This window comes from Pseudomonas sp. NPDC096950 (genome assembly GCF_044762525.1).
GTDB lineage: Bacteria > Pseudomonadota > Gammaproteobacteria > Pseudomonadales > Pseudomonadaceae > Aquipseudomonas.
This window is the reverse complement of sequence record NZ_JBIWEL010000020.1, coordinates 54,870-111,971: the sequence shown is the minus strand read 5'-3', so window position 1 is coordinate 111,971 and position 57,102 is coordinate 54,870. Positions and strand designations below refer to the sequence as shown.

Below are 57,102 nucleotides of genomic sequence, written 5' to 3'. Positions count from 1 at the left end.
CGCTTGGAAGAGAGTTGCAGCAGCTTACGAGTGAGCGTTTTTTCAGTCCCCACGGAGAAAAACGAAAGGCTGAGATCGTTCGCCTGATTTCGCCAGAGGATGCGAAGAAGATGATTGGTTTGGCAAAGAAAGGCGCGGTTGCCTGTCGCCCGATCATTCTTGGCGTTTGTTCGAGTCGCAAGCCTTGTCCGTACGGCGGAATTGACAACATTGCCCATTGCGGGGGCGGTGATTCAGTGGATGCAAAACCTTGCCCTGATGTGCTGTATGACTCAGAACGATTGGGCGCGGTAGACGATCTTGAGCACGTACTCAAAGAGCGGCTTGTTACTGCTCAGGATGGAAGTCCGCTAATGAAATCTTTGATGGCTCAACAGCGAAGCGTAGCAAAGCTTTCGTCGTGTCGTAGGGAGCGCAAATGGACGTTGAACTCCCTGCTCGCCGCAGAGCGGCTGATCAATATCGTGATGCTTTTGAGCGCCTGAAACTCAATAGGCCACAGCTTCTACCGAAGGGGACACCGGTCACTCAAAACAACGTGGCCAAAGAGGCCGGGAGCGATCCGTCGGCGCTTAAGAAATCTCGTTTCCCGAGTCTCATCGCTGAGATAAAAACCTACGTGGAACAACATGCGGAGGAGCGACCTCCTTCGTTGAACCAGGTAAATCTTCTCGCCCGCCAGAAAAGCCGCGCCCTGCGTGATCGGATTGAGGAAGTAGCCCGGCAGCGCGACCAACTCGCAAGTTTATTGAGCGAAGCGGATACGAAAATCATTGAGCTGTATGACCGTATCGCTGAGCTTGAGCGGCAGTTGCCTGCGTCAAATATAATTTCGTTGGATCCTCGCGGGCCGAGAAAGCTTTGAGATAACAGCGCATGCATCTAGGTTTCGCCAATAATTCGATGTGGAATGCTTCCTGGCCAGTACGCTCTGGCCGGGGGGAGTAAAAACGTGCGCACGAGGGATGACTGCCACTTGCCCACGCATATGCATTCGACCTGACCAGTCATTTGCATCGTACTGACCACCGACTGCACCGGATTTGACAGGCATACTTTGAAACCATGGTCGGCAGAGAACGGCCAAAAGCGGACTGTTAAGCGGACTGTTAAGCGGGCAACAATATAATCGGGAATGCTGGCATTGCATGCAGATCATAGCCGCAGCCGTAAGGTTTCAAATAGCGCACGGTCTTCTTTTTTGGCCGAGCGCGCATGGTGTCGAATGACCTGCAACAGGCATTCGGTGAAGCAGACCGCCGAACTGCTAAGTGCGCCATTGCGGCGCGTTACGATGCTCAGCTGTCGGGGCTCGAACTGCTCGGTCAGCCCCAAGGACACTAGTCGCCCCAGGAATGGCGGGGCTATGCTGACGATAGACGGTCCCCAAGTGCACATGTCGGAACGCTCGACCATCATTTGCAAAATGGCCAGTGAATGAGCACGCACGATTCGACTCTCATCGATCTTCGCTCCGTGCTTCCAGAAGAGCTCCTGCATCAGCCCGTCGTGCCCGTCCGGCGCATAGTTCAGGGTCCAGTCCTCTTCCAGTAACTCGTGGATCGATCGCGCATGCTGTCGCGGGTGACCCTCGCGGACCAGCACAGAGGTCTGGTAATCGAGCAAGGTTTCGCTAGCGAACTCCTGGGTCGATTCTGTGGGATGGAGTTGGCCGATCGCGAAGTCCATGCTGCCGTCGCGCAGCAGGGGCTGGGCAACGGCCATCAGGCTTTCGAACAGTTCCAACTTGATTTGTGGCATACGTTCGCGAAACGCCAGCACGACTTCGGGCAGGAACGTCAGGGCGACCCATGGGGTGATCCCGACGCAGAGCCGTCCTTGGGCCTTCCCGCGCATGTGATCAAGCTCGGTCTGTGCGTGCTCCAGTTGCTTGATCACCAAGCGGGCATGAGTCAGAAGCACTTTGCCGTATTCGGTGAAATTCAGACCGCTGACGGTTCTGGTAAACAGCGGTAACTGCTGGCTGGTTTCCAACTCGCGCAGCGCTTTGGTCACAGCAGCCTGGGAAATCTCCAGCGAACGAGCGGCCGCGCGGATGCTGCCGGTTTCGGCGCTGGCAATCAGCGCATGTAATTGATGCAGTTTCATCTGCCCACCCTAATGACAGCTCATGGTTGTCATCATAACCAAACTGGGCCTCCCCAGCCCAGCGTCCGCTCCATAAGATCGACCCGACAGCGCTTTCGCTGCCGCATAACCCTGCCGAAGGAGAACACCCATGAATGCCGGCCTGGTCCTGCCTGGTATTGCCGCGATGCAAGATGAAATGATCGCGATACGTCAGAGCATTCACGCGCACCCTGAACTGGGTTTTGAAGAATTCGCCACTAGCAAACTGGTTGCAGCGTGTTTGACTCAGTGGGGCTTTGAGGTCAGCATCGGAGTGGGCAAGACCGGGGTCGTTGCGACCCTGAAAAATGGCGAGGGGCGGTCCATTGGCTTGCGCGCTGACATGGATGCGTTGCCGATACAGGAAACCACGGGTCTGTCCTATGCCAGCCGGTTCGACGGTGTGATGCATGCTTGCGGTCACGACGGTCATACGGCAGTCTTGCTTGCAGCCGGTCAGTATCTGGCCCGGACACGGGCGTTCAATGGCACAGTGCACCTGATTTTCCAACCGGCGGAAGAAGGACTGGGCGGTGCCCGGAAAATGCTGGAGGACGGGCTGCTCGAACGGTTTCAGTGCGATGCGATCTTTGCCATGCATAACGTGCCGGGTTATCCAGTCGGGCATTTGGGGTTTTACAGTGGACCGTTCATGGCGTCCGCCGACACGGTGAACATCAAAATCATCGGCAACGGGGGCCATGGCGCGGTACCGCACAAAGCCGTCGACCCGGTGGTGGTCGGTGCCTCGATCGTGATGGCTCTACAGAGTATTGTCTCGCGCAACGTTAAACCGCAGGAGATGGCAATTATCACGGTCGGCTCTCTGCATGCCGGGAGCGCCTCAAATGTCATCCCGTCCAGCGCCGATCTGAGCCTGAGCGTACGCGCCCTGACCCCCGAGATTCGCCAATTGCTGGAGCTCAGAATCACTGAATTGGTCAAGGGCCAGGCCGAGAGTTTTGGCGCACGGGTCCAGATCGATTACCAGCATTGCCATCCGGTGTTGATCAATGATCCCGAACAGACAGCATTTGCTTATGAGGTCGCCCGCGACTGGCTAGGAGAGGAGCACCTGATTGATGACTTGCGGCCCTTCACGGCCAGCGAGGACTTTGCTTTTGTCTTGGAAAAATGCCCCGGTAGCTATCTGGTGATCGGCAACGGCGAGGGAGACGGCGGCTGCCTGCTGCATAACCCCGGCTACGACTTTAATGACGACTGCCTGCCGGTGGGCGCGAGCTATTGGGTCAAGCTGGTCGAACGTTTTCTATGTTGAAACAGAGCATTTTCGCCTGTTGCGCTTGTAAAAAACCTGCCGCCTGAAGAGGAATAAAAATGAACAAGATAATTGCAGTCGCTTCCCTGGTATTCCTGACGTCCTCGGGCCTGGCGGGGGCGGCCGACTGGTCCGGCAAAGTGTTGAAGTTGGGGGTGGATCCGACGTATCCACCCCTGGAATACAAGAACCAGGATGGCTCGCTGACCGGCTTCGGGGTCGATATCGCCGAGGCGTTGTGCGCCGAACTGAAAGCCCGATGCGTCTGGGTGGAAAGTAGTTGGGACGGGATGATCCCGGCACTACTGGCGCGCAAGTTCGATGCGGTGGCCTCCTCGATGACTGTCACTCCCAAACGCCAAGAACAGATATCGTTTACCGACAAGGTGTCCAACGCGCCGGCACGGTTAGTTGTAAAACGCGGATCGGGATTAGAGCCGACCCTCGAATCGCTCAAGGGCAAGCGCATTGGTGTGGAGCAGGGTTCAACCCAGGAGTCCTTTGCCAAAGCGGTTTGGGGTTCCAAAGGCGTGGACGTTGTTTCCTATCAAAATCAGGATCAGGTGTACGCCGACCTGGTAGTCGGGCGACTTGATGCCTCGTTGCAGGGTTCTATTCAAGCCAGTTATGGCTTCTTGAAGACAGCGGCGGGTAAGGATTATGAATTTGCCGGTGCCACTCTGGATGCCCCAGGCTACTTCGGCGTCGGTGATGGCCTTGGTCTGCGCAAGGAGGATGTCGCGTTGCGCGAAGACTTGAACAAAGCCCTGGCAACCATTCTAGCCAACGGTACTTACGCGCGGATCAACAACAAGTACTTCGATTTTGACGTCTACGGCGCCAACTGACGCGTCGTCGCTGACCTTGAACAGAGCGCTCGTTCGAGCGCTCTGCTGCCCCCTTCACCTCACCCTAACAATAACAAGGAGAGTGAGATGTTTCTGGAAGGTTTTGGCCCGCAGATTCTGCTGGGAACCCTGGCTACCCTCAAACTGGCACTTTGTTCATTGCTGATCGCCGTCCTGGCCGGACTGATGGGCGCCAGTTCCAAGTTATCCTCCAATCGTTTGTTGCGCACGCTGGCCACGGTTTATACGACCGTGATCCGCAGCTTGCCGGACCTGGTGATCATGTTGCTGCTCTTCTTCGGTCTGCAAATGGTGCTCAACCGGATGACCGATTGGCTGGGCATTGCCCAAATTGATATCGACCCGTTTCTGGCCGGTGTCGTGACACTGGCATTCATTTACGGGGCCTACTTTACCGAGACTTTTCGCGGCGCCTTCCAGGCAGTTCCGGTGGGGCAAATCGAAGCGGCGAGAGCTTACGGCATGACCCACGGGCAGACCTTTCGCAAAATCCTGTTCCCGCAAATGTTGCGTCATGCGCTCCCCGGCATCTCCAACAACGTGCAAGTGTTGATCAAGTCGACTGCGTTGGTATCGATCATCGGGCTGACAGATGTGGTCAAGGCTACACAGGATGCAGGCAAGGGCTCGATGCAGTTCTTTTACTTCACGCTGGTCGGCGGCCTGATTTACCTCGCCATTACCACGGTTTCCAATGGTGTGTTGCTGTGGCTGGAGCGCCGCTATTCGGTTGGCGTCAGGAAGGCTGCGTTATGAACGATATTCTCCAGGAGTACTGGCAGGCTTACCTGTGGAGTGATGGGCCGTATTTTTCCGGGTTGGCGGTGACGTTGTGGCTGCTCATACTTTCGGTGGTGATGGGTTTTGTGCTCGCAGTGCCGTTGTCAATTCTCCGAGTCAGCCGCAACCCGCTGCTGCGCCTTCCGGTTTGGTGTTACACCTACGTATTTCGTGGTACCCCGTTGTACATCCAGCTGTTGTTCTTTTATACCGGGGTGTACAGCTTGCATGTGGTGCGGTCCCAGGACTTACTCAACGCGTTTTTCCGTGACGGTTTCAACTGCACTGTACTGGCCTTCGGGCTCAATACCTGTGCCTACATGACCGAGATTTTCGCCGGTGCCATCAGAGGAACAGGTCATGGCGAAATCGAAGCCGCCAGCGCTTTCGGGATGAGCCGATTCTCACTCTATCGCCGGATCATTCTGCCGTCGGCGTTGCGCCGCGCGCTGCCGTTTTTCAGCAATGAAGTGATTCTGATGCTGCATTCCACTTCTGTAGCTTTTACCGCCACGGTGCCCGACTTGCTAAAGATCGCCCGGGACGTCAACTCGGCGACCTATGCATCCTTTACTGCCTTTGGCATTGCCGGAGTGTTGTACGCCGCCAGTGCTTTTTTCCTGATCTGGCTATTTCGACGCGGCGAACTGCATTGGCTGACCTACCTCAAACCTCGGACGCACTGACCCCTTTCGGATTTGCTCAAATGTATAAATTGATCGTTGAAGATGTTCATAAAAACTACGGCAATCATGAAGTATTGAAAGGGGTTTCTCTCAAGGCCAGGGCGGGTGATGTTATTAGCATCATCGGCTCCTCCGGGTCCGGGAAAAGTACCTTCTTGCGTTGTATCAACCATCTTGAACAACCTTCAGCCGGGCGAATTGTCGTCAATGACGAAGAGTTGCTCACCCGCAGAAACTCAATCGGCGAGTTGTGTGTGGTTAACCCCCGGCAGTTACGGAGCCTGCGCAGCCGGTTATCGATGGTGTTTCAGCACTTCAATTTGTGGAGCCACATGACCGTGGTGGAAAATATCATCGAGTGCCCGATGAGCGTGCTCGGTATCAGTCGGGCGCAGGCACTGGAGCGGGCGCGTCATTACCTTGCCAAGGTGGGGCTGCCACAAAAAGTCGAGGCCCAGTACCCGGTGCATTTATCCGGCGGCCAGCAACAGCGGGTCGCCATTGCACGTGCGCTGGCCATGGAACCCGAGGTGATACTGTTCGACGAACCGACCTCAGCCCTTGACCCTGAACTGGTGGGCGAAGTGCTCAAGGTCATGCAGCAACTGGCCGAAGAAGGCAGGACAATGGTGGTCGTCACCCACGAAATGGCGTTTGCCAGGCAGGTGTCGAACCACGTTATGTTTCTGCACCAGGGGCGGGTGGAAGAGTCGGGAGCGCCAGGCTCAGTGCTGGAACAGCCTCAAAGCGAGCGGTTACAGCAGTTCCTGACCGGGAGTCTTAAGTAGTTATATTTCGATATTTCAGACGTGGAGGCTAAAGTTGAAGACTAACGCCAGCAGAGCAATGAACCGACCGCTTCTGGCCGAATGCGGGCGGCCAGGAGCGACAACTATCGGCCAAAAGCTGCCATTGGACGTGTTGAAAATATCCGGTGAACGAAAACCTCTTCAGCCACTCTAATGAGCGCAGGGAGCGCAAGCCTCACCACCGCGCTTGACTGCCCTGGTACGTTGCTAACATTCATGCCAATAAACGTTTGCGGAAGTGGTGTAGCGCTTCAAAGTACTGGTATAGGGGTTCCTTCGGGGAGCCATGATTGCAACGACTCTAGGGTCTTTGAGTGATGATTAACAATGAATACTCCTGCTGAACTGGTTTCAGACGAATCTGTTCGGATGAGCATCGTTCGTAGATATGCCATTCTTGATACCCCTCCGGATGGCGCATTCGATCGTGTGACCGCCATAGCAGCGCGCCTCCTTGGAACTCCGATAGCAATCGTGAGTATCGTCGATACCGATCGGATCTGGTTCAAGTCCCATCATGGGCTGGAAGCACAACAAATTCCCCGCAATTCAGGGCTCTGTGCCTCAGCGATCTTACAAAGCGAGCCTTGGTTAGTAACGGACGCCAAGCATGATCCTCGAACGCTTGCTAATCCCCTCGTCGCAGGCGAATTTGGGCTTCAATTTTACCTTGGTGTGCCGCTGCACACGCACGATGGCTTCAATTTGGGTACCTTATGCGTATTGGACACGCAGCCACGCACTGTTACCCAAGAACAGATAGACACATTGACGGATCTTGCAAGCGTCGTGATGGATCAGCTTGAGCTGCGCCTTTCCGCCATGCGATCCATAGCAGAGAAGCAAGCTGCGCTGAATCATTCCCACCTGATGGCCGAGGAAATTGACCATCGAGTTATGAACAGCCTACATTTGATTGTGTCGATGCTGAGCATTCAAAGTGCTCAGTTGGGCAGTTCTGAAGCCGCAAAGGAAATTTCTAGAGCGGCAACTAAAATATTTGCCGTAGCAAATGTGCATCAACATATTAACGTCGGCAAGGCTGCCACCACCCTCGATAGTGCCGACTATCTGGTTCAACTGTGTGCAGGCTTGTCCACAATGCTAGGTCGTGGGGATCAGGTGGCGATTTCGGTCGACGCCGTCCCACTCGCCTTGGCCAGCGAACAACTGAGTCGACTCGGCCTTATTGTTAACGAGTTGGTGACCAATGCCTTGAAATACGGTGCCTCCAAGGTCAACGTAAAATTAACACCTTATCAGCAACAATACTGCTTAACCGTAAGTGACAATGGTAGTGGGCTTCCAGCAAATTTTGATGTCGATAAAATGTCCGGGCTGGGAATGAAAGTAATTACTTCACTCGTGAGAAACCTTGGTGGTTCTCTGAGTCATGAGCGTAATGCAAACTTAGGCGGCACCACTTTCCAGATATTTTTTTCTCCTATGATGAGTTCGCACCCTCCTCATTGAGGCCCCTAAAGAGGTTGGATAACAAGCTGGATGCCATCATCTCAGATCCGCCCGTGTTTGCCGGTGTCGAGGCGGCAAGCAGCCAAACGCCAGAGGTGATTGATACTCTCTTAGTAGGTTTTGGCGGGCAGCCGGATACTTCGCCCACTGGACCACAAGCAGACCAACCCTCGGAACTTGCCGCAGCAGCAAGCCGTGCAGCCCGCGCACGCGATATTTCACTATGAGAGAAACACCTAATAAGTGGGCTCTTTTACCCGCCTTCAAGCGTTTTGTTAACAAAAATCATGACTCAAGTCTGGATACAGTCGCGGCTGAATATTTGGCATGGAGAATGCTGACCGTTTACCAGACCATTAACGAGAATGAAAGCGGTTAAAGTAGGATTAGTAGCGCTATTCAGCCAATTAAGCGTGCACCCACTACATAAATAAAATCTGAAGGCGGAATTAACCGCTCATGGTTTTAGCCCAATTTTAGGAGCACCCTTATGCGGTATGAGCCTTTAATTCTTACGTTAGTGCTCTTTCTTTTTATTGCTTTGATTGGAGCCGCCTGGAGTCTGATTAATCTGTTCAGCGGATAAGCGTAGCAACGCAGACTTTAAAACGGCGCATGCGTTTTTACACACTCCGGGCCAGTAACTTCCGATCTAAAAAAATTCGTTATTGCATATGAATGGACTTCAGTTTCGTCTCGACGCGCAATTGTCGCTGACAAACTATCCGCATCGCCAGGCACAAGTGTTAATGACTTGGTAAAGTCCTCATGGGCATTACTCAATTATCCCATACTTTCAAATGCAATGCCGCGACCGTAAAAAGCGGCGTCATGCTCTGGATCGAGCACTATGGCCCGATTAAGCTATCGACAGCCTTGGCATACTTTTTTTGTGCGTTAAACAGCACGCCTCTATTGGTGAAAGCAGAAACAAATCTCGGCTTCAATTTTATCGCGGCGTCACAATCAAATAAATCCTGGTCATATTTCTCTTGCCAGTAAAACATGAGGCCGCGACTGTTATGCGCTTCCGCGCTTTTAGGATTAAGACGAAGGGCCTCATTGAGGTCCGACTCAGCTTGGCCATACTTCTCTGTAAGGGCATACGAAGCCCCCGTCCGCTTAGTGCTTTCGAGTTTTTGGGGTCAATGAGGATGGCAGCGCTATAGTCAGCAATTGCGCTGGGATAGTTATTGGTGGCGAAATATATACCGCCACGATCGTAATAGGCGTCTGTTACTTTGGGGCTCAATTTTATGCTTTCCCTGTAATCGGCGATGGTCTTTTCAGTTTCTCCGTGCGCGGCATAGGCAAGTGCACGATTGAAATAGGTGTCGGAGCCAGATGAGTCTAAGTGCAACGCGACGCTGTAGTCCGCGATGGCATGCCCGTACTCCTGTAACTCTTCTGCGAAGACTATCCCGCGATTTCTCAATAAACCAGCCAACCCAGCACCCGAATACTTTTTCGACTCAATGGCTTGAGTGCAATTGACTATTTTTTTCTCTGTCTCACTGGCTTTCGACGGGCACAAGTCAGCTATATCGGTAACAGCATATGCCATTATTGGGCTCGCCAAAGCCAATACACTGCACAGAAATTCGCTTAACGCCCTTACACAACGAAAAATAGCTGCTTTACTTTTGCCGTTGGAGCTTTTAACCGCAATTTCGCCTGACATGCTAGCTTTCGTGGCCACAAAATTCGCGTATTTGCCATGGACACCACGTGATCCATTCTGTGAAAAATGTGTATTGTCTATGGACATCGAAGACCTAATTTAAACCTTCACAAATATTCATCCAAATCGATGTCCATGGGTTGACATCTTTCCTTTATGTCGATGAGGCGTTCGCCGACCTGACGGGCATCGACAGCCTGGATGCGCTGGGCCGGAAGATCCGAAGCCAGGTGCTGCGCTGTACCGGTATCCCGGTCGGTATCGGCATTGCCCCCACCAAAACCCTGGCCAAGCTGGCCAACCACACGGCAAAACGTTTGCATGCCCAGACCGGAGGGGTGGTGAATATCTGCGACCAGGTGAAACGCGATTGGGTGCTGCGCAACACCGACGTGGGGGAGGTATGGGGAGTGGGCCAGCGCATGAAAGTGCACCTGAACACCCTCGGCATCAAGTCGGCGATGGACCTGGCCAAGGCCGATGCCTGGTCACTGCGCAAGCATTTCAGCGTGGTGATTGAAAAGACTGCGCGGGAGTTAGCCGGTACGCCATGCCTCGAATTGGACGAGCTCGATCTGCCCAAGCAGGAGATCTGCTGCAGCCGGATGTTCGGCAAGCGGCTGGAGGAATTGCCGCCGATCAAGGAGGCGGTGGCCACGTACATGATGCGCGCCTCGGAAAAGCTCCGGGCCCAGAATTCGCTGTGCAAGAAAATCCGAGTCAGCATCCGCACCGGGATGTTCAATCCCGAGGAGGCCAAGTACGCGAGCAGTGTGGTGGTGGACTTGCCCTACCCGACGGACGACGTGCGTTTGCTGACAAAAGCGGCGGTGGATGCACTCGATCGGGTATTCCGGCCAGGCTTTAACTACAGCAAGGCGGAGGTGATGCTGCTGAACCTGTGCCAACCCGGTGAGTATACCGACGATCTGTTTGCGGCGTCACAGCCTGCGGAGGCGACTCGAGTGATGGCAGTGCTGGATCAGATCAATGGCCGGTGGGGAAGAGGAACGCTGCGTTCCGCCAGCGTGCCGAGCTGTCCGGATTGGGCCATGCGCCGTGATTTGATGAGTCAAAGTTACACCACGCGGCTGGACCAGTTGTGGACCGTGAACTGCCATTGAGTGTTTGGTCACCTGAATCCGACACTGTTACAGCTCGACGATAAACCCTGGTTCTTCGGTGATGGTCTTGCCTGAGTTCAAGTGATCTGAAAATCCGACTTTTTCAACGGAATCGGCCGATTTCTGCCTGTCACGAAGGGCAGGAAGCAACCCGATGTTGACGGTCAGCAGGACATGGGTATCTTTATTGCACGGTGCCAATCTTGCATCGGCTGTCGTCTATACTCACTTTCGCCACCATCCCATGTGCTAATCAACGAACGCAAAATGTCAAACGATTGGCAGAGTGATCTGACTTGAAAGATCGTGCAATATACCTATGATTCCAGGCCTACACGAACGGCTTCGAACGGCGAACGCCCTATTTTGAGAGAACGATCCTCGTGGAGCCTTTTCCAGACGAATCGCACGAATCAAACACCACCCAATACGTTTTCGGCCCGTTCTGCGTCGTGCCTGCGAAAAGGTTGCTTGAAAAAAATGGAGCTCCAGTTGAGATCGGTGGGCGAGCGCTGGATTTATTAATCGCCTTGCTGGTACGACCGGGCAGGGTGCTGACCAAGAGCGACCTGATCAAGCAGGTGTGGCCCGATATCATTGTCGAGGAAGGCAGTCTGCGCTTTCATATGACAGCCCTTCGGCGGATTCTCGGTGATGGTGACGAGCACGCGCGATATATCACCACGCAGGTCGGTGTGGGATATGCGTTTGTGGCACCGCTAGAAATACAACTGGCCGGGAGCCAACCAGTAGTTATCGACGCAGAAGCTACCGACGGCGAGCGTGTGGAGACCCAATGTAATCTACCACCGAGAGCGAAGCTGTTCGGACGCGAAACCGATCTTCGATTAGTTGTCGATCACATGCTGCAGCCCAAACTATTTACCATCGTCGGCCCCGGTGGCGTTGGCAAAACCAGTCTTGCCATCGAGGTGGCGCACCGCATTTGCGCACAGGGTTACCAGACTGCGCGTTTCGTGGATCTGGCTCAGGTCGAAGACCAATCGCTGGTGCTTTCTGCGCTGGCCAGGTCACTGGAAATACCGGTTCAGGCAGAAGACTCCTTGTTTGTACTGCTCGCGCACTTACGCACGCAGAGGGTGTTGCTGGTCATCGACAACTGTGAACATTTGATCGATGCGGTTTCAGCGATCGTTGAGCAAATCAGTGACACGGCGCCGAATGTCGGGATTCTGGCCACCAGTCGCGAACCGCTGCGGGCCCGTGGCGAATACGTTCACTGGCTCAATCCTCTCGAATTTCCCCGCGAACTTCAGCACCTCTCTATCGATGAGTTGCTGGGTTTTTCAGCAATCAGACTGTTTGTCGAGCGTGCATCAACGGGTAACACAGCACTGGTGTTGGACGATGATGATGCGCAGTTGATTGCCGACATGTGCCAACGTCTGGAGGGTATGGCACTGCCGATCGAGCTGGCGGCAATGCGCGTTGCCAGCCATGGACTGAAATCCACGCACGCATTGCTGGGCGAGCGTTTTTCTCTGGGCTGGTCAGGACGCAGGACGGCCTTGCCACGGCATCAAACTCTGCGCGCGATGCTCAATTGGAGCTATGACCTACTGTCGCCGCTGCAGGGGCTGGCGCTGGAGCGGCTTTCGGTTTTCGTCGGGCCGTTTTCTCAGGAGGCGGCGTCCCAAGTCATCGCCGATACCCAGATCGACACTGCCGCCGCGGCGGCGATCCTCGATGAGTTGGTCTGCAAAGGTCTGGTCACAATTGATCACAGCGATTTAAGGTGGACCTACCGTCTGCTAGAGATGACCCGCGCCTACACCCGGGAGAAGCTGGCCGCCAGAGGTGATGTCGAGGTCAACGCTCTGGCGTTCAGGCATGCAGCTTTCTATATGGATCTGCTGGAACGCCTGGGCACGTCGCCCAATGAGATTTTCGAAAAATCGGAGCGTCTTGCCAGTCAGTTGGGCAACGTCAGAAGTTCGCTGGAATGGAGCTTCGGGCCGCAGGGTGATCCAGGGCTCGCGTTACCACTGGCAGCGGCCAGCGCACCGTTGTTCCTGCATTTTTCTTTGTTGGCCGAGTGCCGGACCTGGTGCACACGGGCGGCTGAATTACTAGAGCTGGGTTATTTTGGCACACCTACTGAAATGGAGTTGCAAGCCGCGCTCGGTTTGGTACTGATGTTCACTCGTGGCAACAGCGAGGCGGCGCAGAAGGCTTTGCTCAGGGCGCTCGACATCGCCATCGCGTTGTCGGATTACTGGTCCCAACTCAGGCTGCTCGGACGGCTACAGATTTTCTATGAGCGCATCGGCGATTTCGCTTCCTCTCTGACATGGGCCGAACAGGCCAGCGAGGTCGGCAACATTTTGAACAAGCCCGAAGCGATTGCCATTGCCGCTTCGCTTGCGGGTATTTCACATCATCTACTTGGCAACCAGCCGCTTGCTCGTCAGCAGCTGGAAAGCTCATTGCGTAACAGCTTGCCGTCAAAACGCAGCGGTACGATCTACTACGGTTTCGATCATCGTAACCGCACCGGGTTGGCGTTGGCTCGAACCCTCTGGCTGCAGGGTTTCCCTGACCAGGCCCGACGCTGGGCAGAGCAGATAGAGGCCGAGGCATCTGCGCTGCAGCATTCGGTCACCTATTGCATTGCGATGGTCTGGATCCTGTGCATTTACATCTGGACCGGAGATTTGCAGAAGGCGGCGGTGAGTCTTGAACGCTTCGCCACAATCGCTGAATCCAACGCACTTGGCCCTTACATTGCTGCAGCTCGTGGCTTCCGGACGTCGATTGCCATACGCGCCGAGCAGCCCGACAATTCTGTCGCGGTGCTCGAAGAAAGTCTGGCGCAGCTGCACGGCATGCGCTACGAACTGCTTACGACCTCATTCGAAATCTCGCTGGCCGAAGGTTTGATTCTGAGTCACCAATATGAAAAAGCCCGGGTATTGGTTGACGGTACGATCAGTCATTGTCGCGTCAGCGGTGATGCCTTTGCACTGCCGGAATTGCTGCGAATCAAGTCCGGACTCATCAAGGTCATGGATGGCGATGACGTGCATGCTGCGTCGATCATGCTTGAAGAGTCACGTACCTTGAGCCGGGAGCAGGGTGCCTGGGCCTGGGAATTGAGGGCATCGATGGACTTGGCGAAATTATGGCTGGAACAGGGCAATCGGCTGCAGGCGCTGGAGATGCTCAGGGTATGCCGTGAAAGGGTATCGGAAGGCTTCGACACACTTGATGTGCGCCGCCTGGAAGCACTCTGGCAGAAAACCCTGGGCGATACACAACCGTCTTGATGCCGTCGCGCGCAGCGAATCTCGATTAACGGGGGGTAACCAGTGCAGGCATTTTTAGTAGGTCGGCCATCGAGCGGGCTTTCATTTTGCGCATGACTTTGCCTCGATGAGCTTTGACTGTGATCTCGCTGATCCTCAGGTCGGCTGCGATGGCATTGTTCAATCGTCCGATGACCACCGATTCTAGGATTTCCTGTTCACGAGGTGTCAGGGTTCGGTAGGCCTCCAACAGTGTGCGCAGGTTTTTTTCTCCGTCGAGTTTGGCGTGGCTGCTCTGAAGCGCATCAGCCCATTGCTTTTAGCAACACATCGTCGTTGAAGGTTTGGCCAGAAACTCCACCGCGCCGGCTTTCAAGGCCCGAACCGTTAACGGGATATCACCATAGCCGGTGATGAATATGATAGGCATGTTGCGCCTGTCGTCGGCGATGGATGTTTGCAGATCGAGGCCATTAAGGTCCGGCAGATTGATGTCTAGCACCAGGCAACTGAGTACAAGCGGCCGAGGCGCATTGAAAAAATCCTGAGCCGACTCGAAAAGTCGTGGCTGCCGGGCCGTCTGCGTTTGACGGAAGGCCAGCCCGTCAATGTGCTGTACGACTGAACGGGGCGAGGGGTTCGTCGCTTCACTGAGCCTGCTCGATTACTTTGGTGCGCTGGCGCTCTATGGCCCATTCATGGATCCGATTGCACCGATCGATATCTTTTCCATTCCGCGCAGTATCAAGCTGACTTATCCGTCGGTCCTGCATTACGTGCGCCGCGACGCGTCGCTGGAACGCACCCGGCAGCAGTTTTCCTGGGTGGCTTCAGGCAAGTTGAAAACCGTGATCGGCCAGCGTTATTCATTGGCGTAAGCCGAACAGACGCATCGTGATCTCGAGTCTCGCCAGACGACGGGTAAACTGCTCATTCTTCCTCAGACAGAGGGGATTTTTCCCGGATGACACGGGTAGACAATAGTCTTTATAGGCGAGACAGCCAAGGCTGACGCACACATCAGACAATGCTGGGAGATAGCGCCATGAAGTGGTAAACCTCAGCAACGCCTCATGATGAGCTGCATGCCTTCGAAGCTCTGCAGCTATACCAGACCAGAAGGGCCGCCACTATCTGGCTGCTCGCAAAAAACATAAACAGGTCTTGTGCGGTCCAATGGGCGTCAAGGAACAGCCCGGCGGCAACAGGCGAAATAATCGCGCCAAGACGCCCTGTTGCCAGCACCACGCCGACACCAGTCGTGCGAATGGCAGTGTCAAAGGCCTGGGGAGCCAGGATGAAGAGCCCGGCAATGGCACCATTGAGCAACAGGCCGGTGATGACGCAAGTGGAAACGGCCAGACCCGACAAGCCGGCGGCCGGTACGATCAAGGTCATCAACACGCTATTGAAGAGCAAAAAGCCCAGCAGCAATCGCCAGCAGCCGAAACGATTGGCCGCCACGCCCATCAGCAGCGCCCCTGACATGCCGCCAACACAGAGCAACACGCCACTGACGGCGCCTTCTTTTTCGGAAAAGCCGTTGAGGGTCATTAGTGTCGGCGTCCAGCTCATCACGAAGTAGAAACACGCCATGAGCAGCAACAGTGCCAGCGCCAGCGAGGTTGTCTGCTGCCACTGCGCAGGGGTAAACAACGCTCGGTACTTTGAACGTGTCATCGTTGACGTTGCTGCCGAATGGATCGAGAGCGACTGATGTCGCTGCTGATCGAGTACCAGAAATTGCGCCGACTCGCGCAGAAAAAATGCGCCCGCCACGCCAGCTGCAAGCGTAATCAGACCACCAGCGAGGAATACATAGCGCCAGCCCGCGCTGGAATTGAGTGCATGGGCCAGCACGCCGCCCAGGCTTGCGCCTAATGCGAAGGCCATCGACTGCAGGGCGATGGCCAGATTGCGCCGATGCTTACTGGCGCGCTCGTAAGTCAGCACATTCGCGGCCACGAGAACCGCTCCGGTGCCGATGCCCGTCAGTAAACGCAAGAGCATCAGCAGAGATTGGTTTGGGCTCCAGAAGGACAGCAGCATGCTCAAACCGCTCAGCGAGAGCCCCGCCAGCAATAGCGGCCGACGTCCGTAATGATCCGCTCGGGGGCCGGCAAGCAAAGAGCCGAGTGCCATGCCGACCAGGCTCGCACTCAGCAGCATGCCGAGTTGTGCGCCGGTCAATCCCCACTCGGCCGATACGCTGCTCCCGGTAAATGCCATGGCCATGACATCCATGCCGTCGATGACGTTGAAGAGCATGCACAGGCCGATGACTCTCCACTGAGAAGGGGCCATTGCAATGTCATCCCCACCCTTGAGCGTTGTTTCCCCGCGCATCCGTGTTCCTTGAACCGTGTTGTTGTCCGAAAAGGCTTCAATGCTGGCGACAAGCAGAGGTGCCGTCGAGTTTTTTTTCCGAACATTTTTTCGATCAGGCCGGGATTCGCCTGTGTTTGCTTGATGCGGGCGAATATCCGGGTACTTCCTGATGACAGCAGAGGACTGCGCCCAGCCTGTCTGCCAGGTCGTTTATACCTAAGTATCGACCGACACCATCGTGTAATCGCCCTCAAGGCGCTCGGGTGATTTCATCCGATTTCGTTAGCTGCATAGCCGCAGGTGACATGGCTCAGACCAGAAGCCAAGCCTGTGAGGGCTACCTCGAAAGTCGCTGCGGCAGCAGGACACCTACCTAAAAGGAGATTCATCATGCGTGTGGTTTCGTCCGTTTTTACTTGGCGCCATCACGTCAGGGCAAGCATGTTCGGTTTCGCGGCGCTGGCGGCCAGTTGTGGCGCATGGGCGGCCAGCACGGCTGCTGAGCAGCCGGCGGCCAACGTTGCTTCCGCTCAGTCGCAAGCCATTCGTCCATTCCGGATTCATGTCGATGAAGCGCAATTGGCAGACCTGCGCAAACGCATCGCGGACACCCGCTGGCCCGACAAGGAAACGGTCAACGACGTATCTCAGGGTGTGCAGTTGGCTCAGGTCAAGGAGTTGGTGAAGTACTGGGGCAACGGTTATGACTGGCGCAAGGCCGAGGCGAAACTCAACGCATTGCCGGAGTTCGTGACCACCATTGATGGTGTCGACATCCAGTTTATCCATGTCCGGTCGCGCAACCCCAATGCCATGCCGTTGATCCTGACCCATGGCTGGCCAGGTTCGCAGTTCGAATTCCTCAAGACCATCGGCCCGCTGACCGACCCGACGGCTTACGGTGGGCGTGCGGAGGATTCTTTCGATGTGGTGATTCCATCGATTCCCGGCCATGGTTTTTCCGGCAAGCCGACCGAACTTGGGTGGGGACCTGATCGGGTAGCGAAGGCTTGGGATGTGCTGATGAATCGCCTGGGATACACCCATTACGTGTCTCAGGGTGGCGACCACGGTTCGGTTATCTCTGATGCATTGGGTCGCCTTGGCCCACCCGGTCTACTGGGCATTCACTTAAACATGCCGGCAACCGTTCCGCCGGAACTGGTCAAGCCGATCAACAGCGGCGATCCGGCGCCGGCCGGGCTGAAGGATCCGGAGCGTACCGCTTACAACGCGCTCAGCTCCTTTTTCGGGCGCAGCGCCGCCTATGGCGCAATGATGGTGACGCGGCCCCAGACCATCGGCTACCTGCTGGCCGACTCGCCCGCCGGTACAGCGGCGTGGATGTACGAAAAGTTTGCCGCATGGACTGACAGTGACGGTCATCCCGAGCGCGTGCTCAGCCGCGATGAAATGCTCGATGACATCAGCCTTTATTGGCTGACCGACAGTGGTGCGTCGTCCTCCCGTTTCTACTGGGAGAACAACAACAACAACTTCAGCGCAGCAGCGCAGAAGACTGCCAGCATCAAGGTACCAGTGGCCATCACCGTGTTCCCACACGAAATCTACCGTGCACCAAGAGTGTGGTCGCAGCGTGCCTACCCCTCGCTATCCTACTTCAACGAGGTCAGCAAGGGCGGCCACTTCGCGGCGTGGGAACAACCTCAATTGTTCAGTGAAGAATTGCGTGCGGCATTTCGTCCACTGCGCAAGGCTGAGCAAAAAACCGCTACCCGGTAAACCTTTTTCAACCCACCCCGACATTCTGGAACCGCCATCTGCTGTTCCCAGGGAGACTGACCATGAAGAAGACTGCGTTGAACCACCGAGCCGTATCACCGCGCCGGAGCCTGCTCGCTCGATCCGTTCTGACGATCGCATTGCTTCAAGCGGGAGTCCTAAGCGTTGCCTCATCGCCGGTCTACGCCGCTGATGTGCCGCCGGGGAAAATCGACGTAATTACGCCCGGTAGCAATGTTTCCTTCGGTCCGTTGAAACACGTCAAGGCCGGATTGCTGAATGTTGAGTATGCAGAAGTCGGCCCGGCTGACGGTCCTGTGGTAATCCTGCTACACGGCTGGCCGTACGATATTCACAGCTACATCGACGTCGCACCGGCGCTGGCCCAGAAGGGTTATCGCGTATTGATTCCCTATGCTCGCGGTTATGGCGATACACGTTTCCTTTCTGCCAAGACGATCCGCAATGGTCAGCCCTCCGCGTTGGCGACCGACCTGATCGACTTCATGGATGCGCTGCAGATCAAACAAGCCGTACTCGGCGGCTATGACTGGGGTGCGCGCACGGCTGATATCGTCGCGGCCCTTTGGCCTGAACGGGTCAAGGCACTGGTTGCGGTGAGCGGTTACCTGATCGGCAGCCAGGACGCCGGAAAGGCGCCGTTGCCGCCCGCCGCCGAATTGCAGTGGTGGTATCAGTTCTATTTCGCGACAGAGCGTGGCCGTCTGGGCTACGAGAAAAACACCCACGACTTTGCCAAATTGATCTGGAAGCTGGCTTCGCCGCAGTGGAATTTCGACGACGCGACCTACGATCGCAGCGCCGCTGCTTTGCAGAATCCGGATCACGTTGCTGTGTCGATTTTCAACTATCGCTGGCGCCTGGGGCTGGTCAAGGGCGAGGCCAAATACGACGCACTGGAGAAGACGCTCGCGGCCTCTCCATCCATCAGTGTGCCAACCATCACCATGGAAGGTGACGCCAACGGCGCTCCGCATCCACCTGCCGAGGCGTACGCCAAGCGTTTCACTGGTAAGTATGAGTACCGATTGATCAGCGGTGGTGTCGGCCACAACTTGCCGCAAGAAGCGCCGCAAGCCTTCGCTCAGGCCGTGATCGATGCCGATCACCTTTGAGAAACAGCTGAAAGGATTGCAACGATGAAGCTCAAATATCTGGCAGTGATGTCGGCTGCCATTGCAACCGTAGCAGTGACCGCCACCGTTGTCGCCTTGGGCGACGCCAATAATGGCGACGCCTCACCGATCTATGGCGTGAAGCTGCCTGAAAACTATCGCTTGTGGCCGATGATTGCCCCGGCGCAGGAAGCGGCACCTTTGGACGAGCTGCGAGCCGTGCTGGGCAATGATCTGGCCATCAAGGCTTATCAGGATTCAACGCTGCCATTCCCTGACGGCACGGTGCTGGTAAAGCTTGCCTGGAAACATGTTCAGTCCCCGGAATTCGAGCCTGCGTCCATCCCGGGTGCGGCCACGACCGTGCAGGTCATGGTCAAGGACTCGAAGAAATATGCAGCAACAGGAGGCTGGGGATTCGGGCGGTTCATCAACGGTAAACCGGCCAATGAAGCTCAGCATCAAACCTGTTTCGCCTGTCACCAGGCTCGAGTGCGCAATCACGATTTTGTCTTCACTCGCTTCGCCCCTTAATTTCCCGTCAAACCTGGAGTTTGTAATGAAAAAAGTAGTGACCGCGCTGGCCGTCGCCGTCAGCCTGAGTATGGGTACACACGCCTGGGCACAAACTGAAAAGCCCACGATCGTGCTCGTCCACGGCGCCTTTGCCGATGCGTCGAGTTGGAATGGGGTGGTAAAGATTCTCGAGAAAGATGGTTACCCGGTGGTTGCCGCCGCCAACCCATTGCGCGGCGTAAAAAGCGATGGCGCGGCAATTTCGGCATTGCTGACGAGTATTCATTCGCCTGTAGTACTGGTCGGCCATTCCTATGGAGGCAACGTCATCAGTGATGCGGCCAACGATCATGCCAACGTTAAAGCGCTGGTTTATGTCAGTGCGTTTGCACCCGAGGCCGGGGAAACCGTCGCCGGGCTGGCTGGCAAATTCCCGGGCAGCACGCTGGGTCCAACCCTGGCTGCGCCTGTACCGTTGGCCGATGGCGGCAAGGACTTGTACATCCAGCAGGACAAGTTTCACGACCAGTTCGCCGCTGACGTCCCCACGAAAGAGGCTGCATTGATGGCCGCCACCCAGCGCCCGGTGACGGAAGCGGCACTCAACGAACAGTCCGGCACACCCGCCTGGAAGCATATTCCGTCCTGGTACATCTATGGCGAAAAGGACAAGAACATCCCGCCGCAAGTTATGGACTTCATGGCCAAGCGCGCCGCCGCCAAAGGTGTGGAAGTCGTCAAGGGCGCGTCCCATGTCGTGATGGTTTCGAACCCGGGACCGGTTGCCCGCCTGATCGAAAAAGCCGCCACGGCGAAGTAATGCCCATCGGCGTGCGGACGCGCGTTTTTAATGAACCTCAGTGGAAGGTAAGAAAATGAACAGCAACTCACAACGGTTTATCGGCAGGACTGCCTTGATCACCGGTGGCTCGCGCGGCATCGGTGCTGCAATTGTGCGCCGACTGGCTGTGGAGGGCGCCGCAGTGGCCTTCACTTACTCGGCATCCGATGTGAAGGCCGAGGCGCTGGTTGCCGATATCCGGGCACATGGGGGCAGGGCGCTGGCGATCAAGGCCGATAGCCGGATCGCAGAGGATATCGAGCGTGCCGTCGGCACGGCGGTAGAGCACTTCGGTGCGCTGAATATCCTGGTGAACAATGCCGGAATTCTGGGGCTCGGGTCAGTAGACGAGTTCAGTGTCGAGGCGCTCGACAACATGTATGCGGTAAACGTACGCGCCGCTTATGTGGTGATTCAGGCCTGTTCCAGAGTCATGAGTCGCGGTGATCGTATCATCACCATCGGGAGTGTCGCCGGGGCGCGTAGCGGTTTTCCCGGGACCAGCGCCTACTCGATGACCAAGGCAGCGCTGGTCGGTTTGGTGCGCGGTCTGGCCCTGGATTTCGCCGCACGCGGCATTACCGTCAACAACATTCAACCCGGTCCGACGGCGACCGACATGAACCCGGCCGACGCGCCTTATCTGGATCATGTGATCAAACTGGTGCCGCTGGGTCGGCTCGGCACCGCTGACGAGATCGCTGGAATGGCGGCGTACCTTGCCAGTGACGATGCTTCGTTTGTCACCGGCGCGAGCCTGACGGTCGACGGCGGATATCTAGCCTGAACCCGGCTGTCTTGCCGTATTGCCCTGGTCAGTCGTTGGACACTTGTAGATAGGGCCGTGCAACGTGTTTGAGCCGTGCCGTGATGCCGGGCACCAGGGGCAATACCGCGAACAACAGCGCTCCGAGTTCCTCGATCAGATAACCGATGGACAGTGTGAATACGGCAGAATTTCCCGTCGGTCATGCAGGAGGGTTGAGAGTGTTAATTACAGCAATCAATACCGTCGAAATCGATGCCGCACAAGGGCGAGTGGGTGAAGTCTGCTCGATACTCCCTCACATTGTTCGCGAGCTTCTTACCAATTCAGAGTGCATAGGGTACGCGATTACCGATAATCGTCGGGCGAAAAACTCCTGGATCGTCAGCGGCTACTGGGAATCAGAAAGTCAGATGCGTGCACATTTTGATCATCCGCAGCTGGCCGGGTTTATAGATATGTTGCGGGCTGGCATGGCAAGTCGGATTAAATTCAATACCTTTATTATCAATCCCGCTGAAGAACAACGTCGCGTTCCTCATGGGTGAACAGGATTGCGGGAAGCGAACATCGGCAAGCGCTGCAGCATCCAGTTCAGCAGTTCTTGAGCAGGTGCCGCCAGCGGGCGTGCGGATTTCACCAACAGTTTCGCCTCGACCTTTTGGAACAGTGGATGGTCGACGGCCACGGCCGCGAGACTGCCTTGTGCGATTTCCCGGTAGGCCGCCACCTCGCCCAGCAGCGAAGCAAACTCGCCGGATGCAACAAGGCGCTTGAGGGCGGCCAATGAGTTGCTGACCAGCGCCGGACGGATTTCTATCTTCTCGGCGTACTCGAGCATTTTCAGCGCATGACCGATACCGAAGGTAGTGGGCGTCAGCACCAGATGGCAGTCGAGCAAATCGGCGACCGTTGCCATTGCCCCTTTCAAAGCCAATGGATGGTCCGGGCGAACCAACAGCATCACCGGTTGCCGGGACGTCGCTCGATAGTCGATGTGAGGGTGGGGAGGAGGGTTGTAGGCCAGGCCGATATGCGCGCGATTTTCCGCGATCTCGTTGAGGACGTCGTCAACGGGCAGGATGTCCAGCCTGATATCGAGCTTGGGATACTGTTTGCAGAATGGCGCGAGTACGTGGTCGACCAATGTATCGACGTAGCCCTCGCTGATGACGACCCGTACGTGTCCCAACTGAAGGCCTTTGATCGCCTGGAGCTGGTCTTCGAGCTTTTCCTGGTGCGATCGATAGCCCCGCCAGAACTCCAGCAGGTGCGCGGCAGCTTCGGTCGGCTGAACACCACGGGCCTGGCGTTCAAACAGCCGGGTGCCCAGTTCCTCTTCCAGCAGTTTGATCTGACGCGTGATCACTGACGGGGAAGTGTTGATGCTGTCCGCTGCGCCCCGGATCGATCCGTGGGTCAGCACCTCATGAAAATACCGCAAGCGTTGCTGGTTGATTTCGCGCACGAGTGTTTCCTTTTGGATTCTGCGTTGCTCGTAGGGCAACGATACACGAACATAGTTGCTCTTGCTGATGTTCACGCCGTCGGCGCAACATCTTTCCACACGTCAGACCAACAAGAAAAACTGGAGACTCGCATGTCGACCATCGTGACGCCCAAAGAGAGTGCCGCCCTCGCAATGTTGTACCGCAAACTCAATTGGCGCCTGTTGCCACTGCTGTTCGTTTGCTACGTATTCGCCTATCTGGATCGCATCAACGTCGGCTTTGCCAAACTGCAGATGCAAAACGACCTGGGACTGTCCGACGCCGCTTACGGTGTTGGCGCAGGTGTTTTTTTCCTGGGGTATGTACTGTTCGAGCTACCCAGCAACCTGATGCTGCCTCGAGTGGGGGCGCGAAAAACCTTCAGTCGCATTCTGGTGTTATGGGGCATCACATCGGCCTGCATGCTATTCGTGCGCAACGTGCCGATGTTCTATGCCATGCGCTTTCTGCTCGGTGTTTGTGAAGCCGGTTTCGCACCGGGGATGATCTATTACCTGTCGTGCTGGTACGGCCCCAAACGAATGGCCAGGGCCATTGCAATCGTGTTCATCGCAGGTCCTGCTGGCGGCATTATTGGCGGTCCGCTTTCGGCATGGCTGATTTCCACGTTCGAGGGCATGGGTGGTCTTGCGGGGTGGCAATGGATGTTCCTGATCGAAGGGTTGCCCTGCGTGTTGCTCGGTGCGTTTGCTTATTTTTACCTTTGCAACCATCCCGCCGAAGCTCGCTGGCTGAGCGTCGAGGAAAAGCAAATGCTGCAGCGTGAGCTGGGGGCGTCCCCGGGAGGGGCTCACTCGTTCAGAGCGGTGTTGCGCGATCGCAGGATCTACATCCTGGCGTGCGCCTATTTCTGCATCATTTTTTCGATCTACGCCATGAGCTTCTGGCTCCCGGCGATCCTTAAAGCGCAAGGCATTCACGACATGATGCAGCTGGGTTGGTGCGCCGCCATTCCCTATGTGGCCGCGGCAGCCGGCATGTACTGGATCGGGCGCCGCTCCGACCGTTTCGGCGAGCGCCGCTACCACTGCGCGGTCCCGGCAGGCGTCGGGGCAATACTGATACTTTTGTATCCTATTGCCGATGGGAACCTGATGTTATCAATGGTTCTGCTGACGTTGGCGATCGCCATGATGTTCATGGCCTACACGGTGTTGTGGGCAATGCCCTCTGAACTCATCAAGGGCGAAGCGGCAGCGGGCGGCATCGCTCTGATCAATACCATCGGTCTGTGCGGCGGCTTCTGGGGCCCGGCAGTGATCGGTTGGGCAAAGACATCAACAGCAAGCATGAACCCTGGCATCGTCGCTGTCGGCTGCGTGTTTTTGTGCGCCGCGTTCGTGATCATCGCGAGCAAACCGCTGGCGCATCGCGACCGGGTCTTGGATGCACGGCAGATTGATCGGGCGCTTTGAACTTCACACCCATCGTGTTCCGCAAGGAACCTTTCCAAAGAGAGAACGCAGATGCTTTTACATCTATCGACCTGGGCCGAAATCGCAAAATTTCTCGAGCGCAGCCGTACCATCGTCATCCCGATCGGTTCCAACGAGCAGCACGGGCCTACCGGGCTGCTGGGAACGGACTGGATGTGCCCTGAAATCATCGCCCATCAGGCGCAGGAGGCAGCGGATATCCTGATTGCCCCGACCTTCAATATCGGCATGGCGCAGCATCATCTTGGTTTCCCTGGAACGATCACGCTCAGGCCTTCGACGTTCATCGCCGCGATCGGTGACTGGACTCGCTCGTTGGCTGCCCACGGCTTTGAAAAAATCTTTTTCCTCAATGGCCATGGCGGCAACGTCGCGTCGATCGAAGCAGCGTTTTCGGAACTCTACGCCGAAGCGAGTTTCGCACGTCGCCAGGCGGGTTTTGCCTTGAAGCTGTGCAACTGGTGGGATCTGGAAGGGATCAATGACCTGGCGAAAGACCAGTTCCCGACAGGACATGGCATTCATGCAACGCCTTCGGAAATTGCCGTGACCCAATGGGCCTATCCACACGCCATCAAATCGGCTGACTACTCGCCACAGATCGCCAATTGGGGGCCCATTCGAGAGGCTGCCGATTTCCGCGCCCGTCACCCGGATGGCCGCATGGGATCGGACCCGGCGCAAGCGTCCCCGGAAAAAGGCCGACAACTGGTGATGATGGCAGCGCAAGGCCTGGTGCAGGAGGTGCAAGCCTTCAGCCGCGAGCCGATGCCAAGCTGAACCGCTGGAGTTTTATTCGATGGTCAACGCCTGGACATACCGGGCGTTGGTGCTCAACGCGGGTAAACCGCAATCGAACAGGTTCGCCACGATGTGGAAGATTAATCATAGTTACATTGATGGAGCATTCGTTCCCGTTCAGGGGAATGAAACGGTGCAATGCATCAACCCGGCGACCGAAGCGGTCATCGGTACGGTCACCTTGGCCAACCGTGAAGATAGCAGGCGCGCCATCGCGGCTGCTTCGCATGCTCAAGTCGCGATGGGCCGCACCTCCAAGGCCGAGCGTATCGAGATGCTTGAGCAGTTGCAGGTTGCCGTGATGGCGAGCACGGATGAAATTCGCGATACCGCCATCGAGGAGTACGGTGCGCCGTTCGCCCGAGCTCAATGGGTCAGTCGCTACGCTTCTCAGTCATTTGCCAATGCGGCGCAGGTGTTGAAAGACTACGACCTGATTCGTTCGGTCGGCGACGCGACCGTGGTGATGGAGCCGGTCGGTGTAGCGGCGCTGATTGCGCCCTGGAACAGCACCGCCGGAACAATATGCAGCAAATTGGCATCGGCCATTGCGGCCGGCTGTACCTCGGTCATCAAACCGAGCGAGTTGAGTCCTTTGCAAACCGATGTGCTCGCCCAGGCGTTGCATCGCGCGGATTTGCCCAAAGGGGTTTTTAACATTCTATTGGGGCGCGGCAGTGATGTCGGTGACGAAATCAGCACCAGCCCACACATTGCGAAAATTTCCTTCACCGGGTCTACCGCCACCGGCAAACTCATTGCTCGCGCCGGTATAGAGACCATGAAGCGAGTGAGCCTGTCGCTCACGGGGAAGTCGGCCTCTATTGTTCTTGATGACGCCGATCTCGACACCGCCATTCCCTTGGCACTTAATGCCGCCTTCATGAACAACGGTCAGGCGTGTGTCGCCGGCACGCGCCTGCTGGTACCGCGCGAGCACGCCGAGGACGTCATCGACCGTGTAAAAAGTCTGGTCGGAGTGATGGTCGTCGGCAATCCGCAGGATCCTGCCACCGTTATCGGGCCTCTGGTCAGTCAGGCGCAATTCGACCGCGTACAAAATTTCATCCGCCGCGGGCAGGCACAAGGCGCGACTCTGATTACCGGGGGGGAGGGCAGGCCGATCGGTCTGGACAATGGCTATTTCGTAAGGCCCACGGTCTTTTCCGACGTCAGCAGCGAAATGGACATTGCTCAAGAGGAGATTTTCGGCCCGGTGCTGTCGATCATTGCATATGACTCGCAAGAACAGGCGATCGATATTGCCAACGCCAGTGTCTACGGCTTGCAGGCCTATGTATTTTCCCGGCAACCGGAACGTGCCCGAAGCCTGGCGACCCGGCTGCAGGCCGGCTCGGTGTTGATCAACAGAATCGCGCCAGAGCTGCTTGCGCCGTTCGGCGGGGTCAAACAGTCCGGTGTCGGCCGGGAGTTCGGCGTCTTTGGGCTGGAATCGTTTCTTGAGGCCAAAAGTATTGTGTCGGATTAGCTTGGGTTTGGCGGGATATTGTGTTCGCGTCTGGTGTTTCAAATAGCCAATGATTGCGAGGCAGAAGCAGACGGTTTCCTTTGCTTCTGCTTCTGCTGAAGGTGTTGAGCATAGAGCGGAAAATCAGGCGAGTGTAATGCTCACAGGGATGTTGGCGTGCGTGGCTTTTGAGTAGGGGCAGTTCTGGTTTGCTGCTTCAATAAGTTGCAAAGCGGTGTCCGACTCGATGTCCGGCAACGATACGACCAGTCGGGCCTGCAGAGTAAAACCCTGTTCGCCATGGATCAGGTCGACTTGGGCATCCACACCGGCCATGACTGGAAAGGCGATCCTGCGAGCATTGCAGGCATGGCGCAGAGAACCGAGAAAGCCGGCTGACCAGCAGACTGCAAACAATTGCTCCGGGTTGGTGCCTATTCCGGGCGCGCCGGGTGGAGAAAGCTTGAGGTCAAGTCGTCCATCATGGCTGCGGCCTGTTCCCTCTCGACCTCCTGTTGTGTAGGTATGACCGGTGTAGAGGGTTTTTTCGATATTGATCATGAGTACTTCCTGGCGTTGATAACGCGGCATCGAAAGATCGAATCAGGTGACTTGCATGGCTTGCTGGCAGTTGCGCACCGCCACACCCGCAAGAGCGTCGAAAACGGCTTCGGAGCCCGAAGTGCCCAGTAGAGTTGATCGTGCGATGTCGAGAATCCACGCCCGGAACGGTAGGTTCGGTTCATAACCTGGCTGTCCAAGGTAGAGCGCCTTAAAAGCTTCCTGAACCAAGCCCGCTGTGGCTCCACGCTCGATTCGACCGGCCTGCACTTGGCCTTCATAGAAGGCGATGAGTAAGGGGGTCACTGCCGTGAAGAGTTGTTGTGACTCATGCCTGTCACGCCTGACGACACCCGCCATTAAGGCGTGCAATTCGTCGTTCCCAAGCCGCTCAGCTGTGCTAAGGCAACTCTCGCGATTACCTTCGGCCATGATCGGATCCCTCTACGTCATCTGTTCAACTGATCAAGCAACCGGGGGAATAGGGGGTTGCCAAAGTTTGAGTGGTGCAGCTCGAGCATGACGTCACAGGATGAGATTTACCAGTTATGCGGTGTTAGCGCTTAATAGTAGACCCGTTGGGTGGGCATCGTAGTTGAGAGGGGGGGCAACAACATCGTATCTGCTATGTCCACTCATCATCCCAACGCACTCTTTACAAAAGCGCCAACGCTTTTTCCTCCTATAGATAATTAGACGCGATTTAGACAATGCGACATTGGGAATACATGCCGTTTTGTATGTAGATACCCTGAGGCTGAACGGCAAAAAATTTAAATGCAGCGGCAACATATTGCCGCCTTAATTAAAGATCTGTATCGGCACCTCCGCTGTTCATGAAAGAAATGAGCTGGAGGCATTTGAAGCTGAGGCTTAACGAAGCTTGCGTCTATATGGCACATTTTTTGCTATTCTGGAAATGCAGTATTTATATAATTATTCTATATAAGGAGTTCCCCTTGATAATCGGAAGCCGCGACCTCTCTTTGGCGTCTTGGAACAAGACCGACATTCATACGAATATGGTACAAAAGGATTCGCTTTTTAACTTGGCATCACCCGTCCAATCCTCTCAGTCTGGATTTTCTGAAGTCAGCAAAACCGAGACTTCGACGGCGGGCTCGGATGATAGGAAGGACTTCGACGAGGCTTTTGCGAAGATGATGGTAAATTTGAGGAAGGCATCATCCAAATCCGAGGGCGCTGAGGGTACAGACGCGGCCCCGTTGCCCATTGCAACAGTTCATAATCATGACGCCACATTTTCCGCTAACAGTAATGACGTAGTAGGGAATGAACTGGCTACGAGTCCTTACCAATCCCCACCCTCATCCGAAAAAACGGCGTCGGAATTATTCACGGATTACATGAACCAATCAGATGCCGAAAAGCTTAGAGAGCAATTGACGGGCGTGAGTAAGGAGGAATATGAAAAAATGTCTCCCGAAGAGCAAGCTTCCCTAGACAAAAGAGTCGGAGAGTTGACCAAGGAAAAAGCCAGAGCGGAACAACAAGCGATCAAGGCGAAGATTGAGATGGTGAAGGCTGAATTGGCTTAAAAGTTGATGCCCAGTAATGAGGGCAGGGAGAGAACCTGCCCTCATTCTGCGAAGTTGAAGGGAGTTTTGCTTACTATTGCAAGTACTGTTCGAACAGGGGGCGGTGCTACTATGCGTTGTTGCGCATAACGTTATTTTAAACTTGTCAAAAATATTCCCGCCGATACCACTCAGCGCTAGGACTGTGATGGGATTAACAATAGCTTTCCGGTGGTGCTCCTGCTTTCCATATCCAAATGTGCCTTGGCTGCGTCCGCTAATGGGTACTGTGCGCCGATCCTGATATCGAGTTTTCCGGCCAGGATCATGTCGAAAAGTTTGGCGGAATGGTTGCGCAATAACTCTGGCGTACGTACGTGATCCATAAAGGTGGCGTAACCGATCTTTATGCTCTTGGGAAGGCTCATAAGTTCTATCGGGCCCGGTGCACCAAGAACGGGACCGAACCAACAGAAAGTCCCTGATATCCGGAGCGAATCGAGAGACCCTTGGAATGTCTTCGGACCAGAGCCGTCATAAACCACATGTACACCTTGACCGCCCGAAAGTCGGATAACTTCCTCGGCAAAATTGCCCTCCGTGTCGACGATCACATGGTCGGCACCCGATTGTTTTGCATTTGCAATTTTGTCGGGTGAAGAGACCCGTCCAATGACATGCCCACCTTTAAGCTTGATCATTTGAGTCAGCAGCAAACCGAGGCCACCCGATGCTGCATGCACCAAAGCAATGTCACCTGGTTGGACCGAATAGAAATCTGACGTGAAGTGGCTGGCTGTCAGACCCTGCATCATCACCGAAGCGGCGGTTCGATCATCTATTCCTTCTGGGATGGTCACAAGTGAAGAAGCCGGGCAAACGATTTTTTCAGAATAACTACCAGGCACGTAGACCCATGCGACGCGCTGACCGGGTGAAATCCCTGTTACTCCTTCTCCGACAGATAAAACCCGGCCGGCTCCTTCGACTCCAAGGCGCTTGGGGTTTGGCACATCCCGCCAGACACTTCCTTGTCTGGCGCCAATGTCCATGAAGTTGACCCCGGCTGCACGGACCTCTACGAGTACCTGTCCAGCATCGGGAGTAGGGGTCGGAAAACTGACATATTCAATAACTTCAGAGCCACCCGGTTGGACCATGACAATAGCTTTCATATATGCACCTGTTTTGTTGAACGATCATTCCAGAATTGGGTAAAAAAAAGCTCATTTCAGAGCCTTAAGCGTGAGGTGAGAAAGTGCGATCAGTTCGGCCTGGCTCGCCCCACCCCGTGCAGCGATTCGAATCGCCGCCACGTTTGCCAGCAGGAAACCAGCTGCATAATCCGGATCAAGATCATTTGAAAGATCACCACCATTCTTCGCCTCGCGGATACTTTTCACTAATTCGGTGCGTAAAGCTCGACCAGATGGCTCGCGTATTTGATTCAGATCTTCTTCGATACTGCCGAACTCAACAACCGAACTGATGCCAAGGCAAGGGTGATTGGCTTGCGCGACTACTCGTTCAAGCATTTTTTCCAGGCCTTCTATAGCCCTAGAACTCCCTCGCAACAACGCGATATGAGCCCCCGTTTCTGAGGCTCCGTATTTTTTTAGTGCAGAGCAGTACAGCTGCCATTTGCCGTCGAACGTGTCGTAAAGACTCTGTTTACCGATTTTCATCGTAGTCGTCAGCATCTGCGTGGATGACCCCGCAAAGCCATGCTCGCGGAAAACCTCGACTGCCGCGTCAAGCGCTACTTCTATATCGAATTCTTTATATCTGGCCATGGCGAAACCATAAATATATTGGAATGATCAGTCAATAATAATTTTTAGGGCGTGGCAGCCGTTGCGAACTGGTAGAGCGCCACAAATCCCTTGAGGTTTGTATCGATGTGTATTTCCAGGCGGCTCTGATACGGATCGATTTGAACACCCCTGTTTTCGACACAGACCAGATACCTCTCAGGCTTCTAATAGGTTCCATCGAGGCAAACCCAACCGCCTCGGCTCAATTGAACGACCTAGCCATTGAAGCCTTGAGGAGATCACCATGAACACCAAAGCAATCTACGCCGCTTGCCTGTTTGCCGCCCTGAACATCTGCACGTTGTCAGCCCGCGCCGAAGCAGGCGTCTCGCCTGAGACCTACACCTACGGCGCCCACCTGGACATCAAGAAAGTGGTGTCGCTGACACAGGACGCCACACCCACCTGCGGGATTGTGAATGCCCAGATGATCTACCTGGATTCCCAGAGCAAACCCCAGGTCCGGGACTACCGCAAGTTCGCTGACGGCTGCATTGGTGACAACTGAGCCCTCCACTTACCGATTGCTAATCCCCTTTGAAACAGGAGAAAAATCATGAACAACGTGACTCGCTTTTTGACCGCCGCTGCTTTCGCCCTGGCTGGTGCCGCCGCTCATGCTAACGCCGCTGTTGAACAAAGCTCCTGCGGCAGCAGCACCTGCTTCCAGTTGACACCTGTGAACGCGCAGGGCGGTGGTGACTTCCTGGTACAGGACGGCTCGAGCCGTACGCCGCAAGGTCAGTTGGTAGCTGTCGACGGCTCGAGCCGTACGCCGCAAGGTCAGTTGGTAGCTGTCGACGGTTCGAGCCGTACGCCGCAAGGTCAGTTGGTAGCTGCCGACGGTTCGAGCCGTACGCCGCAAGGGCAGTTGGTAGCTGCCGACGGTTCGAGCCGTACGCCGCAAGGGCAGTTGGTAGCTGCCGACGGTTCGAGCCGTACGCCGCAGGGGCAGTTGGTGGCTGCCGACGGTTCGAGTCGTACGCCGCAGGGCCAGTTGGTAGCGGCTGATGGTTCGAGCCGTACGCCGCAAGGGCAGTTGGTAGCTGCCGATGGTTCTAGCCGCACGCCGCAAGGTCAGATGGTGGATAACCAGACGGTTTGAATGATGTCCCTTAAATACCAACATCCCTTGTAGGAGTTGCTTGCCAACGCCTACAAGGGCCCATCTCAAACAAATGACATCCGATCAACTATCCGCCCTCGCTGCCGGACGAACCACGCCGACAGCCCTGCATTTTCCGTTACCGCCGTAGCTCCCACGTATCGTAATCCGGCCGACCTAGCGGGACAGTGAAATTACAGAGTTGCCGCGAGCGATTACGGACCCAACAAGCAGACTCGGGGGGGGAACGATACCTTCGTGCAATCGAGAGGTTACCAAGGGTCTGCTCTGATTCACCAACGCATCTGGCATGCGTCTTCCCATAAAATAAGGAGCTTCAATATGACATCCAAGACAATCCTCTATACCGCTAAAGTGCACACCACAGGTGCTCGCGATGGGGGCACTTCACGAAGCGACGACGGAAAGTTGAATATCAGCCATTCGCTACCGGGTATCAAAGGCAACGGTACCAACCCCGAACAACTCTTCGCGGCTGGCTGGTCAGCATGCTTTGACGGAGCGCTGGGGCTCGCGGCGCGTAAGTTTAACGTCGAGCTTCCGGCCGACGTCGCTATTGATGCCGAAGTCGATCTTTGCCTGGAAGGTGATGCCTATTTCCTGCGTGCTCGGCTTAACATTAGCTTGCCGGGTGTAGAGCGTGACATAGCCCTGCGCCTGATCGATACCGCGCATCAGACATGTCCCTACTCGAAAGCTGTTCGCGGAAATATAGACGTTGTCCTCAATCTCGTCTGAGCGCAGCCCTGACGAAATCCCAAGTATGCGCATGACTACCTGAGGCATTTTCAGGTAGTTGTGTTTTGTCTGCATTTAAGTCAAGAGGTGGTCAACAATCCGCATGGTTTTACTACATTTCGCGCAACACTAGGCCGGCGTTACCTTCGGTTAAATAGTCCTGTTTGGATGAGCTGAAATCGTAATTTCATGTATCTGAGGCTTTCCCGATACGAACTGTTTAATTTGCGGTAGTTAGTGACACATACGGGATACCTTAACGGCGTTAAATGGGACCCATCGCAGCAGCACAAGCTGTCTTGCTGGATCACTCATTCAATAACTGGAGATGTCGTCATGAACTGGAAGAACCTCAGCATCGCTTCACTGTTTGCCATCGTTAGCCTCGGCGCCGTCGCAGCAAATGCGCAGGAGAATGTAACTCCGCACGCCTACATGTACGGCGATCACCTGGACATTGCTAAAGTCACTTCAGACAGCGAATCACCTTCATCAGGTTGCGGTGTCGTTAACGCGCGACTGGCTTATTTAGACTCGGCTGGCAAGTCTAAGGAGCTGGATTATCTTACCGCTGGTCGAGGGTGTGACCAGGACAAATGATGTACATCCCCCCGTAGATGTTGCCTTCAGGAGACCTTTGACACATCCAGTCTCCTTTTTCAGGCTCGTCTGTACGCGTCGGCATTAAACCGTTGCGATGTCAGGTCGCCGGCACCCGTAATCCTGTTTCGGACGCCGGCTTCAGAATTGGCGTCAGGCACAGCATAAAAAGAAGTACCGCAAACAGCATGTCATAAGCCAGGTCGTAGCTTCCGGTATAGTCACGCAGCGCGCCGAAGCAGACGGGGCCCAACGCTGCAATCAGGTAGCCTATGAAAAGCATGAAGACGGTCCAAGCCCCGGCTTCTGCAGGCGTTTTGGAGTTGTCCAGTGGCAACGTCATCCCAACTGTGAAGGACATGCCTAGACCGGTTGCCACAAGTAATACCTAAAGAATCGGCGAAGTTGCTGGAGCAAACGCCATGCCCGCCGTACCAATGAGTGCAAGGACGGTGGTGACGCCCAATAGACCACGACGGTCATGGGCCCTTCCAGGGATCAGGCCAGCACCGACACTTGCGATTGCAAACACCGCTGTAAACAGCCCAAGCAACACTCCGGCGGGCAGGGTCGTTAGAGCGGTTTCGGTAGATGCGGGTGCTAACCAGGCGAAGAGGGCATAGACCACGAATTGACTCGAGCCGAAATACAACGCTACGAGCCACGCTTGCGGATTGCTCCACGGCATCCCGGTTACGGCCGACCGGTTATCAACGGTGTTGACCGTCGGTGCGGAAGCTGCGAACCGTCGGGCCATCCACAACCAGCTTATTACAGCTGTGACGCACAGTAAGCTCCAGATCCCGGCACCCACCCGCCAGCTTTGAGCGAACTCAGTAATGGGCGCAGTGAATAACGCAAAAATAGTTGTTCCTACGCTAAGGCCCGCAGCATAGATACCCATGAAGAATGCTGACCAATGTGGAAAGTGAGCTTTTTATCCAACCGCCGATGAGAGCACCAGCAATTGCGATACCGATACTGACCAGAAATGTACTGAGCAATAGAAAAACGGCATCCGGAGATATTGCCCGCACCAAGCAGGCTGCGCCAAGCAAAACCAGCGCTGCAATTACGCGCATGTGGTTTCTCTCGCCTAAACGGGCTATGTGGATATCCTCGAAGAGTCAGACAAGCTGTAGGGTAGGGTCAGCTGAGCGCAAAGCCCGCCACCTTCTCGGTTGTACAGTATTAAAGAACCTTGAAGTTTTAGCGTTAGTTGTTGCGAAATTGCCAAACCCAGCCCTGTACCACCCGTGTCACGGTTGCGCGAGCTTTCCACGCGATAGAACGGTTTAATCACTTCTGGCAATTGGTCCTCGGGAATTCCTGGACCACGATCCAGGATCTGGATCAACAAGCTCTTGTCCGTTTGGGGCTCTACGTTGATTTGGACCTCTGTGCCAAATTTCAGAGCATTGTCCACAAGATTCACCAGCACTCGCCGCAGTGCATGTGGACGTGTATCGATAACGGTGCCGATTTCCGAGTTCAGAACCACACTTTTTCCAGTATCCAGATAGTCGAATACCAGGCTGTCGAGGAACGAATGCAGATCGAGCCGGCGGCTGGTTTCAGTTGAACCATCCATGCTGCGCGCGTATGCAACCCCTTCCTGGACCAGATGCTGCATCTCGCTCAGGTCCTTACAGAGCTTGTCCTTCTCTACGGAGTCTTCCATAAACTCGGCGCGCAGCTTCATGCGCGTGATGGGAGTCTGCAAATCGTGAGAAATGGCAGCCAGTAGTTGCATTCGCTCTTTTATATGAGTCGCGATGCGTTCCTGCAAGGTATTAAAGGCAACCGCTGCGTAGGCTACTTCTATAGGGCCTGCCTCATCAAGACGAGTTCCTCCCCCGTTCGGATCAAGAGTATCGACTGCCTTTGATAGACGAGTCAGGGGGCGTATTGCAGTTCGTACCGCAAACCAGGTACAGCCGAATAGTAGCAACAGTTGCACGATTAACAGCAACGGTAGCCATGGCGATAGCGGGGATATTTTAGGCCGAACATCAATCGTCAGCGGGCTTCCGTCGCTCAGGCGTAGGTGCGCTTGATAATGCGGACGCAGGTCAGAAATATCAGTAAAGCTAAGGTCGTGATCTTGCCCCAGTGTCGCTTCCATGGAGCGAACAGACGCCGGGGCGGAGGCCATGTTCATCGGCGTACCAGGTTGGCCCTCGTCCAGTTGATAGCGATAGTTGGGATGCTCAAAGCGCGGTAGCCAGTCTTGACGTTCAGCAGCGGGCAGGCGCTCAAGCATTGCCACAGTGGTCGTCAAGTCTTGCTCCAGATTTCCCAGCATCAGTGTCATCGCGCTTTGGTATCGCTCATAAAACTGCAGCCCAAAAGACAGTCCATGAGCTGCTACAAGGCTAACGAGAAAGATCAACGACAGTCGCGAGGCCAACGTTCTTGGCCAACGCAGCGGCGTCATGACTGCTCTCCCAGAATTTCCACCGGATAGGTGAAAACATACCCTTCGCTGCGCACGGTCTTGACGTAGGCTGGGTCGCGGGCGTCGTCCAGCAAGCGTTGACGCAGACGGCTTACCAACAAATCGATGGAGCGATCGAAGAGATCTGCGTCGCGCCCCTGGGTCAGATTGAGCAATTGATCGCGGCTAAGGACGCGTTGGGGGTGATCGACAAATACCCTCAGCAAACGGTATTCCGCGCCGCTTAAGGTGACGATAGTCCCCTCGCCATCGAGCAAATGACGCGCCGTGGTATCTAACCGCCACTTACCAAACGCAAGCAGACGACTAGCCTCGCTGACAATCAAATTGGGTGGCAGCATGCGCGTGCGGCGCAGTACGGCATTGATACGTGCAAGCAGCTCACGGGCTGCGAAGGGTTTAACCAGGTAATCATCAGCTCCCATTTCCAGGCCGATGATGCGGTCGGTTTCTTCGTTGCGTGCGGTCAGCATCAGGACCGGTGTGCTTTTATGTTTGCCTGAACGAAGCTCTCGACATAAGAGCAGTCCATCGTCCCCCGGCATCATGATATCCATCACGATGAGGTCCACGGTGGAAGACTCAAGAAAGGAGCGCATCTGTCGGCCGTCCGCCACGACTGTGGTTCGCAAACCGTTCTTTTTTAGGTAATTACCTACGAGCTCTCGAATCTCGCGATCGTCGTCGACTATCAGAATGTGATCAACGTGTTCCATCTGACTCACCATAGATCCTCAGCATTTCGCCATGTCCCCTAACGAGCGACGTTTTTAGCGATTGGGGGCGCGGCCGTCTATTACATGAAGGTGTAAGTGCTGAAGCCCAGTAACGCGGTCACCTGAAAGAACTGGAACGCGTTTGAATCAGCGGGGCCATCCTACGCCACGAGGTTCTGACCTTCATGCCGCCTCGCGTGACCTGGAACGGCTTCTGATGGCTGAGCCTTTGGGAGGACTGTTTTTGAATCGCTTTGAAATCATTTTCAATGTTGGGTTGGCGGGAGGGGCAAGAGCAAATGGCGCGAGTAACCTTTTTGCTCTTGCTGATAGCGTCTCGATCAAGTTAGTTGTTCAATTGCCTGGGCGACGCCTGATCCGTATTCCGGATCAGCTTGTGTGCAGTGATTGATGTGGCGCTGCTTCGCCTGTGTACTAGCTCCGTGGATCGATCGCGCAGTGTTATCGAACAGCGCCTGTCTCTGAGCCGTGTCCATCAGCCGAAATAGGGCGCCAGGTTGCGTGAAATAATCTTCGTCTTCCCTGTGGTTCCAGTGCCAGGCACTGCCCTGCAGTGATAGAGGCGGCTCACGGAAGTCGGGTTGCTCCACCCATTGTTCATGGCTGTTGGGCTCATATCCGATGGCGCTTCCGGCATTTGCGTCGGTACGCATTTGCCCGTCCCGGTGATAGTTGTTGACTGGGCATCGAGGGGCATTTACCGGAATCTGATGATGATTTACGCCCACGCGATAGCGTTGCGCATCGCCATAGGAAAACAATCGAGCCTGAAGCATTTTGTCTGGTGAGAAGCTGATGCCAGGCACGACGTTGGCAGGGTTGAAGGCGGCTTGTTCGACGTCGACAAAGTAGTTGTCCGGGTTGCGGTTGAGCTCAAGGACACCGACTTCGATCAGGGGATGATCTTTATGCGGCCAGACCTTGGTCAAATCGAAAGGATTGATCGGATAAGACCCAGCTTCCGCTTCTGGCATTATTTGAACGTAGAGTTTCCATTGGGGAAAGCGACCTTCCTCAATGCTGGTGTACAAATCCCGTTGCGCGCTTTCGCGATCATCGCCGACCAGTTCACAGGCTTGCTGATCAGTCAGGTTTTTGATGCCTTGTTGGGTTTTCCAGGTGAACTTCACCCAAAAACGTTCGTTCGCCGGACTAATGAAACTGAACGTATGGCTGCCGAATCCGTGCATGTGTCGATAGGAGTGCGGTAGTCCGCGGTCGCTCATAACGATCGTGACCTGATGCAACGCCTCGGGCAGTAGTGTCCAGAAATCCCAGTTGTTTCTGGCACTACGCATATTTGTACGTGGATCACGTTTGACTGCGTGATTGAGGTCTGGAAACTTCAACGGATCCCGCAGAAAAAACACAGGTGTGTTGTTGCCCACCAGATCCCAGTTGCCTTGGCCGGTATAAAATTTGATGGCAAACCCGCGAATGTCACGCTCGGCGTCGGCGGCTCCACGTTCGCCAGCCACGGTAGAAAATCGGACGAATACATCCGTGGTCTTACCAATGCTCGAAAATAAGTCTGCTTTTGTGTAGCGGGTGATGTCGTGAGTAACCGTGAAAGTGCCGAATGCGCCTGAGCCCTTTGCGTGCATCCGGCGTTCAGGAATAACTTCACGGTCAAAGTGCGCCAACTTCTCTAGCAGCCAAACGTCCTGCAATAACACGGGTCCTCTAGGACCAGCCGTTTGAGAGTTGTTGTTATCGCCCACCGGCGCGCCGGCTGCTGTCGTCAATTTTTTCATTATCGGACCCTTGCTTTTATGGTTGTTGAAAAAGCCTGCATAAGATGTGCTGGTCAGGGAAAACGCGCGGCACCCGACATAACGGCCGCCATGGCCCGAAATTCCGCGCTTCTGACGTTCTTTGGCGTGTATCTGAAGGGGGAAAATGATTAGCACTGAGCTCAGAGGAGACTGAGCTGAACCTCGACATTGCCGCGGACGGCTTTGGAGTAAGGGCATGTCTGGTGGGCGGTGTAGATCAGTTTGTGCGCTACCTCGCGATCCAGTCCCGGCAAGCTGACGGTCAACCGAGCGCATAGAAAGTACGCCTCTCCACTGAGACAAAGATCGACCTCGGCATCGATAGAGACGTCAACCGGTAGTGACACCTTCTGCTTCAGTGCCGCCAGGCCCAGCGCCGCGTCGAAACAGGCAGACCAACTAGCTGCAAAAAGCTGTTCCGAGTTCGTCCCGCTGCTATCGAAACCCGGTAGCGAGTGCCTGATGTTCAAGCAGCCGTCATCACTGCGAGAGTAACCACCGTCGCGAAACCCTTTGGTGTGAACCCTGACGGTATACAGCGCTCTTCCGGCCACCATCTCTGTCTCCTGATCGACGAACGGGTTGGCATTTTCCAGTGTCCCTGTCACTTAGGTCTGGATCATAGTCAGGAGTAATCAGAACAGAGCATTCAAATCGGGACGATTACACGATGGTATTGGCCAAGTGCCGGATGGGGGTGATCAACACAGGATCTTGTTATTCCGTAACTTGAAAAAAGCGAAGCCTGAGGGGGAGCGTCCAACTGGTGAATGTCAATCAGTAATCAAATTTGATGACTCGGACCGATACTTATGTGTAAGAGAACGGTGCGTGGCTTTCGCCTAAGACAATTCCAACGATGGTCTAAATTCCACCTGCGATGCCGTCGCCAATCAAAATGGCCTGTAATACGTCCTTCTAAATCACATAGCCTTGCAATTCGATGCTATATGGCGAATGCGGTACTTAACGGCTGTCCAGAACTTGGCGCGGCAATGGCTTCAACTGCGGTTGTTCCTGTAGTCAAAAACTTTACTTGGAGGAGTTTATAAGATAGCCAGAGCAGTGTAGGACTTTGTCGTTGAAGCCTTGCGAGGCGCAGGAGTGAAGCGCATCTATGGTGTCGTAGGCGATTCGCTCAACGGATTTACGGATGCACTGCGCCGGGATGAATCCATCGACTGGGTTCATATGCGCAACGAAGAAGCAGCTGCGTTTGCTGCCGGCGCAGAAGCACACCTTGCCGGCGAACTGACGGTTTGTGCGGGTAGCTGCGGCCCCGGTAGCCTTCACCTCATCAACGGGCTTTTCGATGCTCACCGAAGCCGTGTAACTGTATTGGCGATTGCAGCCGGGATCGAATACTTCCAGGCGACGCCCCCGGAAGTACTGTTCAAGGGATGCAGCCATTACGTTGAATTGGTTTCCCGACCTGATCAGCTCCCTCAGGTGTTGGAGCGCGCGATGCGTGCGGCGTTCTCAAAAAAAGGGGTAGCAGTAGTGGTGCTACCGGGGGACGTCGCTTTGCAGCCTATCCTGTTGCCGGTCCCGCGTTGGCTTGTGCCCAGCGAGCCTGTCATCCATCCCCACCAGGAAGAGCTTGAGCGGCTCGCTTTCATGCTGAATAAAGGCAAAAAAATCACCCTGCTTTGCGGGGCGCGTTGCGCGGGCGCGCAGGAGGACATCTTGAGCTTGGCTCAAAAGCTGAAAGCTCCTGTTTTACACGCGCTTCGTGGCAAGGAATTCATTGAATACGACAACCCTATGATGTCGGAATGACTGGGTTAATCGGGTTCTCATCAGGCTACGCCGCTATGAAGGATTGCGTTACTTTACTGATGCTGGGCGCTGACTTTCCTTACCGGCAGTTTTACCCAAGAGACGCGCGCATTTTCCAGGTTGATATTCGCGCTGAAGCACTTGGTAACCGCTGCAGCTTAGACATGGGTTTGGTTGGCCAGGTGAAACCAACACTCGAGGTACTGCTTCCTCTGCTAGTGGAGCACAATGACCGCGGTCATCTTGATGCTGCTCTGAAGCACTACAGGGAAACTCGCGCAGACCTGGACGCGCTGGCGGAAGAAGGCTCAGACGGCACGATGATTCACCCGCAGTACGTGACCCGCCTGGTCAGTGAACTAGCGTCTGAAGATGCCATTTTTACCTGTGATGTCGGCACTCCAACTGCTTTGGCTGCACGCTATTTGAAAATGAACGACAAACGCCGCCTCATCGGTTCGTTCAACCACTGCTCTATGGCCAATGCAATGCTGCAGGCTATCGGTGCGCAGTGCGCGTTCATTGGTCGTCAAGTCGTCTCCATGTCTGGCGATGGTGGCTTTGCAATGATGATGGGCGATGTCCTGACATTGAGGCAGATGAAACTGCCGGTGAAAATCATCGTGCTTAACAACGGCACGTTGGAGTTTGTGGAAATGGAGATGAAAGCCCACGGTTTCTTGGACGTCGGTTGTGAACTGGAGAACCCGAACTATGCCGCAATGGCACAAGCAATCGGTTTCAAGGGCATCCGGGTTGAAAAAAGTTCGGATTTGGCCGGTGCATTGGAGGAAGCGTTTCGTCATCCGGGCCCCGTGGTGGTGGACGTTGTCAGCGAAAGACAAGAACTGATCATGCCGCCAAAAACCACATTTGCCGAAGCGCAAGGTTTCGGGCTTTTCATGCTGAAAGCTGTCCTTGATGGCCGGCCAAACAGCTCATCAATCTAGCCAAAGTGAACCTGTTTCGATAATCATCAGGATTTGAGCCGGTCGCGAATACGCTGGCTCTACAGACGTCGATCTTGCGGGTACCGTGCCCGGTTCCTTCGCGCCGATTGAAATAAATTCAAGTTCGAAAATCATTATCCGTCTGCGTGGCACACCACATACAGCACCACCTTATCATCACAAAGAACAATAGACAGTCGATAGCGTAGACGCTGGAATACAGACCTCTAATAGCTACTGACTTATCAACCATACTTACTGGTTCAGAGAGATAATATGCGTATTGTGTTCTGTGGCGAGACTTTTCCCGATACTGCAGAGGCACTTCGGCAAGCGTTGCCAGCCGATGCCGGTGATGAAGTGATTGTGTGGTCAGGAGAGGATCTAAAGACGCTTCCCGACAACATAGATGTATTGATTCCAAAAATGCACGGTGTCGATTCTCGCCTGCTTGAGACAAGCCGCTGCCGCCTTGTGCAGTAATGGGGGGTCGGTCTGGAAGGCGTTGACGTTCTTGCTGCAGATGAGTTAGGGATTCCAGTGGCTAACGTCCCGGCCAATGGAGGCAACGCAGACTCCGTTGCGGAACATGCGGTGCTTTTGATATTGGCGTTGCTTCGAAATCTGACACAAGCTCAACTTAATGTGCGCAACGGTGTATTAGGGGCGCCATCAGGGGAGATGTTGGCAGGACGTACAGTTTGCCTTTACGGCTTAGGAGCAATTGCATTGCCGCTGGCTCGGCGCCTCAAATCTTTTGATGTCAACTTGATCGGCCTGACGCGACAGTTCAGTGCTACAAAGATGGCAGAATTTGGCTTGGATGAATGTTACTCGCTCGACGAAAAAGCGGCCTGTCTAAAACAGGCTGACATATTGGTCATCTGCGCCCGCCTTACTCCCGAAACCCGCAATAGCATTGGTGCCGATGAAATTTCCTATCTCCCCTCTGGAGCATTGCTTATCAACGTGGCGCGTGGAGGTCTCGTTGAGGAAGCTGCGTTAATCGAAGCACTTCATTCGGGGCACTTGGGGGGGGCAGGGATAGATGTTTATTGGCGGGAACCCATAGATACTCAGCATCCGCTTTTGCAAATGAATAACGTAGTCGCAACACCCCATATTGCTGGCATCACACTCGACTCGCTCAAAGATATCGCAGCAGGCGTTGCGGCCAATATCAATCGCCTGCGCGCGGGTTTGCCCCTGCTAGGGTTGGCGAACCCTTGAACTACCGAATGATACAGCTAGCAGAGCCTATACCTGATGAGAATCATCAAGCCCTTAGGGGCGATTGGTCCTCGGTCTTCGATCATCTTCAAGTCTCATTTTGAAGCTATGGCGAGGTTTACGTTCGCCGGTTTTGAAGAACTGCTCAACAGATGTATTCCCAAAATCGAGGTGTCCGCGGAAATTAGGCCACGGCTAGAAAGTCGAGAGCATCCCGGCGCTGCCGACCTGACGCTGTGACGCATGCTGCAGGCGGCGCGCGTTGCTCGGTGCCCGGTGCCTGGCCCTACACCGTCGGCCCCTCCCAATCCGCTCAGTTATAGCGAGGTAAGTGAATGTGGTAGGGACTTCTAATGCGACGTTGAGCATAGACACCACACTACTAGATTGAGTGGGAACTGGATTGAGATTGCCTACCGAAGCCCGAAGCTGAATGAGCCTTTTTCAGGACAGTTTTTATCCTTCACTTTCTTTGCAAGCCCAACGTCCCTCAGTTCAGTGCAAATTTGGGCAATGTTCTTGGGCGAGACATAGAGGTTATTTGAGAACCAGGCTCGCTTGGCCAATGAAAGCTTTTCGAGCGCCCCTCCAGCCTTCAGGACACGAAGCACCACGGTCGCGCAACTCTTGCGCAACATCTGATAATGCGCATCCGGCTTACTGCGGATTTTCAGCCATGCCGAGCGCATCGCCTGCAAGTTGAGTCCGTGCAGGATGTAAACCACATGCGGCTTTGCGCCTTCAGCCTTGACATCTTCTTCCAAAAAAAACTTTCGACCCTGCTTCAGTTTGTTAATCGGTGTGCCTCCACCATCCGGCCACCAACTAATGTAATTAACGTTATATAACTCAATGAACTCCTTGTTTCTAGCGCGATCACCATCATTGCGAAAGCTGTCGTAGGCTTGCTCGGCGAATCTGCCAAACACCGGGTTGCCTATGTACATGGCCGCGTGCCCAATGTTTCCATCGTCGGGGTACCAGATATACACGATCGCAGTAATCAAAGAGTTGCTCATGCCTTACTCCGAGTATGCCAGGTTAGGTGTGATAACAGTGACCGTTCGTTAACCGCCATAGATGGGGCTCTTGAGGTTTATCCCATCCATGTCTCGGTAACGTATCTGAATGGGGCGGCCGTTGAACTCAAATGAAAAGGGCCCTCCCCAGTTCAAGAGCTGCAGGTCCAATACTTCCCAGCCGACAGAGTGGCCGATCCCTATGCAGTCATTTTTGTTGCCGGCTGCCATATAAGCGGAGCCATGATGATTGCCCACAAAGATCATGGCGTGGATCAATTGCAAATCGCTGTCATGAATGCGGAAAAACCCCAAAATGCTTCCAGGAGGCACTTCAAGAAGATTATTTAGTTGATTGACGATGGGCGCATGGAACGGGACGAAGTGATCGAATCGGGTGCCGGCGATGCTCCTTTTCATTCTGGCTTGTTCAGCAGGATTGATTGCACCCGCCACGTTCGCGCATTCGATTACGGCGTCCCAACACATTTTTGAACTGAAGGAATCGTATGAACTCCCCCGTTGATTTATCCAGACATCTACGGCTTTCCTGGCAATCTTTGCGCCTTTTTTCAAGTTCAAATCCTCCAATTTGGTTTGCAACGGTAGTTGTGCCGTGTCGATTTTTGCGCACTTAAGAATCCTGTCGCTGCAATAGAACATTTGAGGAACTGATTTTATTCCTGCACACTGGAAGGAAAAATTCGCCGGCGCGATACCGGGCGCAAGGAGCGCCTTCGTCGGTAATACCGCATTCTTGGAACTGACGATGTTTGTAATGGCGGATGAAGCGCCATTCAAATTAAGTGACGTATCGGTTCGGGGAGGGGGTCAGATGACTCCGCACGCCATGCGCTCACCGCCGCCACCTAGTGGTTTTGGCATGTCGGAATGGTTGTCGCCACCGGCATGGATCATCAGTGCATGGCCCCTGATCTGCGAAAGGGTCTTAAAGCGCGGCGCGAGCGCGGGGTAGTTGGCGACGCCGTCGTGGGTCACGTAGACCGCCGGCAGATCGCCCAGATGACCATCGGCGTAAGGCCCCAGGTGCTTGCCGGTTTTCTGTGGATCGAAGTGGCCTCCGGCGGCGAGCGCGGCGACTTTCACGTCATCCTTCACACCGGGCTCGCAACTGCCGTTTTCGTGCACATGAAACCCGTGGACGCCGGCCGGCAGCGATTGCAGCTTAGGCGTAAAGATCAGGCCATAGGCCGTTTCATCGATCTTGATAGAACCGATCGCTTGCGGCGCACCGTCGGCGCTCACCAGATTCATAGAGACTTCGAGGGAGGACGCGTGAGCGGTACCGAGTGCGAGGGCGCCATACATACCAAAGCACAGTGAGCGTTTCATGGGATGCTTTCCTTGAGAGTTGTTGCACATTTTTTTGGTGTAAACCTGCTGCACGCTTGGGTAAGCGTCCGATGTACAGGACGTTGGCCATGCCTGATGGTTGGGCAGAGTAGGAAAGTAAGATCGGTGCGGCAACACAAAAATTTTGTGAGTTTCTATGGGAAATTGCTATGGAATAGAAACCCACTTTCAGGTGTTTTCTAACTAGGGCCGTTCGTTTGTAGATCGAGCGATTGTCGATCAGGTAAAGGCCGGTCGATAGTGTTAGGTGGCCTGAGTGAGAAGGGAGGCAGCATCGATGTCGATGTAACCGGCGACGGCACGATGCTTAGCGAGAGGTATCTGATTCATGGCGAGGGCGGGGCAGGGGTTTCTTGTCGACCGGGTTGAACAGAGCGCCGATCGCTTGTCGCGCGCGGGACAAGCGACTCATCACTGTGCCCATTGGCACATCGAGAATTTCTGCCGCTTCCTTGTAGCTGAACTGTTCGACGCCAACCAGCAGCATCACTTCGCGTTGGGCTTCGGGAAGGCTGTTAACGGCGGTGAGGATCTGGTGGTGCATCATATCGGATTCGGGCGTTGAGGCTTCGGGGTCGCTGACCGTGTCCAGGATGTTTTCGTCCCAGCTGGAGCGCGAGCGGCCGCGTATATTGCGCGAGCGCATTTCGTTGATCCAGGTCGAGTGGACGATCGAAAACATCCAGCTCAGCACCGAACTGTCTGGCTGGAGCTGATGGGCACGCTCCAGGGCCCGGACGCAGGCGAGCTGAACCAGATCTTCGGCGTCATGTTTGTCGCCGGTAATTCGCAGAGCGAACGTCCATAATCGCGGCAATAGCTCTGGGAGGAGTGCCGGTAAATCTGCACCGGTGATCGACATATTTCCTCTTTTTTATATCGTGGTGCCTGAGATGGAGTGGGTGAGCGTGAATACTCGTCAACGGGCCGTACAGGGCCATGTTTTTCCATTGGCACTGGGGGTACCGGTTTGTTACTTAATCGATACAGTGGCGGGATTGTGCCATCCTCAAAGACAAAAACCTATCCACATACGCCGGTACACAAAACATTTATACTGCGCTTTAGACAACGTTTGATTTGAGAGCCTTTACAGCGTTTACTGCTGTTGGGCTGCGCAAACTGATGCCAATATAGTGGCTAGCTGCGTTATGAGTGAACGGATGTTCGACTCACGAGGCTGAAAAAGATACGCGTAATGAATAATGGAGATGATAAGTGACCATCATGGTAGTGGATGACGCCTTGCTTCTGGCTTATGTTGACGGTGAGTTGTCGCCGAAGCAGTGCCAGGAAATCGAGCAACTCATGGAGGATTCTCCAGTAGTCGCCGAGAGCGTGCTTCGCTTGATGGCTTCATCGCTGCCGTACCCCGAAGCTTTTGCCCGTCAGGCCATTCCGGCGGTGCCTGAGAGCCTGGTGCAAAAGATTGAAGCGCTGTCGAAGCAACCGCTTCCACCACACCCTGTCGCGCAGCCCTCCCGACAAACCTCGCAGTCAGTCACCGGCCTGTTCAATCGGCTATTCGGTCAGCCGCGCCTCGGTTGGCTGGCTGTTGCGTTCGCCACTGGGGCCACCTGTTATGGCCTGGTGCTGCAGGCCGGTTTCCTCGGTAATGCCGCGCGTACCGACAGTCTGGTGCAGGCACCGGTCATGGCGCAAAACCAGGTGTCGCCGTGGGTCCAACAAGCCGCGTCGTACCAGCAGTTGTATACCCGCGATACCGTCAATCTGGTTACGCCTGACGCCAGCGTCGTGGCCAAAACGGTCAGCGACATTCGTCAAGTCGATGGCTTGGCTCTGCGTATTCCCGATCTCAGTTCCGCTGGCTTGACGTTCAAAGGTGTACAGCGCCTGCGCTTCAATAAAAAAGCGCTGGTGCAATTGGTTTATTTGCCGGCCAATGGCGCGCCGATTGCGCTCTGCATGATGAAAGAGCCCAAGCCCGATCAGTCACCTGCTCAGATGCGTGTTGCAGAAATGAACGTTGTTGTCTGGCGACAGTCTGAACTCGGCTACGCCCTGATAGGCGAGCCGGAAGGGGTTGATCTCAACGCCATCGCTCGCTTGGTAGCGGACCGCAGCGCAGGCCAACTGTTCGCTGCCCGGCCTGCTCCGCTATGGATAGCTGATACGCGCGAGTAAGACCGCAGGAGGCGGCATCGCCCATGATGCCGGACTCCTGGACGTTTCGATGACTGACAATAAAATCATGCGTATTGCTGCCACTGTAGTGGCATCTGTCATTGTACTGGTCTGCTGTGGCGCCGCCGTCGTGGATCCCGATTGGCCGACGGGGCTGCTCCCTACCTCCCCAAGCGCCAGGCAGATGGTCGACGAGTTCGAAGCTGTTTCTGGCCCGCATCCGGGCTTTCGCCGCAATCATGCCAAAGGCATGTGCGTCAGCGGCCAGTTTGAAAGTAACGGTAACGCGGCCACCTATTCCAAAGCCTCCTTTTTCAAACCAGGCACCTACCCGGTGATCGGTCGTCTGTCGATCATCGGCGGCGACCCGGCAATCAATGATGCGCGCGGTAACCTGCGTAGCCTGGCGTTGCAAATGAGCAGTGACGGTCGAGCCTGGAAAACCTCCATGAATTCGATTCCGGTGTTTCCGGTGAACACCCCTGAGGCGCTGTTCGAGCAATTGAGTGCATCGGTACCGGACAAAAACACTGGCCGCACTGACCCGATGCGCGTCCAGGCCTTCCGCGACCAACACCCGGAAACCCAAGCGTTTCGTGAATGGCTGGATAAACACCCGCCGTCCTCCGGCTACGACAACGGCACCTATTACAGCGTCAACGCGTTCCGCTTCGTCGATGAGCAGGGGCAGACGAACACCGTGCGCTGGAGCATGGAGCCGGAAACGCCCTATGCGCCGCAGTTTGACGGCTCAGCCAGCAGCAGTGACCCGGACAAGTTGTCGTATTCCCTGGCCTCACGCCTGGAACAGGCACCGGTGCGCTGGCACCTGATCATCACCCTGGCCGAGCCCGGCGACCCTAGCGCCGACGCCACCCGACTGTGGCCCGCCGAGCGCCGGCGCATTGATGCCGGCGTGCTGGTGATCGACACCCACCAATCCCAGGTGGACGGTCCCTGCCGCGACATCGATTTCAATCCGTTGGTGCTGCCGGCAGGCATCGAACCCTCAGACGACCCGCTGCTGTTGGCCCGGGCCGCAGCGTACGCCGAATCACGCAATCGTCGCCTGCGTGAATCCCGATCGCCCCAGAGCGATCATTCCAAGCCGTCCGCTGCGGCGCATTTCCAAGCCTACGAACCCCTCTGAAGCGTTTTCTGAAAGTTTTTTCCGTGCCAACGGAATAAAGCCTGACGATTGGTTGTTATACCCCAAGCAGAAACAGACGACGCAGGGGTATTTCGATGGACGATTTTGCAGGGCTGGCGAAACCTTTGAACGACGGTGCACCGTGCGGCATCAGTGTCGAATACGATCCTGAATTCCTCGCGCTTGAACAGCAGGCGTTGGGCAAGCCAGAAGTCGAATACGGCAGCACCCTGACCTGCGCGACGCCGCCGAACTGGATCACGGTCAAGGCTTTGGCCTTGTCGTTGGCACAACGCACTCGCGACCTGCGCATTGCGCTCTACCTGACTCGCGCCGAACTCAATCTCAGCGGCATCAGCGGCCTGGCCGCGGGACTGTCGCTGGTCGAAACCCTGCTCGAACAGCACTGGCAACAGGTCCATCCGCAACTCGAGGCCGATGACGACCACGATCCTCAATTGCGGGTCAACGTCCTTGCCGGACTCTGTGATGACCAAGGCCTTCTGCATGACCTGCGCATGTCGCCGCTGATTAGAAGCGCTGCGCTGGGTAACTTCAGTGTGCGCGATATCGACCTCGCTAGCGGCGACCTGGCCAGCCCGGCCGACACCGATGTGCCGACACTGGCGGCCATTGAAGGAGCCTTTCAGGACGTCGGCCCAGAGGTCCTGGCCGAAACCGCTGTGGCGCTGGATGACGCCTTGGCTCGCAGTCGCCGTATCGAACAGTTGCTGACCGAAAAAGTCGGCGTTGCCCAGGCCATCGATCTCAGCGCCTTGCCGACCTTGTTGAAACGCGCCGTTGACAGGGTCAAACGTTATTTGCCGGAACAACCCGCAGTCGAGGAGGGCGTAGAGCCTGGTATCGCCCCGGTAGCGGGCGCCCCCATCGCACCAGCTCCCCGTGGCGACATCAACAGCCGCGAAGATGTGCGACTGATGATTGACAAGATGTGCACCTATTTCGCCACCCATGAGCCCGCCAGCCCCGTGCCGCTGTTGTTGCAGCGTGCGCGCAATCTGGTGGACAAGAGTTTCATCGAACTGTTGCAGGACCTGGCGCCGGAAGGTCTGGCGCAATTGAAACTGGTCAGTGGCCTGCGCGACGAAAGCTGACGTGACCGATCGACCCACGCGCGTTTCCCTGCGCCTTTGCGTTAAACACTCAACGGAGGTTCCCATGGCAGAAAGCAGTCAAAAATTCATAGCACGCAACCGTGCCCCCCGCGTCCAGATCGAATACGACGTGGAAAGCTACGGCGCTGAAAAGAGCGTGTCGTTGCCCTTCGTGATGGGCGTGTTCTCTGACCTCTCGGGCAAGCCGTCCGAGCCGCTGCCGCCGGTGGCCGAGCGCAAGTTCCTGGAAGTCGACGTCGATAACTTCGACGAATGCCTCAAGTCGATGAAGCCACGGGTCGAGCTGCAAGTACCCAACACGCTGACCGGACAGGGCAACTTGCCGGTGGACATCACCTTCGAAAACCTCGACGACTTCAGCCCGGCGGCCATCGCCCGCAAGGTGCCTTCGCTCAGTGCGCTGCTCACTGCCCGCAGCCAGCTGTCGAATCTGCTCACCTACATGGACGGGAAGACCGGCGCTGAAGAACTGCTCGCCCGGCTATTGAGCGAACCGGCCTTGATGCAGGCACTGAACTCGGCCCCGGCCCCGGCCCCGGCGCCGGAAACCGAGCCGGAATAACACACCCGCTAGAACGCCCGGCAACACCCTAATAAACCCTCCCCCGGCTGGGCCTGTTTGGCCCCGGCAGGTGGAAGCTTTGCCCGAATTCAAGGAGTAGCCATGTCTACCAGCGAATCTCAAGCGTTGACGCAAACGGTTGCGACCCCCGATCTCGCGGTCGCCGACTTTGCCAGCCTGCTGCAAAAAGAGTTCAAGCCCAAGACCGACAAAGCCAAGGACGCCGTGGAACATGCGGTGCGCACCCTGGCCGAACAGGCGTTGCAAGACACCCATCTGGTGTCCGGCGATGTGCTGGGGACCATCGAAGGCCTGATCGCCGAACTCGATCGCAAATTGACCCAGCAGATCAACCACATTCTCCACCACGAGCAATTCCAGTCGGTGGAGAGTGCCTGGCGTGGTCTGCATTACCTGGTCAGCAATACCGAATCCGACGAGACCCTGAAGATTCGTGTGATGAACATCTCCAAGTCCGAAGTGCACAAGACCTTGCGTAAATTCAAGGGAGTGGCCTGGGACCAGAGCCCGCTGTTCAAGAAGCTTTACGAAGAAGAATACGGCCAGTTCGGCGGTGAGCCGTACGGCGCGTTCGTGGCGGATTACTACTTCAGCAACAGCGCGCCGGATGTCGATTTGCTGACGCAAATGGCCAAGGTCAGCGCAGCGGCGCACTGCCCGTTGATCGCGGCGGCGGATCCGAGTGTGATGCTGATGGAATCCTGGCAGGAACTGGCCAACCCACGGGACCTGACCAAAATTTTCCAAACCCCGGAGCACGCGGCCTGGCGAGCATTTCGCGCATCCGAGGACTCTCGCTACGTGGGCCTGGCGATGCCGCGTTTCCTGTCCCGCGCGCCGTACGGCGCCAAGACCAACCCGGTGGAAGATTTCGATTTCGAAGAAACCACCGATTCACCCGGCAGCAAGGATTTCACCTGGGCCAACGCCGCTTACGCGATGGCAGTGAACATCAACCGCTCCTTCAAGCGGTATGGCTGGTGCTCGCAGATCCGTGGCATCGAGTCCGGCGGGGCAGTGGAAGATTTACCGGTACACACGTTCCCTACCGATGACGGCGGCGTCGACATGACGTGCCCGACCGAAATTGCCATCAGCGACCGCCGGGAAGCGGAATTGGCGAAGAACGGTTTCATGCCACTGGTGCACAAGAAGAACAGCAATCTCGCCGCGTTCATCGGCGCGCAGTCGATGCACAAGCCAGCCGAATACGACGATCCGGACGCCACCGCCAACGCCAACCTGGCCGCGCGCCTGCCGTACCTGTTCGCCACATGCCGCTTCGCGCATTACCTCAAGTGCATCGTGCGCGACAAGATCGGCTCGTTCAAGGAACGCTCCGACATGCAGATCTGGCTCAACAACTGGATCGGTCGCTACGTCGAACACAACCCTGCAACTGCCACCGAATCGGACAAGGCGCGCAAGCCGTTGGCAGGCGCCGAAGTGGTGGTCGAGGAAGTCGAGGGCAACCCCGGTTACTACAACTCTCGGTTCTACCTGCGGCCGCATTACCAGCTCGAAGGCTTGACGGTTTCGTTGCGCCTGGTTTCCAAGTTGCCGTCCACCAAAAACTGAGGCAACGGAGCGTCCCTCACGGTCGATCCTGCCTGTGATTTCAAACCGTTACATCCCAAAACACTCACGTCTAAAAGGTACTGAACATGATCCTGCTCAATTTCAAAGGCAAACAAATCAAAGGCACTTCGACGGTATCGGCGCACACCGACTGGATCACCGTCGACGCGATCCAGATGGGCGTAGGCCGGGCCATTTCCACCAGTGGTGGCGGTGCCGACCGCGACACCAGCAACCCGTCGTTCTCGGAAATCACTTTGACCAAGTCCACTGACCTGGCGTCCTCGGACCTGTTCATGGAAGCGGTGTGCGGCAAGAGCCTGGGTATCGCGGAAATCCACTTCATCCAGACCGGTGGCGCCGAGAAGAAAGAACAGGTGTTCCTCAAGCTCGAACTGGAAGAAGCAATCGTCAGTTCCTACTCCGCCAGCAGCAGCGGCGAGCGCCCGAGCGAAACCTTCACCATCAACTTCACCAAGATCAGCTACCAGTACGACTCCTTCACCGGTGACACCGTCAAAACTGGCACTCCGAAGAAATGGGACCTGGAAGCCAACGCGAAAATCTGACGCGCGTCTTGCGCTGCACTCGTGCAGGCCGACGCTACGGCGTCGGTCTTCTGATTCTTTCGAAGGTGTGTCGATGAGCCCGATCCAATTTTTCACTGCGCGGAACCTCGTTCATGGCTGAGTTGACCAGCAAAGTGCGCCTGCAGCCGTCGTTGCTTGATCGCCTCAGCGACGACGCCACGCACGAACGCCAGGAGGCGCGCGACAAGCGTGTGCTGTCGATGCGCGGTTTGCGCAAAGCGGTGCTGCGCGACCTCGGCTGGCTGCTTAACAGCACTAGCCTGGGCAGCGTGCAGCCACTTGATGCCTATCCGCTGACGGCGCAATCGGTGCTTAATTTCGGTTTGCCGGACCTTTCCGGGCGCACCGCGACCGGTCTTGATCGCGGTGAACTGGGCCGACGCATTCGCCAGGCCATCTGGACTTTCGAACCACGGATTTTGCGCGACAGCGTGCAGGTGGTGCCGGTGCTGTCCGCCGACGCCCACGCCAGCCACAACCACGTCGCCTTCGAAATCCACGGGCAGCTCTGGGGCCAACCCTTGCCGGAACGTCTCTACCTCAAAACTGAACTGGACCTCGAAGCCGGCGACGTGCGGGTGTTCGACCTTGAAGCAGGCCTGGCCTCATGAACGCCCGACTGCTGCGCTACTACGAACGCGAACTCCAGCACCTGCGGGAAATGGGCGGCGAATTCGCCCGCGATTATCCGAAGGTGGCCGGGCGGCTGGGGCTGGAAACCTATGCCTGCGCCGACCCTTATGTCGAACGTCTGTTGGAAAGCTTCAGTTTTCTAGCGGCTCGCGTACAGCTGAAAATCGATGCGCAATTCCCGCGTTTCACCAACCACTTGCTGGAGCTGGTGTATCCCCATTACCTCGCACCTACGCCCTCGATGGCGGTGGTGCAACTGCAAGCCGACACCGAAGAGGGCAACCTCGCCCAAGGCTTCACCGTGCCGCGCGGCAGTGCCTTGAACGGTCAGCTTGGCAAGGGCGACCAGACCGCCTGCCAATGGCGCACCGCTCATGACGTCACGCTGTGGCCGATCGAGATTGCCGAGGCGCGCTATTTCGCCTGTTCTGGCCAGGTCGGCGGCGTCGACCTGTCGCGCCTGGGTCCGGTCAAGGCCGGTCTGCGCCTGCGGTTGCGGGTCGGCGCGGGACTGATGTTCAACGAAACAGGCCTCGATGCTTTGCCGCTGCACTTGCGCGGTGGCGAAGCCCTGCCGGGACGCCTGCTCGAACATCTGCTGAGTCAGGCCGTCGGCATCCTGGTGGCGCCGGTGCAGGACGCCAACCGCTGGCATGAAATCCTGCCCAAATCATCGATTCGTGCCTTGGGGCACAGTGACGGGGAAGCACTGTTGCCGGTCGGCCCGCGAACCTTTCAGGGCTATCGTCTGCTGCAGGAATATTTCGCCTTGCCGCAACGCTTTCTGTTCGCCGAAATCGGTGGGTTGGCGGACGCCGTCAGCCGCTGCGACAGCGCGCAGATTGACATCACCGTACTGTTTCGCAGTTTCGACCCCTCGTTTGAACAAGTGGTCAGCGCTGCGCATTTCGCCCTGCATTGCACCCCGGCGATCAACCTGTTTCACAAGCGCGCCGACCGCGTGCACCTCAGCGATTTGCAATCGGATTACCACGTCGTCCCGGACCGCACCCGGCCGATGGATTACGAGATCTACCAGATCCAGGGCGTGACGGGCTATGGCAGCGGCGCAGAGCCGGAGCAGACGTTTGCCTCGTTCTATCGCAGCAACGATCTGCAAGGCACCACACCGCGCAACGCCTATTACCAGGTGCGTCGCGAAAGCCGTCGGCTGTCCGATCAGCAACGTCGGCAAGGGCCGCGCTCCAGCTACATGGGCAGCGAACTGTTCCTGTCGTTGGTGGATGCCAGGGAAGCGCCGTACAGCACGGGCCTGCGTCAATTGGGCATCGACACCCTGTGCACCAACCGCGACCTGGTGCTGAGCATGCCGGTGGGCAGTGGCAAGACCGATTTCACGGTTGAGTCCGGTGCACCGATCCGTGCTGCCCGCTGTCTCGTCGGGCCCACCGTGCCGGCACCGTCCCATGCCGAAGGCGAAACGGCCTGGCGTCTGGTCAGTCACCTGTCGCTTAACTACTTGTCGCTGCTCGACCAGAACCCGGAGGAGGGCGCGAGCGCCCTGCGCGAGATGCTGCGACTGTACTGCGGCAGCGAAGACACGCCAGCGCACAAACAGATCGAGGGCCTGCGTTCGGTCACCGCCGAGACCATCGTCCGGCGCCTGCCGCTGCCGGGGCCGATCACCTATGGCCGGGGCTTGCAGATCAGCGTGCTGTTCGACGAAAGCGCCTTCGAAGGCTGTGGCGTGTTTGTGCTGGGCTCGGTGCTGGAACAGTTCTTCGCCAAATACGTGTCACTCAATTCGTTCACCGAAACGCTGATCAAAAGCGAAACCCGTGGACTGATCATGCAATGGCCGACGCGGGTGGGACGATGCGAGATCCTCTAGCGCTGCTTGAGCGCCTGGAACAGCAGCCGGCTGCGTTCGACTTTCACGGCGCACTGCGCCAGCTCGAATGCGCCTACGGCGATCTGCCGCGCATCGGCCAGGCCCGCCGCCCGGCCGACGAAGCGCTGCGTTTCGGCCAGCCGCCGTCCTTGGCGTTCGAGCCGGCCATGCTGGCCGGCCTGCAACGGGGCGATACCGAGCAAGCACCTCGGTTGCTGGTCAACCTGTTCGGCATGCTCGGCGCCAACGGGCCGTTGCCGGTGCATCTGACCGAATACATCCGCGATCGCCAGCGCAACCTCAATGACCCGACGCTGGCGCGCTTCTGCGACATCTTTCACCACCGCATGATCAGCCTGTTTTACCGCGCCTGGGCCAGCGCGCAGCCAGCGGTCAGCCTGGACCGCCCGCAGGACGATCGTTTTGCCGGTTACGTCGCCTCACTGATCGGCCTCGGCATGCCGTCGCTGCGCGGTCGCGATGCGGCGCCTGACATTGCCAAGTTGCACCACGCCGGGCGCCTGAGTCCGCAGAACCGCAACGCCGAAGGCCTTGGCGCGTTGTTGAGTGATTTCTTCCAGGTGCCGGTGCAGGTGCAGACCTTCGTCGGCCACTGGATGACCTTGCCTGCCGATGGCATCGCTCGCTTGCGCAGTGGGCCGGATGCCGAGGTGCTGGGGATGACCACGGTGCTGGGCAAGAAAGTCTGGAACGCTCAGCACAAATTCCGCTTGGTCATCGGTCCGTTGGACTTGGTGCAGGCCCACGGCCTGCTGCCCGGTGAGCCCGGCATGCAGCGGCTCGAAGCCTGGGTGCGGCAGTACGCCGGGCTGACCCTGGAATGGGACGTCAACCTGATCCTGCGCAAGGAACAGGTGCCGGGTTTGCGCCTCGGACACGATGCGCGCCTGGGCTGGAGCACCTGGCTGAGCAGCACAACACCTGACCGGGACGACCGCCAATTGGTGGTCAGCCCACGCCGTCTCGCGGCACCCGCACCCACTTCATCACGAGGACCAGACCATGGCTGATATCAGTCGCGTTGCCCTGTTCGGCAAGCTCAACCCGCTGTGCTACCGGGCCATCGAAAGCAGCACCGTGTTCTGCAAGTTGCGCGGCAACCCCTACGTCGAGCTGGTGCACTGGCTGCACCAATTGCTGCAACTGACCGACTCGGACCTGCTGCGGATCATCGGTCATTACGACATTGACCCGGCGGTGCTCACCCGTGATCTGACGGCGGCGCTGGATCGCCTGCCGCGAGGCTCGACCTCGATTTCCGACCTGTCGTCGCAGGTGGAGGAAGCGGTGGAACGCGCCTGGGTCTACGGCACTTTGATGTTCGGCGAATCGCAGGTCCGTTCCGGGCACTTGATCATCGGCCTGCTGAAAACCCAGACCCTGCGCAACGCCTTGCTGGCGGTATCGCCGGTGTTTGCGCGAATCAAGGTTGAAGACCTCGGCGAGCGCTTCGCCGAACTGCTCGACAGCTCGCCGGAAGCGCAAATGCAGGCCAGCGACGGTTTTCAGGCTGGTTCGCCCGGCGAAGCGATTGGCGCCACGGCACCCGCCGCCGTGGGTCGCCAGGAAGCGCTCAAGCGCTTTACCGTCGATCTCACCGAGCAGGCGCGCAGTGGCAAGATGGACCCGATCGTCGGCCGCGACGACGAGATCCGCCAACTGATCGACATCCTGATGCGTCGGCGGCAGAACAACCCGATCCTGGTCGGCGAGGCCGGCGTCGGCAAGACGGCGGTGGTCGAAGGCTTCGCTCAGCGCATCGCCCGTGGTGACGTGCCGCCGAGCCTCAAGGACGTGCAACTGCTGGTCCTCGACGTCGGTTTGCTGCAAGCCGGGGCGAGCATGAAAGGCGAGTTCGAACAGCGTCTGCGCAATGTCATCGATGAGGTTCAGGCCAGCAGCAAACCGGTGGTGCTCTTTATCGATGAAACCCACACCCTGGTCGGTGCCGGAGGTGCGGCGGGCACCGGTGACGCGGCAAACCTGCTGAAACCGGCGCTGGCCCGTGGCACTTTGCGCACTGTCGGCGCCACCACCTTCGCCGAGTACAAAAAGCACATCGAGAAAGACCCGGCGCTGACCCGGCGCTTCCAGACCGTGCAGGTCGATGAGCCGGATGAAGCCCGCGCCTTGCTGATGTTGCGCGCGATAGCCGAGACCATGCAGCAGCACCACAACGTGCAGGTGCTGGATTCGGCACTGGAGGCCGCGGTGCGCCTGTCCAACCGCTACATCCCGGCGCGCCAGTTGCCGGACAAAGCGGTGAGCCTGATCGACACTGCCTGTGCGCGCGTGGCGATCAGCCTGCACGCCACTCCGGCACAAGTCGATGACTGCCGCCGCCGCATCGAATCCCTGGAAACCGAGCTGGGCATCATCGAACGCGAAACCGCGATCGGCCTCGCCACCGCGACCCGTCATGCCGCCGTCGAGGCGTTGCTGGTTGATGAGCGTGTGCGCCTGGATGGCCTCGACAGTCGTTGGGACGCCGAGATGGCGCTGGTCGAGCAGATCCTACGCCTGCGCAGCCAGTTACGCGACATCGACGCGACCGAAGAACGCGACACGCACCTGGTTGAACTGCGCCAGTTGCAGGACCAATTAGCCGAGCAACAAGGTGAAAGCCCGCTGGTGCTGCTGACCGTCGACGAACAAGCCGTCGCTGCGGTGGTGCAGGACTGGACCGGAATTCCAGTGGGCCGCATGGTCAAGAATGAAATCGAAAACGTGCTGAAACTGGCCGAGCGCCTGTCCCAGCGCATCATCGGCCAGAACCACGCGCTGGAGATGATCGCCCGGCGCATCCAGACCTCCCGCGCCGGTCTCGACAACCCCGGCAAACCAGTGGGCGTGTTCATGCTCGCCGGCACCTCGGGTGTCGGCAAGACAGAAACCGCGCTGGCCCTGGCCGAGGCCTTGTACGGCGGTGAGCAGAACGTCATCACCATCAACATGAGCGAGTACCAGGAAGCGCACACCGTATCGACGCTCAAAGGCGCGCCGCCGGGTTACATCGGTTACGGCGAGGGCGGTGTGTTGACCGAAGCGGTACGGCGCAAGCCCTACAGCGTG

At 56.3% G+C, this 57,102-nt stretch carries 55 protein-coding genes and 3 pseudogenes (2 of these 58 running past the window's edge); 38 read left to right on the top strand and 20 right to left on the bottom strand.

Features of this window, described 5'->3' with window-relative positions; all coding sequences use genetic code 11:
- Positions 1-485: the 3' end of a hypothetical protein gene (locus ACIQY3_RS25615; RefSeq protein WP_403025296.1), read on the top strand. Its footprint begins 1,594 nt before the window's first position; only the last 485 of its 2,079 coding nucleotides appear in the window; its start codon lies off the left edge, out of view; it ends in the stop codon at positions 483-485.
- Positions 419-865 (top strand): hypothetical protein, encoded by a 447-nt coding sequence (locus ACIQY3_RS25610; protein WP_403025294.1) that lies wholly within the window; start codon positions 419-421, stop codon positions 863-865. Before ACIQY3_RS25615 ends, ACIQY3_RS25610 begins: the two co-directional genes overlap by 67 nt.
- Before the next feature lie 290 nt (positions 866-1,155).
- Here the strand turns inward: ACIQY3_RS25610 and ACIQY3_RS25605 are convergent, their stop codons facing one another.
- Positions 1,156-2,109, bottom strand: coding sequence for a LysR substrate-binding domain-containing protein (locus ACIQY3_RS25605; protein ID WP_403025291.1), 954 nt, complete (start codon positions 2,107-2,109; stop codon positions 1,156-1,158).
- A 130-nt stretch (positions 2,110-2,239) separates the two neighbouring features.
- Here ACIQY3_RS25605 and ACIQY3_RS25600 point away from each other — a divergent pair, with 130 nt between their 5' ends.
- From ACIQY3_RS25600 to ACIQY3_RS25575, 6 genes are all read left to right on the top strand, one after another.
- Complete coding sequence (locus tag ACIQY3_RS25600; RefSeq protein WP_403025288.1) at positions 2,240-3,409, top strand: M20 aminoacylase family protein; 1,170 nt, start codon at positions 2,240-2,242, stop codon at positions 3,407-3,409.
- 59 nt (positions 3,410-3,468) lie between these two features.
- A complete protein-coding gene (locus ACIQY3_RS25595; RefSeq protein ID WP_403025285.1) occupies positions 3,469-4,257 on the top strand; it encodes an ABC transporter substrate-binding protein in 789 nt (262 codons plus the stop codon).
- An 87-nt stretch (positions 4,258-4,344) separates the two neighbouring features.
- Entirely contained in the window at positions 4,345-5,034 is a 690-nt protein-coding gene (locus tag ACIQY3_RS25590) for an ABC transporter permease (protein ID WP_403025282.1), read from the top strand.
- A complete protein-coding gene (locus ACIQY3_RS25585) occupies positions 5,031-5,744 on the top strand; it encodes an ABC transporter permease (RefSeq protein WP_403025279.1) in 714 nt (237 codons plus the stop codon). The genes ACIQY3_RS25590 and ACIQY3_RS25585 overlap by 4 nt, the downstream gene beginning before the upstream one ends.
- A gap of 20 nt (positions 5,745-5,764) precedes the next feature.
- Positions 5,765-6,532: an ABC transporter ATP-binding protein gene (locus tag ACIQY3_RS25580; protein ID WP_403025276.1), complete on the top strand. Its 768-nt coding sequence runs from the start codon at positions 5,765-5,767 to the stop codon at positions 6,530-6,532.
- A 348-nt stretch (positions 6,533-6,880) separates the two neighbouring features.
- Positions 6,881-8,026 (top strand): sensor histidine kinase, encoded by a 1,146-nt coding sequence (locus tag ACIQY3_RS25575; protein WP_403025274.1) that lies wholly within the window; start codon positions 6,881-6,883, stop codon positions 8,024-8,026.
- A gap of 848 nt (positions 8,027-8,874) precedes the next feature.
- On the opposite strand, the pseudogene ACIQY3_RS25570 reads toward ACIQY3_RS25575, so the two are convergent.
- Both ACIQY3_RS25570 and ACIQY3_RS25565 read right to left on the bottom strand, forming a co-directional pair.
- A pseudogene (locus tag ACIQY3_RS25570) lies at positions 8,875-9,060 on the bottom strand (hypothetical protein); the annotation flags it as partial.
- The gene (locus ACIQY3_RS25565; protein WP_403025365.1) at positions 8,976-9,590 is read right to left on the bottom strand and encodes a tetratricopeptide repeat protein; all 615 of its coding nucleotides are present in this window, start codon (positions 9,588-9,590) and stop codon (positions 8,976-8,978) included. The pseudogene ACIQY3_RS25570 and the gene ACIQY3_RS25565, both read right to left, overlap by 85 nt.
- A gap of 257 nt (positions 9,591-9,847) precedes the next feature.
- Here ACIQY3_RS25565 and ACIQY3_RS25560 point away from each other — a divergent pair, with 257 nt between their 5' ends.
- Together ACIQY3_RS25560 and ACIQY3_RS25555 are read left to right on the top strand one after the other, a co-directional pair.
- The gene (locus ACIQY3_RS25560) at positions 9,848-10,831 is read left to right on the top strand and encodes a DUF4113 domain-containing protein (protein WP_403025271.1); all 984 of its coding nucleotides are present in this window, start codon (positions 9,848-9,850) and stop codon (positions 10,829-10,831) included.
- Between the two features lie 383 nt (positions 10,832-11,214).
- On the top strand, positions 11,215-14,118 hold the full coding sequence (locus ACIQY3_RS25555; RefSeq protein WP_403025268.1) for an ATP-binding protein: 2,904 nt from the start codon (positions 11,215-11,217) through the stop codon (positions 14,116-14,118).
- Between the two features lie 25 nt (positions 14,119-14,143).
- On the opposite strand, the pseudogene ACIQY3_RS25550 reads toward ACIQY3_RS25555, so the two are convergent.
- Positions 14,144-14,668, bottom strand: a pseudogene (locus ACIQY3_RS25550) (response regulator transcription factor); the annotation flags it as partial.
- A gap of 37 nt (positions 14,669-14,705) precedes the next feature.
- Here ACIQY3_RS25550 and ACIQY3_RS25545 point away from each other — a divergent pair.
- The gene (locus tag ACIQY3_RS25545) at positions 14,706-14,975 is read left to right on the top strand and encodes a hypothetical protein (RefSeq protein WP_403025265.1); all 270 of its coding nucleotides are present in this window, start codon (positions 14,706-14,708) and stop codon (positions 14,973-14,975) included.
- 193 nt (positions 14,976-15,168) lie between these two features.
- Here the strand turns inward: ACIQY3_RS25545 and ACIQY3_RS25540 are convergent, their stop codons facing one another.
- Positions 15,169-16,443, bottom strand: a complete 1,275-nt coding sequence (locus tag ACIQY3_RS25540; protein ID WP_403025262.1) for an MFS transporter — start codon at positions 16,441-16,443, stop codon at positions 15,169-15,171.
- Between the two features lie 372 nt (positions 16,444-16,815).
- Here ACIQY3_RS25540 and ACIQY3_RS25535 point away from each other — a divergent pair, with 372 nt between their 5' ends.
- From ACIQY3_RS25535 to ACIQY3_RS25510, 6 genes are all read left to right on the top strand, one after another.
- Positions 16,816-18,168: an epoxide hydrolase family protein gene (locus ACIQY3_RS25535; protein WP_403025259.1), complete on the top strand. Its 1,353-nt coding sequence runs from the start codon at positions 16,816-16,818 to the stop codon at positions 18,166-18,168.
- A 62-nt stretch (positions 18,169-18,230) separates the two neighbouring features.
- A complete protein-coding gene (locus tag ACIQY3_RS25530) occupies positions 18,231-19,304 on the top strand; it encodes an alpha/beta fold hydrolase (protein WP_403025256.1) in 1,074 nt (357 codons plus the stop codon).
- 24 nt (positions 19,305-19,328) lie between these two features.
- Positions 19,329-19,838, top strand: coding sequence for a cytochrome P460 family protein (locus ACIQY3_RS25525; RefSeq protein WP_403025253.1), 510 nt, complete (start codon positions 19,329-19,331; stop codon positions 19,836-19,838).
- 25 nt (positions 19,839-19,863) lie between these two features.
- Entirely contained in the window at positions 19,864-20,640 is a 777-nt protein-coding gene (locus ACIQY3_RS25520; RefSeq protein WP_403025251.1) for an alpha/beta fold hydrolase, read from the top strand.
- A 55-nt stretch (positions 20,641-20,695) separates the two neighbouring features.
- Entirely contained in the window at positions 20,696-21,448 is a 753-nt protein-coding gene (locus ACIQY3_RS25515) for a 3-oxoacyl-ACP reductase family protein (protein WP_403025248.1), read from the top strand.
- 200 nt (positions 21,449-21,648) lie between these two features.
- On the top strand, positions 21,649-21,975 hold the full coding sequence (locus ACIQY3_RS25510; protein ID WP_403025246.1) for an antibiotic biosynthesis monooxygenase: 327 nt from the start codon (positions 21,649-21,651) through the stop codon (positions 21,973-21,975).
- Here the strand turns inward: ACIQY3_RS25510 and ACIQY3_RS25505 are convergent.
- Entirely contained in the window at positions 21,966-22,895 is a 930-nt protein-coding gene (locus tag ACIQY3_RS25505) for a LysR family transcriptional regulator (RefSeq protein ID WP_403025243.1), read from the bottom strand. The genes ACIQY3_RS25510 and ACIQY3_RS25505 overlap by 10 nt on opposite strands.
- Before the next feature lie 132 nt (positions 22,896-23,027).
- Here ACIQY3_RS25505 and ACIQY3_RS25500 point away from each other — a divergent pair, with 132 nt between their 5' ends.
- From ACIQY3_RS25500 to ACIQY3_RS25490, 3 genes are all read left to right on the top strand, one after another.
- Positions 23,028-24,353, top strand: a complete 1,326-nt coding sequence (locus tag ACIQY3_RS25500) for an MFS transporter (RefSeq protein ID WP_403025238.1) — start codon at positions 23,028-23,030, stop codon at positions 24,351-24,353.
- Between the two features lie 51 nt (positions 24,354-24,404).
- Positions 24,405-25,154, top strand: a complete 750-nt coding sequence (locus tag ACIQY3_RS25495; protein ID WP_403025233.1) for a creatininase family protein — start codon at positions 24,405-24,407, stop codon at positions 25,152-25,154.
- Between the two features lie 91 nt (positions 25,155-25,245).
- Complete coding sequence (locus tag ACIQY3_RS25490; protein ID WP_403025362.1) at positions 25,246-26,664, top strand: aldehyde dehydrogenase family protein; 1,419 nt, start codon at positions 25,246-25,248, stop codon at positions 26,662-26,664.
- A gap of 123 nt (positions 26,665-26,787) precedes the next feature.
- Here ACIQY3_RS25490 and ACIQY3_RS25485 read toward each other — a convergent pair whose 3' ends face one another.
- Both ACIQY3_RS25485 and ACIQY3_RS25480 read right to left on the bottom strand, forming a co-directional pair.
- Positions 26,788-27,204: an Ohr family peroxiredoxin gene (locus ACIQY3_RS25485; protein WP_403025230.1), complete on the bottom strand. Its 417-nt coding sequence runs from the start codon at positions 27,202-27,204 to the stop codon at positions 26,788-26,790.
- 42 nt (positions 27,205-27,246) lie between these two features.
- Complete coding sequence (locus tag ACIQY3_RS25480; RefSeq protein WP_403025227.1) at positions 27,247-27,636, bottom strand: hypothetical protein; 390 nt, start codon at positions 27,634-27,636, stop codon at positions 27,247-27,249.
- A 527-nt stretch (positions 27,637-28,163) separates the two neighbouring features.
- On the opposite strand from ACIQY3_RS25480, the gene ACIQY3_RS25475 reads away from it, so the two are divergent.
- Positions 28,164-28,763, top strand: coding sequence for a hypothetical protein (locus ACIQY3_RS25475; RefSeq protein WP_403025224.1), 600 nt, complete (start codon positions 28,164-28,166; stop codon positions 28,761-28,763).
- A gap of 176 nt (positions 28,764-28,939) precedes the next feature.
- Here ACIQY3_RS25475 and ACIQY3_RS25470 read toward each other — a convergent pair whose 3' ends face one another.
- Complete coding sequence (locus ACIQY3_RS25470) at positions 28,940-29,917, bottom strand: quinone oxidoreductase family protein (RefSeq protein WP_403025221.1); 978 nt, start codon at positions 29,915-29,917, stop codon at positions 28,940-28,942.
- 51 nt (positions 29,918-29,968) lie between these two features.
- A complete protein-coding gene (locus ACIQY3_RS25465) occupies positions 29,969-30,535 on the bottom strand; it encodes a TetR/AcrR family transcriptional regulator (RefSeq protein ID WP_403025218.1) in 567 nt (188 codons plus the stop codon).
- Positions 30,536-30,800: 265 nt separating this feature from the next.
- On the opposite strand from ACIQY3_RS25465, the gene ACIQY3_RS25460 reads away from it, so the two are divergent.
- From ACIQY3_RS25460 to ACIQY3_RS25445, 4 genes are all read left to right on the top strand, one after another.
- Positions 30,801-31,064 carry a DUF2790 domain-containing protein gene (locus ACIQY3_RS25460; RefSeq protein ID WP_403025215.1) on the top strand — a complete coding sequence of 88 codons (264 nt, stop codon included), beginning with the start codon at positions 30,801-30,803 and terminating at the stop codon, positions 31,062-31,064.
- Between the two features lie 48 nt (positions 31,065-31,112).
- On the top strand, positions 31,113-31,661 hold the full coding sequence (locus ACIQY3_RS25455) for a hypothetical protein (protein ID WP_403025212.1): 549 nt from the start codon (positions 31,113-31,115) through the stop codon (positions 31,659-31,661).
- A 342-nt stretch (positions 31,662-32,003) separates the two neighbouring features.
- A complete protein-coding gene (locus tag ACIQY3_RS25450; RefSeq protein WP_403025209.1) occupies positions 32,004-32,420 on the top strand; it encodes an organic hydroperoxide resistance protein in 417 nt (138 codons plus the stop codon).
- Between the two features lie 336 nt (positions 32,421-32,756).
- A complete protein-coding gene (locus ACIQY3_RS25445) occupies positions 32,757-33,020 on the top strand; it encodes a DUF2790 domain-containing protein (RefSeq protein ID WP_403025206.1) in 264 nt (87 codons plus the stop codon).
- A 100-nt stretch (positions 33,021-33,120) separates the two neighbouring features.
- Here ACIQY3_RS25445 and ACIQY3_RS25440 read toward each other — a convergent pair whose 3' ends face one another.
- The 6 genes from ACIQY3_RS25440 to ACIQY3_RS25415 all read right to left on the bottom strand — a co-directional run bounded on the left by ACIQY3_RS25440 (position 33,121) and on the right by ACIQY3_RS25415 (position 38,547).
- Positions 33,121-33,381, bottom strand: a complete 261-nt coding sequence (locus ACIQY3_RS25440) for a hypothetical protein (RefSeq protein ID WP_403025203.1) — start codon at positions 33,379-33,381, stop codon at positions 33,121-33,123.
- Between the two features lie 27 nt (positions 33,382-33,408).
- Complete coding sequence (locus tag ACIQY3_RS25435) at positions 33,409-33,924, bottom strand: MFS transporter (RefSeq protein ID WP_403025200.1); 516 nt, start codon at positions 33,922-33,924, stop codon at positions 33,409-33,411.
- A 201-nt stretch (positions 33,925-34,125) separates the two neighbouring features.
- Positions 34,126-35,457 (bottom strand): sensor histidine kinase, encoded by a 1,332-nt coding sequence (locus tag ACIQY3_RS25430; RefSeq protein ID WP_403025197.1) that lies wholly within the window; start codon positions 35,455-35,457, stop codon positions 34,126-34,128.
- Positions 35,454-36,194 carry a response regulator gene (locus ACIQY3_RS25425; RefSeq protein WP_403025194.1) on the bottom strand — a complete coding sequence of 247 codons (741 nt, stop codon included), beginning with the start codon at positions 36,192-36,194 and terminating at the stop codon, positions 35,454-35,456. Before ACIQY3_RS25425 ends, ACIQY3_RS25430 begins: the two co-directional genes overlap by 4 nt.
- 341 nt (positions 36,195-36,535) lie before the next feature.
- Positions 36,536-37,969, bottom strand: coding sequence for a catalase (locus ACIQY3_RS25420; RefSeq protein WP_403025189.1), 1,434 nt, complete (start codon positions 37,967-37,969; stop codon positions 36,536-36,538).
- 161 nt (positions 37,970-38,130) lie between these two features.
- A complete protein-coding gene (locus tag ACIQY3_RS25415) occupies positions 38,131-38,547 on the bottom strand; it encodes an Ohr family peroxiredoxin (protein WP_403025359.1) in 417 nt (138 codons plus the stop codon).
- A gap of 532 nt (positions 38,548-39,079) precedes the next feature.
- Here ACIQY3_RS25415 and poxB point away from each other — a divergent pair.
- From poxB to ACIQY3_RS25400, 3 genes and pseudogenes are all read left to right on the top strand, one after another.
- A pseudogene (poxB, locus tag ACIQY3_RS25410) lies at positions 39,080-40,742 on the top strand (ubiquinone-dependent pyruvate dehydrogenase).
- Positions 40,743-40,995: 253 nt separating this feature from the next.
- On the top strand, positions 40,996-41,202 hold the full coding sequence (locus ACIQY3_RS25405; RefSeq protein WP_403025186.1) for a hypothetical protein: 207 nt from the start codon (positions 40,996-40,998) through the stop codon (positions 41,200-41,202).
- 12 nt (positions 41,203-41,214) lie between these two features.
- Complete coding sequence (locus ACIQY3_RS25400) at positions 41,215-41,949, top strand: NAD(P)-dependent oxidoreductase (protein ID WP_403025354.1); 735 nt, start codon at positions 41,215-41,217, stop codon at positions 41,947-41,949.
- A 413-nt stretch (positions 41,950-42,362) separates the two neighbouring features.
- Here ACIQY3_RS25400 and ACIQY3_RS25395 read toward each other — a convergent pair whose 3' ends face one another.
- The 4 genes from ACIQY3_RS25395 to ACIQY3_RS25380 all read right to left on the bottom strand — a co-directional run bounded on the left by ACIQY3_RS25395 (position 42,363) and on the right by ACIQY3_RS25380 (position 45,204).
- The gene (locus ACIQY3_RS25395) at positions 42,363-42,968 is read right to left on the bottom strand and encodes a hypothetical protein (RefSeq protein ID WP_403025183.1); all 606 of its coding nucleotides are present in this window, start codon (positions 42,966-42,968) and stop codon (positions 42,363-42,365) included.
- Positions 42,969-43,016: 48 nt separating this feature from the next.
- Positions 43,017-43,769, bottom strand: coding sequence for a hypothetical protein (locus ACIQY3_RS25390; RefSeq protein ID WP_403025180.1), 753 nt, complete (start codon positions 43,767-43,769; stop codon positions 43,017-43,019).
- Between the two features lie 30 nt (positions 43,770-43,799).
- On the bottom strand, positions 43,800-44,321 hold the full coding sequence (gene sodC, locus ACIQY3_RS25385; protein ID WP_403025177.1) for a superoxide dismutase [Cu-Zn] SodC: 522 nt from the start codon (positions 44,319-44,321) through the stop codon (positions 43,800-43,802).
- Positions 44,322-44,649: 328 nt separating this feature from the next.
- Positions 44,650-45,204 (bottom strand): RNA polymerase sigma factor, encoded by a 555-nt coding sequence (locus tag ACIQY3_RS25380; protein ID WP_403025174.1) that lies wholly within the window; start codon positions 45,202-45,204, stop codon positions 44,650-44,652.
- 365 nt (positions 45,205-45,569) lie between these two features.
- On the opposite strand from ACIQY3_RS25380, the gene ACIQY3_RS25375 reads away from it, so the two are divergent.
- From ACIQY3_RS25375 to tssH, 10 genes are all read left to right on the top strand, one after another.
- Positions 45,570-46,487: an anti-sigma factor family protein gene (locus ACIQY3_RS25375; RefSeq protein ID WP_403025350.1), complete on the top strand. Its 918-nt coding sequence runs from the start codon at positions 45,570-45,572 to the stop codon at positions 46,485-46,487.
- Between the two features lie 49 nt (positions 46,488-46,536).
- A complete protein-coding gene (locus tag ACIQY3_RS25370; RefSeq protein WP_403025171.1) occupies positions 46,537-47,637 on the top strand; it encodes a catalase family peroxidase in 1,101 nt (366 codons plus the stop codon).
- Positions 47,638-47,732: 95 nt separating this feature from the next.
- Positions 47,733-48,752, top strand: coding sequence for a type VI secretion system protein TssA (gene tssA / locus ACIQY3_RS25365; protein WP_403025168.1), 1,020 nt, complete (start codon positions 47,733-47,735; stop codon positions 48,750-48,752).
- 64 nt (positions 48,753-48,816) lie between these two features.
- The gene (tssB, locus tag ACIQY3_RS25360) at positions 48,817-49,335 is read left to right on the top strand and encodes a type VI secretion system contractile sheath small subunit (protein ID WP_403025165.1); all 519 of its coding nucleotides are present in this window, start codon (positions 48,817-48,819) and stop codon (positions 49,333-49,335) included.
- Positions 49,336-49,437: 102 nt separating this feature from the next.
- Positions 49,438-50,934, top strand: coding sequence for a type VI secretion system contractile sheath large subunit (gene tssC, locus ACIQY3_RS25355; protein WP_403025162.1), 1,497 nt, complete (start codon positions 49,438-49,440; stop codon positions 50,932-50,934).
- Positions 50,935-51,020: 86 nt separating this feature from the next.
- The gene (locus ACIQY3_RS25350) at positions 51,021-51,503 is read left to right on the top strand and encodes a type VI secretion system tube protein Hcp (protein ID WP_403025159.1); all 483 of its coding nucleotides are present in this window, start codon (positions 51,021-51,023) and stop codon (positions 51,501-51,503) included.
- A gap of 113 nt (positions 51,504-51,616) precedes the next feature.
- A complete protein-coding gene (tssE, locus tag ACIQY3_RS25345; protein WP_403025156.1) occupies positions 51,617-52,135 on the top strand; it encodes a type VI secretion system baseplate subunit TssE in 519 nt (172 codons plus the stop codon).
- Positions 52,132-54,009 (top strand): type VI secretion system baseplate subunit TssF, encoded by a 1,878-nt coding sequence (gene tssF, locus ACIQY3_RS25340; protein ID WP_403025153.1) that lies wholly within the window; start codon positions 52,132-52,134, stop codon positions 54,007-54,009. The genes tssE and tssF overlap by 4 nt, the downstream gene beginning before the upstream one ends.
- The gene (tssG, locus tag ACIQY3_RS25335; RefSeq protein ID WP_403025150.1) at positions 53,994-55,040 is read left to right on the top strand and encodes a type VI secretion system baseplate subunit TssG; all 1,047 of its coding nucleotides are present in this window, start codon (positions 53,994-53,996) and stop codon (positions 55,038-55,040) included. The genes tssF and tssG overlap by 16 nt, the downstream gene beginning before the upstream one ends.
- Positions 55,033-57,102: the 5' portion of a type VI secretion system ATPase TssH gene (gene tssH, locus ACIQY3_RS25330; protein ID WP_403025147.1), read on the top strand. It continues 597 nt past the right edge of the window; 2,070 of the gene's 2,667 nt are visible here — the first part of the coding sequence; the start codon lies at positions 55,033-55,035; the stop codon falls past the right edge of the window. The genes tssG and tssH overlap by 8 nt, the downstream gene beginning before the upstream one ends.

Coding starts and splice junctions, on each gene's coding strand:
- ACIQY3_RS25610 (WP_403025294.1), top strand. CDS start 419: ATGGACGTTGAACTCCCTGCTCGCCGCAGAGCGGCTGATCAATATCGT.
- ACIQY3_RS25605 (WP_403025291.1), bottom strand. CDS start 2,109: ATGAAACTGCATCAATTACATGCGCTGATTGCCAGCGCCGAAACCGGC.
- ACIQY3_RS25600 (WP_403025288.1), top strand. CDS start 2,240: ATGAATGCCGGCCTGGTCCTGCCTGGTATTGCCGCGATGCAAGATGAA.
- ACIQY3_RS25595 (WP_403025285.1), top strand. CDS start 3,469: ATGAACAAGATAATTGCAGTCGCTTCCCTGGTATTCCTGACGTCCTCG.
- ACIQY3_RS25590 (WP_403025282.1), top strand. CDS start 4,345: ATGTTTCTGGAAGGTTTTGGCCCGCAGATTCTGCTGGGAACCCTGGCT.
- ACIQY3_RS25585 (WP_403025279.1), top strand. CDS start 5,031: ATGAACGATATTCTCCAGGAGTACTGGCAGGCTTACCTGTGGAGTGAT.
- ACIQY3_RS25580 (WP_403025276.1), top strand. CDS start 5,765: ATGTATAAATTGATCGTTGAAGATGTTCATAAAAACTACGGCAATCAT.
- ACIQY3_RS25575 (WP_403025274.1), top strand. CDS start 6,881: ATGAATACTCCTGCTGAACTGGTTTCAGACGAATCTGTTCGGATGAGC.
- ACIQY3_RS25565 (WP_403025365.1), bottom strand. CDS start 9,590: ATGGCATATGCTGTTACCGATATAGCTGACTTGTGCCCGTCGAAAGCC.
- ACIQY3_RS25545 (WP_403025265.1), top strand. CDS start 14,706: ATGTGCTGTACGACTGAACGGGGCGAGGGGTTCGTCGCTTCACTGAGC.
- ACIQY3_RS25540 (WP_403025262.1), bottom strand. CDS start 16,443: ATGCGCGGGGAAACAACGCTCAAGGGTGGGGATGACATTGCAATGGCC.
- ACIQY3_RS25535 (WP_403025259.1), top strand. CDS start 16,816: ATGCGTGTGGTTTCGTCCGTTTTTACTTGGCGCCATCACGTCAGGGCA.
- ACIQY3_RS25530 (WP_403025256.1), top strand. CDS start 18,231: ATGAAGAAGACTGCGTTGAACCACCGAGCCGTATCACCGCGCCGGAGC.
- ACIQY3_RS25525 (WP_403025253.1), top strand. CDS start 19,329: ATGAAGCTCAAATATCTGGCAGTGATGTCGGCTGCCATTGCAACCGTA.
- ACIQY3_RS25520 (WP_403025251.1), top strand. CDS start 19,864: ATGAAAAAAGTAGTGACCGCGCTGGCCGTCGCCGTCAGCCTGAGTATG.
- ACIQY3_RS25515 (WP_403025248.1), top strand. CDS start 20,696: ATGAACAGCAACTCACAACGGTTTATCGGCAGGACTGCCTTGATCACC.
- ACIQY3_RS25500 (WP_403025238.1), top strand. CDS start 23,028: ATGTCGACCATCGTGACGCCCAAAGAGAGTGCCGCCCTCGCAATGTTG.
- ACIQY3_RS25495 (WP_403025233.1), top strand. CDS start 24,405: ATGCTTTTACATCTATCGACCTGGGCCGAAATCGCAAAATTTCTCGAG.
- ACIQY3_RS25490 (WP_403025362.1), top strand. CDS start 25,246: ATGTGGAAGATTAATCATAGTTACATTGATGGAGCATTCGTTCCCGTT.
- ACIQY3_RS25485 (WP_403025230.1), bottom strand. CDS start 27,204: ATGATCAATATCGAAAAAACCCTCTACACCGGTCATACCTACACAACA.
- ACIQY3_RS25480 (WP_403025227.1), bottom strand. CDS start 27,636: ATGGCCGAAGGTAATCGCGAGAGTTGCCTTAGCACAGCTGAGCGGCTT.
- ACIQY3_RS25470 (WP_403025221.1), bottom strand. CDS start 29,917: ATGAAAGCTATTGTCATGGTCCAACCGGGTGGCTCTGAAGTTATTGAA.
- ACIQY3_RS25465 (WP_403025218.1), bottom strand. CDS start 30,535: ATGGCCAGATATAAAGAATTCGATATAGAAGTAGCGCTTGACGCGGCA.
- ACIQY3_RS25460 (WP_403025215.1), top strand. CDS start 30,801: ATGAACACCAAAGCAATCTACGCCGCTTGCCTGTTTGCCGCCCTGAAC.
- ACIQY3_RS25455 (WP_403025212.1), top strand. CDS start 31,113: ATGAACAACGTGACTCGCTTTTTGACCGCCGCTGCTTTCGCCCTGGCT.
- ACIQY3_RS25450 (WP_403025209.1), top strand. CDS start 32,004: ATGACATCCAAGACAATCCTCTATACCGCTAAAGTGCACACCACAGGT.
- ACIQY3_RS25445 (WP_403025206.1), top strand. CDS start 32,757: ATGAACTGGAAGAACCTCAGCATCGCTTCACTGTTTGCCATCGTTAGC.
- ACIQY3_RS25440 (WP_403025203.1), bottom strand. CDS start 33,381: ATGTCCTTCACAGTTGGGATGACGTTGCCACTGGACAACTCCAAAACG.
- ACIQY3_RS25435 (WP_403025200.1), bottom strand. CDS start 33,924: ATGGGTATCTATGCTGCGGGCCTTAGCGTAGGAACAACTATTTTTGCG.
- ACIQY3_RS25430 (WP_403025197.1), bottom strand. CDS start 35,457: ATGACGCCGCTGCGTTGGCCAAGAACGTTGGCCTCGCGACTGTCGTTG.
- ACIQY3_RS25425 (WP_403025194.1), bottom strand. CDS start 36,194: ATGGAACACGTTGATCACATTCTGATAGTCGACGACGATCGCGAGATT.
- ACIQY3_RS25420 (WP_403025189.1), bottom strand. CDS start 37,969: ATGAAAAAATTGACGACAGCAGCCGGCGCGCCGGTGGGCGATAACAAC.
- ACIQY3_RS25415 (WP_403025359.1), bottom strand. CDS start 38,547: ATGGTGGCCGGAAGAGCGCTGTATACCGTCAGGGTTCACACCAAAGGG.
- ACIQY3_RS25405 (WP_403025186.1), top strand. CDS start 40,996: ATGCGTATTGTGTTCTGTGGCGAGACTTTTCCCGATACTGCAGAGGCA.
- ACIQY3_RS25395 (WP_403025183.1), bottom strand. CDS start 42,968: ATGAGCAACTCTTTGATTACTGCGATCGTGTATATCTGGTACCCCGAC.
- sodC (WP_403025177.1), bottom strand. CDS start 44,321: ATGAAACGCTCACTGTGCTTTGGTATGTATGGCGCCCTCGCACTCGGT.
- ACIQY3_RS25380 (WP_403025174.1), bottom strand. CDS start 45,204: ATGTCGATCACCGGTGCAGATTTACCGGCACTCCTCCCAGAGCTATTG.
- ACIQY3_RS25375 (WP_403025350.1), top strand. CDS start 45,570: ATGGTAGTGGATGACGCCTTGCTTCTGGCTTATGTTGACGGTGAGTTG.
- ACIQY3_RS25370 (WP_403025171.1), top strand. CDS start 46,537: ATGACTGACAATAAAATCATGCGTATTGCTGCCACTGTAGTGGCATCT.
- tssA (WP_403025168.1), top strand. CDS start 47,733: ATGGACGATTTTGCAGGGCTGGCGAAACCTTTGAACGACGGTGCACCG.
- tssB (WP_403025165.1), top strand. CDS start 48,817: ATGGCAGAAAGCAGTCAAAAATTCATAGCACGCAACCGTGCCCCCCGC.
- tssC (WP_403025162.1), top strand. CDS start 49,438: ATGTCTACCAGCGAATCTCAAGCGTTGACGCAAACGGTTGCGACCCCC.
- ACIQY3_RS25350 (WP_403025159.1), top strand. CDS start 51,021: ATGATCCTGCTCAATTTCAAAGGCAAACAAATCAAAGGCACTTCGACG.
- tssE (WP_403025156.1), top strand. CDS start 51,617: ATGGCTGAGTTGACCAGCAAAGTGCGCCTGCAGCCGTCGTTGCTTGAT.
- tssF (WP_403025153.1), top strand. CDS start 52,132: ATGAACGCCCGACTGCTGCGCTACTACGAACGCGAACTCCAGCACCTG.
- tssG (WP_403025150.1), top strand. CDS start 53,994: ATGCGAGATCCTCTAGCGCTGCTTGAGCGCCTGGAACAGCAGCCGGCT.